The sequence below is a fragment of the Paenibacillus sp. FSL H3-0286 genome, from assembly GCF_045040705.1.
Taxonomy (GTDB): domain Bacteria; phylum Bacillota; class Bacilli; order Paenibacillales; family Paenibacillaceae; genus Paenibacillus_AQ; species Paenibacillus_AQ odorifer.
This window is the reverse complement of record NZ_CP150285.1, coordinates 4,200,631-4,258,301: the sequence shown is the minus strand read 5'-3', so window position 1 is coordinate 4,258,301 and position 57,671 is coordinate 4,200,631. Positions and strand designations below refer to the sequence as shown.

Sequence of the window (57,671 nt, the reverse complement as noted above, 5' to 3'; positions counted from 1 at the left end):
TCTGCAAATGCAAGCGCGATTCCTTGTCCAAGACCTTGAGCTGCGCCTGTTACAATAGCTGTTTTACCTGCCAAGCTGAATAATGATGACATATAAATTACGCCCCTTTATTGTAAATGGATTGTTATTCCGGGTTTACCCGCATTCAATGGTAACGCCTGCACTGCGGAACTGATCTGCCGTTTCGGGGGAGAGCCCTTTGTCCGTCAGAATCACGTCAACTTCTTGTAGGGAAGCAAAGGTACGCAGTGCAGTATGGCCGAATTTATGATGATCTACAACCGCGAATACCTTACGGGCTGTAGATACAAGGGCTTGCTTGAACTCAATTAAATCTCCGGTATAAATGGAGAGCCCATGCTCTATATGAATAGCAGTCGATGAAAGGAATGCTTTTTGAATATTAAGCTTTTGTACATAGGAGACGGCTTCAGGACCAGCCAACATATTACGGACACGATAACCACCGGGAACGACCAGACGGATGTTATCTTTGGGAACCAGTTCGCTGATGATGTATACATCATTGGTGACTACCGTTAGTGGCATATTGTCCAGACGCCGAGCAATTTCAAGCGTAGTGCTACCGCCGTCAAGAGCGATAATATCGTCCGGTTCAATATGAGCAAGCGCACGCAAGGCAATCTCCGTCTTCTCGTCAGAGTATTTATCCAGCGGATCCTTGGAGGGCAAAATACCAAACTGGTCGCTTTGTGCCAGCACAGCTCCGCCATGTACACGTACGATCAGCCCTTGTTCCTCCAGCCTGCTTAAATCCTCGCGTATTGTTTTTCCAGTAACCTGAAGCTTATCGCTCAGTTCATTCACCGTTACATCTTTTTGGTTCAGCATAACTTCCATAATCATCTCGTGTCGTCGTATCGGGTTCATCCGCCTGCCTCATCTTTCCGTAGTTGATTTATCTCTATTGTAATTCTTTCATGGATACGGGGTCCATATCATCATATCTTTTATTATCGCCAGCCATACTCCAGATAAAAGTATAGTTATGAGTGCCGACACCACTGTGGATGGACCAGCTTGGAGAAATAACGGCTTGTTCGTTATGCATTACGATATGGCGGGTTTCGTCAGGTTCTCCCATCAGGTGGAACACAACGGAATCGTCCGGAAGATCAAAATAGAAATAGGCTTCCATCCGGCGTGGATGGGTATGTGCTGGCATGGTGTTCCACATGCTGCCTGGTTTCAGTTGGGTCATACCCATAACCAGTTGGGCACTTTGCACACCATTTGTGTGAATGAAGCGGTGGATTGTCCGCTCGTTAGAGTTCTCCAGACCACCCATCGCACCGGATTCAGAATCGGCCAGTGTGGTTTTGGTAGTAGGGTAGGACTGATGGGCAGGAGCAGAATTCAAATAGAATTTAGCAGGCTTGGAAGCGTCTGCACTTTTGAAGACTACATCTTTAGAGCCTTGACCTACATAAAGACATTCTTTGAAATCAACTTCATATTCTGTGCCATCTACAACCACGGAGCCTTTACCACCGACATTGATGATGCCCAGTTCACGGCGTTCCAAGAAATAAGTAACCCCAAGTTCTTTAAGGTCAGTAGTTAGCGCAACCTCTTCTTTTACAGGATTAGCTCCACCAACGATCATACGATCTTCATGGGTTAGGACAAGCTTTAGCTCATCAGGAGCAAAAATAACGGGAATGTGGAATTCCTTACGGAGGCGCTCAGTGTCAAATTGTTTTACTTCATTAGGATGGGATGCGAAACGTCTTTCCATTGAATGTTCAATCTCCTTTGTGTACATATTATCGTTCGTATAGGTACACTTTAGTCCATTTATGTTCATTTTACAAGTACTAATCTTTTTTATTTCGTTTATTTATGTTTATTTATTGGTTTTTCCAATTGCAAAATGAACGGAAAGTGTGCACAATAGAGCTATTATGCTCGATTTTCATGAATGCCGGAAGATGATATAAAACTGAAATGATGGAGGTTGAAAAGTAATGCCGGGGTTGAAAAATATCCAGAGTACTTATAAGGAACGTCAGCAAGAAATTATTTTTAATATAGCACTGGAAGCAGAGCAACGCCCTTTATTGGAAAGTGGACTCTGGTTCCATGATGATGTGCGAAATAACTTTTATTATGCTTCGTATCTTTTTGCAGCGGCTGTTGATGATTCTTTTGAGCTGCCTTTTGATCGTGAGCAAGCGAAACAGAAAGCACAGGATGTACTGCTGGAGATCTTAATGCTTCAGAACCGGCAGCCCGGCACGGAGTTATATGGTCATTGGCCGCTCGGTTTGAATCCGGTTCCGCGAGATGCGTCACCGCATGAGTTACCAGTGGAGCTTATGGGCAACCTGCTGGCGTATTTTTGCAAAAGATACGGAGGAGCATTAAATGCTCAACTTCGCATAGTTCTGAATACAGCGTTTGGACATATTTATCGCAGTGATTTCTACCGTAAGCCGGTGGTTACTTTTGGGCATCATGAAGCTAAATATACAGCTGCTAAGCTGATTTTTGGCACCATGTTTGCGGATGAAATATTGCTTGAGGATGGTCGGCAGAGTCTGAAGGATACGCTGGCTTATATTCGTACTAAAGGGATGCCGGAATACGGCAGTCTACCGTGGTTTTGGCATTGGGTGCAGGCATTCACCTGCGCGTTGGAACTTGTCCCGCCTGAGGATACGGAGCTTACTACGAGCCTTAAAGAAATGCTTGACCATTTATGGAATGTACGAGCTGAATTCTATCTGCGTGGCGCTTGGGTTGGTGCGCATTCTAGAGGCTGGCCGCATGATGTTCCCGGCGATGCTAATGTACTTCATGATTATGTTCAGTTTGGAGATTTCCAGCTGCCTGAGAGGATGCCGCGCACTGAGTATGCCGGTTTATTATTCTATCAAGCATCCGATGAAATATTAGCCGCAGCTATGAATCGCCAGATACCAATGGAAGTAGGGAAGATTACTCAGAAGGTTGTCCCAACGGATCCACAGCCGCAGCCTTTGCTTCATTCCTATGCTTATATTACAGAGGAGTTTGCAGCAGGCGGGATGTGGGAGCGGGTTGAGGAATTCGATAATGAGCAGCTTCGCTGGGCTTTTTCGTTACCTGTGAGTGGAGAGGGAAGCGCAAATCAGCTGTATTTCTTCCATCCGGGACAAGGCTACAATGAGGGAGATCCCCGTCATCAAAGCCGTTATATGGAGGTTCTCTATCACAAGAATGTCATCATTTCTTTATTCCCAATCCCTCAGGGTGAGAAGAATACGATCATCGGTGTACTTCCCCAAGGGGAATGGAAACAAGAGCCTAATACATTGTACGGGCAGGTTGGTGAGACGTATTTTATTATTTATTTATCTCACCCTTATCAGCTGCAGGAACGGTCCAGATTCATAGAGGTATCCGTCGCAGGGATGCCGGGCGGTGTAATCGTTGAAGCATTGGGCATTAAGAAAGCTGCCGAATGTGGTATTATTGGTTTAGAGGCTTTTGCCGCAGCTATGGCTCATAAAGAAAGGAATTTCGAAGTGGGAGAGGTATTAGCAGCGAATTATACCAACATAGATGGTGAAAGCTTAGTTCTGAGTATTAGTAGGGAGTCAGAATTACCGCAAGCTCAGCTTAATGGAATCCAGATCTCATTAGATCATTATTCAGTATAAAAAAACACAATTGCTGTGATAAATAGTAATCCGAGTCGGCCTTTTTTGGCCGGCTTCTTTAATAAGGAGGTACATGAAAGGATGTGATGCCCCATTGCACAGCCCGCAATAGATACCTAAGTATCCGTAAACGTGATTTTGTCCAAAATACTTATAATTGGGGTGAACGACGATTTATCTGGATAAACTAGACCTAACGATTTGGTAATTCAATCCTCCCTAAGCACATTTCCCTTTAGAATAGCGGTGTTAGGTTACTAAATAGTAATTAATTACATTAAACCCTATTTTTCTGAGAGACATTTGTCACAATAAAGGTTAATATCTAAGTGAGATAGAAATGATTGCGCTTACTTATTTTCTAATAAACCTAATCATAATGAATGCGAGGGATATAACAGTGATTGAAACTGAATTTCGTGTAGAAAATGACTTTCTAGGCAGTAAACAGGTAGATAAGAACGCTTATTATGGGATTCAGACACTACGCGCAGTCGAGAACTTTCCTATTACGGGCTATCGGGTTCACAAAGAGTTAATCAAAGCGATGGGAATTGTAAAAAAAGCCGCTGCGCTTGCAAATATGGAAGTTGGCCGTCTCTATCGAGGGCTTGGAGAAGTTGTAGTGAAAGCAGCAGAAGAAATCATCGAGGGTCAGTGGCATGAGCAATTTATTGTAGATCCTATTCAGGGTGGTGCGGGTACCTCGTTAAATATGAATGCGAATGAGGTTATTGCTAACCGTGCCTTAGAACTGCTTGGCCATGAAAAGGGAGACTATCGTCACTTAAGTCCCAATTCACATGTAAATATGGCGCAGTCTACAAATGATGCGTTTCCGACAGCAATTCATATTGCCACACTTTCACTGCTGGAGCAGCTACTTGTAACGATGCACAGAATGCATGATGTGTTTGCGGTAAAAGCGGATGAATTCGATCCTGTGATAAAAATGGGTCGGACACATCTTCAAGATGCAGTGCCGATTCGTCTGGGTCAAGAATTCGAGGCTTATCGCAGAGTGCTTGAAAGAGATATCAAACGTATTGAGCATACACGCCATCATTTGTATGAAGTCAATATGGGAGCAACAGCAGTGGGTACAGGATTAAATGCTGATCCTCGTTATATTGAATTGGTGGTAGAGCACTTAGCTGAGATCAGTGAATTGCCGCTCGTAACGGCAGATCATCTCGTCGATGCCACCCAAAATACGGATGCCTATACAGAAGTGTCTGCTGCTCTAAAAGTGTGCATGATGAACATGTCCAAGATCGCTAATGATCTGCGGTTGATGGCCTCCGGTCCGCGGACTGGGTTTAATGAGATTTCATTGCCTGCACGCCAGCCTGGATCTTCAATTATGCCGGGCAAAGTTAATCCGGTTATGGCAGAGGTCATTAATCAGGTGGCTTTTCAAGTCATAGGGAACGATCATACGATCTGTCTGGCTTCCCAAGCGGGTCAACTGGAGCTGAATGTTATGGAGCCAGTGCTTGTGTTCAATCTTATTCAGTCCATCAGCATCATGAACAATTCCTTCCAAGTCTTCACAGACTTCTGTCTGGCTGGGATTGAAGCCAATAAGGAAAAGCTTGAGCGGGATGTGGAGCGGAGTGTCGGAATCATTACGGCTGTGAACCCGCATCTGGGGTATGAAGTGGTATCGCGGATCGCTAGAGAGGCGATTTTGACTGGGGAATCTGTACGGGAATTGTGCATTAAATATAATGTGCTGACCGAAGAAGAGCTTAATCTGATTCTGGACCCATACGAAATGACACACCCGGGAATTGCAGGAGCAGCTTTATTGCATAAAGAGTAGAATGTTCCGGAGGATCGAGCTTTTTGTTTGGAAAAAGCAAACCCCCGCCACCGTTTAGGGTGACAGGGGGAGAGCTTAAATAAGTTTTTAATTTATATGAATCTACTTCGCGATTGTCTGAAGTAGGTTCTTTTTTTACATTTCAGGCTTAAAAGAAAAATAAAGAACGTAACAGGCCGCGTTTTCTTGGCGGAGCCGTTAGTCTGGTAGTGGCAGTGGACTGGGAATTTTCATAAGAGGTGAGCGGTTTGCCGTTAGACACTTGCAACGGTTCTATGGATGCCGCGATTTGCTTGATCATTATTCGTAGGTCCTCAAGCTCCTCACGCTGCTGGAGCAGTTGGATCAATACTACTTCATCGGCTTTTTGATCGAGTGCACGTTCAACATTGTTGATGCGAGACAAGATATCCTTCATAGGCTCAGCATCTGTGTGCTGTAGTGGATTTTCCTGTTGTGATGTGGAAATTTGCTGCTCATTCGTGAGTGTGAGTTGTATACATTCCAAGGCCTCTCCGTGATTAATACGGTCTTTAATATGATTGAGCAGGTCGATTTGCTGCTCCGAGAAAACATAATGGCCAAATCGGTCTTTTGGAAAAAAATCAGGGAACATGGCAGCCCAACGTTTAATTGTGGTTAGACTAACTGACAGCAGCTCTGCGGCATCTTTTGTTTTTAGAATATCCATTTCGATTCCTCCAGTTCACGTAGTCATGTTATGAGTAATATTCGTTGTCCAGCAGCGGCTCCCTGCACGGTTGACAAAGGTAGTGCGTATTCGCTAAACAAAGTGTAATTACGAGCAATCTCACCCTTTTGGATTTCACTATCTTGCTTTTCCATTCCAAATTGAGTACAGATGAGCCTGCCCAGGGGTATAATTGCATTAGAGGTGAAGGCGATGAACAGGATTGAAGATGAGGAACAAATGACTGAGGAGCAATGGCAGGCTATTTTGCAAAACAATGTTGCTTATAACGACATATTTTTTTATGCGGTGAAGACTACAGGAATTTTTTGTCGACCCTCCTGCAAATCCAAAGCACCCAATCGGGAGAATGCGTGTGTTTTTCAGAATGCTGAACAAGCGCTGGCAGCCGGATTTCGTCCTTGCAAAAGATGTAAACCGACAGGTGAGCGTCTTCCTGATAAGGAATGGGTAGCTGTGATGACGGAGTACATTGATCATAATTATATGGCCCCCCTCACCCTTGAAACGTTAGCTGAGGTATGTCATGGCAGTCCTTATCATTTACATCGAACCTTTAAGAAAGTAACAGGAATCACTCCCGTGGATTATATACAGCAAAAGAGAATCGCTAAGGCATCTGAGTATTTGCTTACTACAGAGCAGGCAGTTGCTGAGATTGCATTACGTGTGGGTCTGCCCAATACATCATATTTTATTACTTTATATAAGAAAAAAACGGGGTATACACCCACACAGTTTCGTCAGCTTAACAAACAGAAAGTAACGTTGGCTTCTGATTTTATTTTGGAGGGACCGAATCATGGAGAATAAAAAAAATGCTATTCTATACTGGACATTATTAACCGATAAGGATTGGAGTTTTTATATTGCAGCCACTGAGAAGGGGTTAAGTTATGTGGGTTCGCAGCAGCAACCCTTTGAGGAATTAAGCGAATGGGTTAGACGTCGTTTTCCGGGGAGTGAACTGGTGCAGAACGATGAGAAGATGGCGCCTTATGTGAGGGAGCTTAGTGAATATTTGCAAGGGAACCGGCAGAGCTTCGGCATTCCTTTTGATTATCAGGGAACTCCATTTCAGCTTGCAGTGTGGAAGGCGTTATGTGAAATTCCATATGGACAAACCTGGTCCTATTCGGATATTGCCACACATATTCAAAGACCAGCTGCGGTGCGCGCGGTAGGGACTGCCATTGGCGCGAATCCGATTCTGATTACGGTGCCCTGCCACCGGGTTATTGGTAAGAATGGGACATTAACAGGATACCGGGGTGGTTTGGATATGAAGACCAAGCTACTTCAGTTGGAGAGAGGAGAGTATACAGCAGATATATGAAAATAGAGTCCAATTACACCTCCCCAAAAACCTTGCTGAATAAAGGAACAGGTTATCTGTCAGGCTACAGTCATTCCTTAAATCCATATACGGGCTGCACTTATGGCTGTTCCTATTGTTATGTACGTCAGATGCCTGTCTCGCTGTTCCGCAAAGAGGAGTGGGGGACGTGGGTAGATGTTAAACAAGAAGCGGCTGCAATTTTACAAAAAGAACTGCACAAAGCGAAGGCGAAAGGTCCCGTCTCTATTTTTATGTCGTCAAGCACAGATCCCTATCAACCGGTAGAGCATAAGGAAGAGGTGACGAGATCTTTACTGGAGGTTATGGTTCAAGATCCGCCCGATTTCCTATTCGTGCAGACGCGTAGTCCGCTGGTTCGCAGAGATATAGATTTATTATTACGTTTAGAGGATAAGGTTCGTGTAAGTATAACTGTAGAAACAGACCGAGAAGATATTCGCCAAAAATTCACATCAAGCGCTCCTCCCATTGCTGCAAGACTGAAGACGTTACAGCTTTTACGTGAAGCTGGCATCCCCATTCAAGCTACTATAGCGCCAGTACTGCCAAGCAGTCCAACTTTTCCAGCAACCTTAAGGGCTTTGGTGGATAGAGTCTGTGTGGATGACTATTTTATGGGCGACGGCAGCGGCGGCAAACGCACACGGAGATTAGGGATTTATTCCCTATATGAAGAGCTGCAACTGGAAGATTGGTATGATCCTGCAGCATATCGCAGAGTGTATGAAGGACTTCAGCAAGTTTTTTCCGAAGAGGAGCTATTCTTGAGCCAGAAGGGGTTCGAGCCTTAATCTGAAACATGGTATAATAAATGAGAGCATTCATACTTAGTATTTAATATACTTAATATCCGTAATAGCTTATTGGAGGATTAGTGTGGCAAAAGCAAAGGTGGCCAAGCGGCCCACAAGAGATGAATTTGTGCTTGAGGAGTTAGGTAATCAGTTAGTTGAAGCTAAGCAAGAAGGTTCTGAGATTTTATTGACCGTATGGGGAAAAGAAGAAGAGGTACGCGGTATGATCGTGGAAATGGATTCGCGAACCGGGAAAGTACACCTCAGTAACCATGAAGAAATCATAAAAGTTCCTTTTATGGATATCATGCAGGTTAATTATCCCAGAGATTAATGGGCACGGCAGCAACAGGAGGTCCTGAAAGCTATCATAGCTTTGGGGCCTCTTTGATCATAAAGGTAAGGAATAGAGGATATAGAAAGGGAGGTCAACAATGCAAGTAACCAAAACCAACGCGATGCGAATGCTGGATGCCAAAAAAATCGGCTATGAAGTGTTCGCCTATGACAATGAAGATGGACTAATCCATGGCACGGCTGTGGCTGAGAAGATTGGAAAGGCGGCAGAGACGGTTTTTAAAACGTTGGTCGCTCATAGCGGTGCAAATCTTTATGTATTTGTTATCCCTGTTGCCGAAGAGCTGGATCTCAAAAAGGCGGCCAAAGCCGCCGGAGAGAAAAAAATTGAGATGCTGCCAGTGAAGGATCTGCAGAAATGGACAGGGTATATCCGCGGTGGTTGTTCACCTGTTGGAATGAAAAAGCTGTACCCCACGTTCATTGAGAGCAGCGCAGAAGGGCTGGAAACAATGGCTGTCAGCGCTGGGAAGATTGGCCAGCAAATGGATGTAGCCCCACAGTTACTCGCTGAGGTTGTACATGCGAAATTTACAGAACTAATCAAATAGCCGAGCAGCAAGCTGGCCTAAATATTCCTTCAATGCTAACCCTGTTGTGGAGATCGCTCCTGGGGAGGGACTGAACTTGGCGGGCTGCAGTGCAATATCAGCGCTGGCGATATAATCCGTAGGATAGGCTTTCGCTGTTAGCCCTGCATTCTTAAAGTGCAACATCGCTCGGGACATATGAAAACCTGAAGTAACTAGTATAGGTTTTATAAGTCCGGTTTGTTGCAGGATGGCTGCGGTATTTACAGCGTTTTGCTCCGTGTTGAGGGATTGATTTTCGATCAGGATGTCCTCTTCGGGTATGCCCAGACCCAGTAGTTGTCTTTGCGCGATATCCGCTTCATTACCACTGTCGGAGAATACTTGTCCGCCAGAAAATAAGATTGGCAGACCTGTCTGCCGATGGAGGCGAACAGCAGTAAGCAGGCGATTTGCCGCTGATCCGTATAAATTGCCCTCGCCGTCTATATCCGGTGTGCCAGAGCTGGCGCCCCCGCCGAGTACGACGATGACATCTCCTTGCAAAGTTTCCGGCTGCGGATATTTCCGTTCTAGACTGCCGATCAGCGCATCGCTGACTAAGGGTGTCATGGAGAAATACATTAATAGTGTAACCCCGAGTAGAACTAGTGCTGGCCGGCGGTTTTTTTTCCATAACCAAATGACTAAACCTAGCAGAAGCACGATAAACAGGCCGGGAGGAAGCACAAAGCTGTATACAAATTTGATGATGTAAATCAACAGTATCAACCGCCTTCTAAAAATATAAGTTCAGGTTGTATTGTAACATGAGATTGCAAGATTACATATTTACATGCGTTCCTTATACAAAACGGATATTGCCGCAGCTATCAGGATCATCCCCATAAAAGCGGGTGCAGCATGGCCAAGTGATACATATATTTGACCTCCAATGACAGGCCCGATCATTCTTGCTAAAGCCTGAATAGATTGGCTACCGCCTTGAATCCTCCCTTGTTCACTAGAATCGACAGACTTGGAAAGCATCCCATTGAATGAAGGCCCAAAGATCGAATCCCCAAAACCAAATATAAACATTCCAGCGATAAAAAGCGGATAGTATGAGAACAAAGCAGATAGTGCAATAAGACTGTAGCCTATAATCTCTGAAACCATTCCAAGAATTGCGATCTGTTTATCCCTAAATTTCAGCAAAAGCTTAGGCATGATGAAACCCTGTGAAATGATGTCTTGGAAGCCCATAATTGAAAACATCAGTCCGATTAGTGCAGGCTTCCAGCTGAAAGTATCCATTGTGAATTGTGAAAAAACAGCCTGTAAAGATCCGTTGGGTATCCAAAGTAAGAATGCTGAGACCAGTAGCCTTTTTAAGTTTTTTATGGACAATATGCTTGCAAGCTGTGTAAATGGATTCAGTCTTACCAAGGTAATTTCTTTTAGTCTATTGTTCTTGTCAAGGCTCTCAGGCATAAAAAAGAATCCGTAAACAACATTTAATAAGGTTATTATTGCTCCGAAATACATAGGTACAGAATAACCAAACTTGGCAAGTAAACCGCCTAGCGTTGGACCAATGACGGTGCCTACTCCTACAACCGCACTCACCCAGCCAAAGTATTTGGTTCTCTGTTCTGGAGGAATGATGTCAGCAAAATAGGCGAAGATAGTACCTATGCTTCCGCCAGTTATACCTTCTATTATACGTCCAACAAAAAGTACCCATAACGCTCCTCCTATCCCAAAAACTAAGTATCCAATCGCGGAACCCAAAAGGCATACCAAAAGTAATGGACGACGCCCGTATTTGTCACTCAAAGCTCCAAGTGCAGGGGCTGCAAAAAATACGCAGACTGCATAAACAGACGTCAGCAGCGTGACAACTATAGCCTGTTCTCCCGGATTGCTTATATAAGGCTGCACTAAAAATGGGACAACGGGCATGATGATACTGAAGCCTATTCCGCACAGAAACACAGAGATCAAACCGAAGATTAGAGCGTGTTTATCTACGGTTTGCTCTGTGTTCTGTTCATTATGTGATCTGAATTTGAGCATTAAATTCTCTCCTCAAAAGTTGATGTTTTGATTCCTTGGAAACAAATCTGGTACATCACCATTTTTACCACTATTTTGTTTCCGTGTCAACAAAATCATGACCATAAAAATGCAGCCTTTCTCATAAGAGCCCGGCTGCATGGAGTTTCATTTTCATTATTCGAATTTATTCGGATTAAAATCTATACCCTGTTTCTTTATTTCTGCATCCAAATGCCTACTATACTTTTCTACGAAGCTAAGCATACTGTCAAATTGCTCCTCAGTTACCTGCTCAAATACGGCTTTATCCCGCTCTTGGAACTCTTTGTGCAGGTCCTCATGGATTTTATAAATTACTTTCCCTTGCTCAGTAAGCCTAAAATAGATTTCTTTTTTGTTATCCGATTTTTGGTAGCTTTCGATGAGGCCCTTTTGGATGAGCTTCTTAGTTAATTTACTTATGGCACCGCGAGTCATATAAAAGGACTCTGCAAGTTTTGTGACGTTGGAATCTGCATTTTTTTCAATGTATTCGATGCAATGTACTTCAGAAGGTTTATAACCCTTAAGACTGTCTTCCATCTTATCCTTATTAAGCCAAACCATCTTGTTATATACGTCCCTGAAACCCATCATGACCTGATCTTCTTTGTTCATGGCCTGTCCTCCCAGCGCTCTTACATTAACAAATTATATTGATTTTTTGATTCTATTTCAACAATATTAAAGTTGAGGATAGTTTGTTTCATTGAACTTTAGATAAAAATAACAGGTGAGTAGTAACAAGCGTAGATATAATATTCTTAAGAAACTGCGGTTTCTTCTTAAGAAAGTTCATCCGCTTGAAGCTGCACCAAAGATTGTTTGTCTGTTATCATAAGATTAAGATGATTGGACAGCTGTGGGATGATTTCTCTAAGGTAGGAGGACTGCATAATGAAGAGTATTCGGGTACTGCTCGCAGATGATGAACCGGTGATTTTGCGAGGCCTAAAAAAACTGATTTCATGGGAGAAGCTTGGACTCACCATTGTTGGAGAGGCCAGTGATGGAATTGAGCTGAAACAACAGATCGAGGATTGTGATCCTGATCTGATTATTAGTGATATAAGCATGCCAGGATATACAGGGATTGATATCATCCGCGAAATTCATGAAGCTGGCAGAGCGGTGAAGGTTATTTTTATAAGCGCTTATCAGGAGTTTACGTATGCCCGTCAAGCACTGCAATATGGTGCGCTGGATTATTTGGTGAAGCCCGTGAACAAAAATCAGCTGGAACAGGTTGTGAGCAAAGCCGTTTCCCTTATTCGTCAAGAAACAGAAGGCGAGCGCAACAAAGAGAAGCTGAACCATTATGAACAGAGAAACCGCAGATTAACGATCGAAGAATTGCTCGACAAGCTGACGGACGGCAATAAGGGAACAGCAGACACCTTGCTTGATATGGGAATTATAGCGTTAAGTCGCTACGTCAGTATTTGTTTGGTAGAGACGGACGAGTCGTCGGGGCAGCCTTCCAGATGGGAAGAACGCGAACGTAAGCTAATTGATTTTGCACTGTCTAACATTATTAAAGAAACCGTGGAGCAAAGCGATAATAGCTATATGTTCCGTAAAGGGGAACGTTTTTGTATCCTGCTCCAGCATGAATATGCTGAGGAACCAGCGAGAATTGCCTTAGACCTCCATGACAAAATTACAAGTTTTCTGAAATTAAAGGTGACTCTTGGGGTAGGCAATCCTGTTGACGGTATGGATGATGCTGATGAATCTTATCGCCAAGCTTTGAAAGCGCTAAATTATAAATATTTTACAGGGCCTAATCGTGTGATTCCTGTTAAAGAGAGCAGGTATGAGAGTGAAACATTGATTCAAGCTCCGCTGCATGAAATCCAGTCCGCCCTTGGGATTGCCATGAAATTACAACACAAAGAACAAATTGAGCAAGAGTGCCTGCGATTATTTCAGACGATCCGGCAGACGGCAGGCGGGAATAGAAACCAAGCCGTTTCTACCGTATACAATACATTCTTGCAGCTTGAACAGGAGCTTATTCAATTCGGTGTGGAGGCAGGTCCATCACTTCAGGACACAAATCCGATTCTTGAACGATTGGCTAATTATTCTACCTTCCAAGAGGTGGAGGAAGATTTCCGTGTGCTTTTGAGCAAAATGTCCGGGCAAATTGGCAGTCGCATGGGCAGTAAGGAACTGAAACAGCTATCCCAGGTGAAGGCTTATATTGAGGAGCATTATCCAGAAAATATTACACTGGAATCTATGGCAGGGATGATGTTTATGAATTCCTATTATTTCAGCAGCTTTTTCAAAAAACATACCGGACAGAACTTTAAGAATTATGTCACTGAGGTGAGGATGAATCATGCCCTTCGTTTATTGCTGCAAAGCGATATGATGGTTTATGAGATTGCCGATAGTGTAGGCTACAACAATGCCCGGCATTTTAGCGATATGTTTAAGAAGAAATATGGCAAGCTGCCACAAGAATATAAGCAATCCTTCAAAAGCCAATAGTCAGATGGATAGCAAAGGGGATGCCTTCATTCATGTTTATCTGGGGCCGAAGATCCAAAAGTATATTTGTTAAATTCTCCGCTTCCTTTTTATTAGTCGGCCTAATTCCGCTTTTTGCACTTAGCTACATTTCTGTGCAGACGTTTTCCGGATATGTCGAGCGTTACACAACAAGCAATTTGCAGCAAATGGTGCTATATATGAGCTATAACCTGAATTCAGCCTTTAATCAGTACAATGAGGTCTCTAAGCTGATGTATACGGGACGATATGAAGGTTTTATCGAGAGTTATTCGCAGAATCAAACCTATAATGTAAATGAGCTGGAGCAGATCAATACGATTCCTATTGAAACCTTTCTAAAAACAGTTCTCTACAGTGATTCCTACATCACCAGTGTTTATTTTCATAGGGAGTCAGACGATAAGCTCTACTATCAGGAAAAAGAAAACAGAGGGGTCAATTTTGATTTGCTGCCTTATCAAGATTGGTTAACTAAAATGGCTCCAAATCCTTCACAAGTGGCAATTTTCCCTACCCATTCCGAAGAATATTATACAGGTTCAAAGCGCAGTGTGTTCACCATCGGCCGTACTTTAATTGATATTTCCGGGCGTGTCACCAAAGATCCCAAGATAGTAGGGACCTTGTTTATGGATGTGGATGTTTCGTTATTTAATCAGTTCTTCAGAGAATTAAATCTGGGGGGACAGGATGAATTATTTCTGCTGGATGGCGACGGAAATGTATATTTCACGAATGAGACAAGGTCGGCGAATGGAGAGGCTTTTCGGGCTAAAAAGGACGAGGAGATGATCGTTCTCAGTGAAGAGATTCCTTTTCTTAAAGGCACGGTGACTGCCAGAATTCATCGAGCGAATTTATTCGATCAGCTTTTTTCAGCCCGTACGACGGTGTTTATAGCGATGTTTATTTGTGCGATTGCAATGATCATCATGGGTGTCTGGTTCTCTAGGCGGCTGGCTGCTCCGATTCGGAACTTAATTAAGCAAATGGCTATCGTAGAATCCGGTAATTTGGATACCCAGATGGTCGTGAACAGCAATGATGAAATGGGTAGACTTAGCCATGGTTTTAACCGAATGGTCGAGCGTTTACAAGCCTATATCGATGAAGCTTACGTTGCCCAGATCAAGCAGAAGCAAACGGAGTTAAATGCTCTGAAGAGTCAGATTCGTCCGCATTATTTATACAACACCCTGGAAGTCATTCGAATGAATGCGGTGGATAAAGATAATGATGAGGTCGCAGATATGATTTTATCACTCTCTAACCAGTTGAAATATGTAATCGACTATGGAGAGGATAGGGTAAGCATACGACAGGAGCTGGAGCATCTACGGGATTATTTCTATATTATCTCTGTGCGGTATGAGAATAAGTTTGAGCTTGTAGTCGATCTCTCACCCGAAGTGGATCTGAACTGGTACATTCTGAAATTGTCACTTCAGCCGTTAGTTGAAAATGCTATCCAGCATGGCTTGCGCAGTCAAGGCAGAGGGACAGTTGGATTGACGATCGAAAAGAAAGATGAAATGCTGTTGGTTACGATCTATGATGATGGAATCGGTATGAGCAAGGAAAAGGTACAGCAGTTGGCTGAAACCTTGGAAGAGCCTAGTTCGCCTAGCAAAAATGTTGGACTAAAAAATGTACATGAACGAATTCGTACAGTGTACGGTGCAGAATACGGGGTATCTATCAGCAGCCGGGAGCATATTGGGACATCAATTCTATTGTTGCTTCCGATTGTAGAGGATCCGTATAAAATCTCGGATTCGGAGAATGCGTAAAGGATAGACGATGAACGGAAGACTGCGGTCTTTCGTTCTTTTTTTACTTATTCTTAAATTCACCGCATATCCCGCTTAAAAAAGTTCATTCTAACTATTTATAAGGAATGCTATTCTATTAGCAACGGAAACGCTTTCGAGAGATGATGCGCACATCTTGCTTCAGTTTCCACGGTTCACTAAAAGGGGAGGCTATTATGATATGTACAAAAAAACAATGATGAAACTATCCGTATTGTTACTTGCCACAACAACAGTTTTGACTGCTTGCGGTGGAAATAATAATAATGCAGGAAGTAAGGCAACTAATACGCCAGCATCCGAGACGCCTTCAAATACACCGCAAGAGAACAAAAAAGAGGTTAGCTTTACGATAGGTTACGCCTCCGGAGATCCGGCCACCAAAAAAGCTATCTCAGATACGGTCAAAAAGTTTACTGCAGCTAATCCAAATGTCACTATTAAAGATTTGAGCGAAACTTCATCCGCTGCCTATCTTGACTGGCTGAAAACCAAGGATGCTGTGGGTGAATTCCCGGACCTGGTGGAAATGCGGGATACAGAAGTTTTTGCCGATGCGGGTAAGATTGTAGAGCTGCCTTCCGATCTGCTAGATTTATTCGAAGCCCCTCCACAAGTGGATGGTAAGGTGTGGAACGCACCGCTGCAAGTGAACGCTCCCCAAGGGATTATCTACAGCAAAAAAGCCTATGCGGATGCAGGGATCACCGAGCTTCCAAAAACCTATGACGAATTCATCGCCATCCAAGAAAAATTGAAAACATCGGGCATTACTCCGATTGTAGTAGGCGGAAAAGATATTTTCCATATGGGTTTTTGGGTTAACAAATTCCTGATTGATGAGGTCTACTCGAAAGATGCAGATTGGAACTCCAAACGTACCGCTAAAACGGTCAGCTTCACTGATGCTAATGTAGTTCAAGGCATAACGGACTTCAAAGAATTGTTCAAGAATTATGTCGATAAAGGTTGGCTCAGCACGGGCGACAATCAGACCGCTTCGATTCTTGTTTCTGGCAAAGCAGCACAATTGTACTCCGGTACGTGGATGTTTACACAAATCGCTGAAGCAGACCCGAACTTTGAATTTGGCTTCTATGCTCTTCCTGACCGTGAAGGGAAAATCAATGTCATAGGTCTTCCGTCACCTGCAGGCTGGTCTTTATCGGCTGAAGCCGCTAAGGATGCAGACAAAACAGAAGCCATCAAAGACTTTATCCGTTTCTTCTTCGCCCCAGAACAGTATTCGAACTATTTAGCAACGATAAATGCGATTCCTTCAACAAAAGAGAAAGTAACCTATGACACAAGTGAACAAATGCAGGTGGCTTTGGATCTTATTGCTGACCCGAATGTAGTGAAATCGTTGGCGATCAATAACTGGTGGGGAGACAATCTAATCCCTCCACAATTCCGTAACTGGTACTACAAGCTGTTGCAGGATCTCGTGGTAAAAGATGGAGATGTAGCGAAGTACATGAAAGATGCGGATACAGAGTATGACAACCAAGTGAAAGCTAATCAGATGTAAGAGCAGCGCCTGATCGAGCAACCTCTGCTGTTGCAGAGGTTCTCTTTTTAACAAGCGCGGTCTTTAAGGGAGGGAGAGTAGCCATGGCTACATCCGCAGTAAATGCTGACAAGTCATTGATAGGCACTGTGCAGCACAAAAAGAAAAAGAAAAAATGGCAGTCCTACGCTCTGCTGTTCATATTACCATCATTTATTTTGTACACCTTGTTCGTTATCGTCCCTACGGTAGGCAGTGTCTATTTAAGCTTCACCTCATGGGATGGCATTAGCGACAACGTAAGGTATATCGGCTTCGCTAACTTTGTGGAAATTTGGAATAGTCCAAGGGTGCATAACGCACTGAAAAATACGATGATCATGACTATTTCACTTGTTGTTCTAGAGAATATTGCAGCAATTGCAATGGCTATGATGGTCGATAAGGTACGCTGGTTCCGGAATTTATTCAGAAGTGTATTTTATTTCCCTACGTTGCTTAGTGGGATCGTAATGGGTTTCGTCTGGGCGATGATCTTGAATTACAACTTTGGTGTATTTAATCAGATTCTGGAGTCTGTTGGGCTTGGAACCTGGATTGTGGATTGGTTGGGCAATCCAAAATATGCGATGTTGTCGATTATTTTGTCTACCGTTTGGAAAGGCGCGGGGTATTATATGATCATTTATCTCGCTGGATTGCAAGGTATTCCGCAGGAATTGAATGAGGCGGCCAGTATTGATGGAGCAGGGGGCTGGCAACAGTTCCGGCATATTACCTTTCCGCTGCTTGCGGGGTCAATGACTGTATGTATGGTATTATCGATGATCAGCGCCTTGAAGATTTTTGATCAGATTGCTGTCATGACTGATGGTGGTCCGGGCTTTGAGACGGAGACATTAACTTATATTATTTATAAGGTTGGGTTTGGTGAATTAAGACAAGGTTTTGGTACTGCGCTGGCGATGGTCTTGTTCTTAATCATACTTATCATTACAGTCTTCCAAGTGAAGGTTCTCCAGAAGCGGGAGGTGCAGCTCTAAGATGACGATGCAGACACGCAAAAGAGTTGGGCAAATCGCACTTTTCATTGTTACATTATTAGTGGCTATTATCTTTTTCTTTCCTATTTTCTTTAATTTGATGTCAGCCTTCAAGAGTAATGCAGAGATTATGAAGGATGCCATTGCTTTTCCGAAAACCCTTTATCTGGACAGCTTTAAATATCTGTTAACCGAAACAGAGTTTCCACGGGCTATTCTGAATAGTCTGATTTTGACAGCATTTTCTATTGCGGCACAGGTCTTGATTATTCCGATGGCGGGCTACGCAATTGAACGCAGAAATGCCAGATGGACCCGGTTCATGTTCGTTTACTTTTTAGCAGGAATGATGATCCCTTTTCAGGCGTATATGATTCCTCTGTTTAAAGAGCTTAGAATGCTGGGGTTATACGGCAGCCTTGCCGGTCCAATTCTAATTTATGTAGCCGGTGCGGTGGGCTTTGGGTGCCTGCTGTATACAAGCTTTGTCAAAGGCATTCCTAGAGAAATTGAAGAAGCGGCAGAGATCGACGGATGTTCTCGTTATGCGATATTTTGGAAAATTGTTTTCCCGCTGCTAGGACCCGTCACAGCCAGTATGGTGGTCTTAAACGGACTTGGAATCTGGAATGATTTCCTGATGCCGATGCTGGTATTGCCTTCAGGACAGGCTAAAACTATGGTCGTGGAAATTTACCGTTATATCGGAGAATTCTCCTCACGTTGGGATATGATTTTTGCAGGAACAGCAATGTCGGTTGTGCCTGTGCTGATTGTGTTTATCGCCTTGCAGAAGTATTTTGTTAAGGGGATTGCGTCTGGTGCAACGAAGGGTTAATTCATAAAAAGGGATATATCCTGTAACCACTTTGTGGGCTGCGGGGTACATCCCTTTTTTTTGTATGGAAAACAATCACTAAAGTGTATTTGGATTCGCGGTTAAACGGCGGTAGCCCATTGGCGGGAGACCTGTCCAGCGTTTGAATTGCTTGCTGAAATGGGACACATCCCGGTATCCTAGCCGGTGGGCAACCGATTCGACAGATAGACTATTATCCATTAGCAGCAGTTTGGCGTGACGAATGATCAAGCGGGATAAATATTGTCTTGGCGACATGCCATAAATTTGGTGGAAAACACGATTGCAGTGAGTTGTACTGTATCCGAGTTTTGCCGCAATGTACTCAATACCGCCGCCTCTTTCGCCTGTGCTTGCAGCAGAGGAGACAGATTCTTGCAGCAATCCTTCGATGGCGTTAGCTAAGGCGACGGTATTTTCCGTAGCTTCTGTATCTGCCAGGAGGGGCATCTCCGAAAGTACCCAGCCGCTGAGCGCGGTTAGAAGTTGCAGCGAAGCATGCAATGTAATCAGGCGATTTCTGTGTGTGTCCTTTGACTCTGACAGGATGGAAGAATTTATGATGACATCTAGAGCGGAACGAATGGCTCGCAGCTCCGGGGTATTCCCACTTAGACTAACAGCGTCTGCTGTTAATAAAGCTCGCCGTAAAATCAGATCATCAATATCAAAATGTAGGCAGTAATAAGTCATGTCACGACTAGCATTCGAACCGAGGCTGCTATGTTCTACACCGGGACGAATGAACAAAATATCACCGCTTTGCTGGATAAAAGATTTATTGCCGACCGTCATATGTTGCTCACCCTGCAGTACAACGTTAATCTCAAACATAGGATGAGTGTGTACGGGATATTGCCAATCCGGATTTACTTTTCTCCAATGCGCGGCGAAGATATGGAAAGCCGCTTGGATGTCTGGAGACATCTGGCCATCAATAGAATTATGAAAAGCGGGATCATTCGAGATCATTTCAATCCTCTTTTACTGTAAAGTTTGGCTTCATTATAACATAGGTTATTATCGATGTTTGATTTGCCCAAATAAAAGAAGGCTTTAACCCTGTTGTACTTCCGGAAAGATCGATAACATGGAGATATAGCCCGGAGGTATCCGGGACCATGCTGGAAGGAGTGTTATTATTTATGGCGCATAATCAATTTTTTAATGCCCATCATTCACCGATTGGTGCATTTGCGAGTTTCACTTTAGGATTCAAAGGAGCTAGTGGAGGTTTCGATCTGGAGATTGGAAAACCACCTAGACAAAATATATTCATAGGATTAGAACGTGCTGACGGGAAGGGATATGATACACTGCCATTTCATGAAATCGGGGGTGAGGACGAAAGCAAACGTTATGATATTGAGAATCCGGATCCTAATCCTGATAAGGAGAATATTCTGTTCCCTTTTCAAGAGAATGAGATTTCCAGAGATTTTCATGTAGCCACAGACAGCTGGAGTGCGGGTGATTTGACCTTCCGGATTCTGTCCCCCGTTCGTTCTGTACCGGATCCAGAAACTGCCTCTATAGAAGAAATGAAGGATGTGCTGCTGCCTGCAGTGCTGGTTGAACTCGAAGTGGACAACTCCTCATCCGCCACCTCGCGCCGTGCATTCTTTGGTTTTCAGGGAACAGATGTGTATAGCGGAATGAGAAGACTGGATGATGTATCATCGGAGATTACAGGCGTTGGCCAAGGAAGATTTATTGCGATTGCTGCGGAAAAAGGAACTGCAAAGTCCGCACTGCATTTCACGATGGAGGATATTCTAACGGAGGAGCTGCAGGAGAATTGGACCTTTGGACTGGGACGAGTCGGCGCTTTGATCATGGATGTTCCAGCCGGAGTAAAAGAAACTTACCGCTTTGCTATTTGTTTTCACCGTTCAGGTTATGTCACCTCAGGAATTGATGCTTCTTATTACTACAATCATTATTTCAACAATATAGAGGCAGTGGCTGAATATGCATTAGCTAGATTTGATATCCTTAAGCAAGAAGCGGAGCAAGCTAACGATAGATTTACTCATGATGACCTATCCGCAGATCAAACCTTTATGTTAGCGCATGCGATTCGTAGTTATTATGGCTCCACGCAATTGCTGGACTACAAGAATAAGCCATTTTGGATCGTCAACGAAGGCGAATACCGGATGATGAATACCTTTGATCTTACCGTCGATCAGTTATTTTATGAGCTGCGTTTGAATCCTTGGACTGTACGTAATGAACTAGATATGTTCGTGGAAAGATTCAGCTACGAAGATATGGTGCGTTTCCCGGGTGAGGATACAGAGTATCCAGGTGGAATTAGCTTCACACATGATATGGGTGTAGCCAACGTAGTTTCACGTCCGGGATATTCTGCTTATGAGGTCTATGGCATTGATGGTTGTTTCTCACATATGACACATGAACAATTGGTTAACTGGGTGCTGAGTGCAGCAACTTATGCAGAGCATACAGGTGACCGGGGCTGGATGGAACGTAATCTGAGTATTATGGAGAAATGCCTGGATAGCATGGTAAATCGCGATCATCCAGATCCTGAACAAAGAAATGGTGTCATGGGGCTTGATAGCTCACGTACGATGGGCGGAGCCGAAATTACTACGTATGACAGTCTGGATGTGTCTTTAGGTCAGGCTCGTAACAATATTTATCTGGCAGGAAAATGCTGGGCTGCTTACTTGGCTATGGAGAAAATATTTGCAGAGCATGGGCGTGCGGAACAGTCCAAAACAGCAGGGGATCAGGCTGAAAAATGCGCCGCAACAATGGTGGCAAGTGTTACAGCAGACGGGTATATTCCGGCTGTCATTGGAGAAGGCAATGACTCCAAGATCATTCCGGCTATCGAAGGCCTTGTCTTCCCTTACTTTACAGGCTGCAAAGAAGCTCTTGATCGTAATGGACGGTTCGCCGCCTATATTGGCGCACTCGACAAGCATCTGCATGCGGTGTTACAGCCGGGAGTATGCTTATTCGAAGACGGAGGCTGGAAAATCTCTTCAACCAGCAATAATAGCTGGCTCAGTAAAATCTATCTCTCCCAATTCATCGCCCGCAGCATTCTGGGACTGGAATGGGAGGAACGGGGAGCGGCAGCGGATCGTGCTCACGTAGCTTGGCTTACCCATCCGGAGCTTTCCATCTGGAGCTGGAGCGATCAGATTATTTCCGGTGAGATCACGGGCAGTAAATATTATCCGCGTGGCGTTACAGCGATTTTGTGGTTGGATGAGAAATAAGAATAGATAGTTTCAATAAGTAGAAACGGAATATGCATAAATACTAAGAGGGGGCTACCCCTCTTTTTTGCTGTGTCTACGCCCCCTCCTTGATTCAATCTACCCTCTACTGAAGGGTCTTCATTCAAGAATTAACTTGTCGATAGATCTAATTGCTGCTATAGTCATACTGACTTATTAAACGCGTTTAATAAGTCAGTATGACTATAGGTGAGAGAGTGGGAGAGCCATGGCGAGTGAGAAACGACTTCCTTCACAGCAAATGAAATCTGAAATTATCCGAAGTATTCGAACAGCATTATTAGAACTAGGAAAAGCAACGAAGGCAGAGTTAAGCCATAAATTGCAATACAGTTTCCCAACGATAAGTAAATTTCTAATGCAGATGGAAGAGGCAGGGGAAATAACGGTCAGCGGTCTGGATGAGTCAAGTGGGGGAAGAAGGGCAATAAGATACACCTATAATCCGAATTATCGGTTAGGGATGGCTGTTTTTTTGGAAAAAAATGAAACCAATTATACCATCTATAATTGCATTGGGGAGGTAATCAAAGAAGGGAGTTTGCCCAGTATTCTTGAGGAAGATGTTAGTAAACTGGTCATGCTTATTGAAGATGAAAAAAAGGCCAATCCTAAAATCCAATCTGTGGCTATTGGAGTTCCAGGTGCGGTGAATCATGGGCAGATTTTTCTGATTCCGGGTTATGAGAAATATCAGAATTTAGATTTGAAAAGACACATAGAAGATCAACTATCTATTCCGACAATCGTGGAAAATGATATGAATGCCGCTGTAATCGGCTATATGACGCAACGAAATTTGAAAGAGAATATATCTCTAATGTATCTGTATTTAGGGAAAAATGGTCCGGGGGCTGGGATCGCGGTTAATGGTGAAATCGTGCGAGGAAAGACGTTTTTTTCAGGAGAAGTTCAATTTTTGCCACAGTATGATCATAAAAATTTCATAGAGGCATTAACTGGAGATCCTGGTGGATCAAATATGCAATCGAATCATAGTGTGGATGCGATTAGTCGATTAGTGGCTACTATGACTTCTATTTTGAATCCGCATTATATTATTTTTTGTGAGGATGAATTAGCTCCAGCCATGCTTAATCAAATCTATGAACGGAGTGCAACATACGTTCCGAAGGAGCATCTTCCAGCGTTAGCGGTAAGTAACTTGAAACGTGATTATCTGAATGGATTACAAAGTCTTGGATTAGGCTTATTAGTTTCACAACAAATAGATGAGAACAATTAAGGAGATAACTATGGCAACTTTTTTTCTTATTATTATTTATTTAGCATTTATTAGTTTAGGCTTGCCGGATTCATTGCTTGGCTCCGCTTGGCCAGTGATGAGAATGGACTTAAATGCTTCATTAGGTACTGCTGGAATTCTTTCGATGGTTATTGCAGTAGGGACAATTGTGTCCAGTTTAATGAGTGGTGTTATCCTTAAACGTTTTGGTACAGGGAAAGTAACTCTTATTAGCTGTATCATGACTGCTGTAGCGTTGCTTGGTTTTGCAGGGTCACCTTCGTTAGTCTGGTTAATTATTGCTGCAATTCCACTTGGTTTAGGTGCGGGATCTGTAGATGCCGGATTAAATAGTTATGTGGCTACGCATTATAAAGCCCATCATATGAGTTGGTTACACTGTTTCTGGGGAGTGGGCGCCACGCTGGGTCCTATTATTATGGGCTCTTTTATCTCTGGAGAAGGTCTATGGCGGCAAGGCTATCTTACGGTTGCTTACATACAATTGAGCTTAGTCATTATTCTATTCGTTACACTGCCCTTATGGGATAGAGTGGCTGGGAGCAATAACCACCCGAATGCTGAAAGTGATCCTGAGTTCAACCATCCGGAGCTAGAGCATGCCGCAGAGAACACAAAACCATGGAAATTAAGAGGGGTAAAGCTAGCAATGTTAACCTTTTTATTTTATTCTGCCATCGAAACGAGTATGGGCTTATGGGGGAGCAGCTTTCTTGTAAACATTAAAGACATTCCTGCATCAACTGCAGCGACATGGGTATCATTTTTTTATCTAGGGATTACCTTTGGTAGAATGGTGACGGGTTTCATTACTTTTAAAATGAGTAATAAACAGCTAATTCGATATGGCCAGCTCATTGCTTTAATCGGTACGGTACTGTTAGTATTGCCGCTTCCAACTATAGTTTCACTTGTAGGATTTATGATTATAGGTTTAGGGTTAGCCCCCATTTTTCCGTGTATGCTACATGAAACCCCTGTACGATTCGGGAAGAAACATGCTCAGTCGATTATGGGCTTTCAGATGGCAACAGCTTATACCGGCACCACGCTGATGCCGCCTTTTATCGGCTTATTAGCTTCGAAATTCACGCTGGGTATTTTTCCTGCGATGATCGTTTTTTTCGCCATCGTTATGCTCTTGTGTACAGAAAAGCTAAATCAATACTCAGCAAAAGTAAATGTCGGTTAAGTTTGAATTGAATATATTACGGACTAACCCTTCATATATATAGCTATAGGAGGGGGGAGCTGTAAATGTGGTTGTTAATTATTATAGGTGTTGGATGTCTCTCCGGTTTTATATTGTTTAGAAAGAATATATTGGCCGCCGATCCCGAACATTTTCAAGGACCGGAGAAATTGTCCATCATCATCCCCGCAAGGAATGAAGAATACAATTTGCGTTTTCTGCTTGACTCACTCCAGCTCCAAACCATTGCCCCCTATGAAATTATTGTTGTGGATGATTTCTCGGAGGATCGGACCAAGGAAATTGCCGAAAGCTATGGAGTTAAGGTTATTGCCAACAGCAGTCTCCCTGAGGGATGGACGGGCAAGAGCTGGGCAGTCTGGAATGGGTATTTACAAGCCTCGGGCGATATTTTTGCTTTTCTGGATGCAGATATCCGGTTAAAGCCTAACGCTCTGGCCTCATTATTAAAAGCAAGGGAGCTATCGAAAGGTGTCATTTCGGTAGTTCCTTTTCATCATACAGAAAAGCTGTTTGAGAAACTTGCCTTAATCATGAATATGCTGGGGATCTTCACATTCACCTCTGTTTTTGAAAAGAATAACGCTAAAAAAGGATTATACGGTTCGTGTATTCTAGCTTTAAGGCAGGATTATGAAAAAGTTAATGGCCATCAAAGCATTAGATCTGAAGTGCTGGATGATTTGTCTTTAGGAGAGAAGTTTATCGCGGCAGGTGTTCCCATTAGAAATTTTATCGGTTATGGCTTAGTATCTTTTCGTATGTATCCGAAGGGGATAAAAAGTGAGATTGAAGGCTTCAGTAAAGGGGCTGTCTTAAGCACCTCAACGATAAGTCCGCGGACAATTATTCCAATCGCGCTTTGGGTGATCGGACTCATCATCTCAGAAACTGTGTTTATTTTTGCGAATACTACATGGTTTATGCCTTTATTGATCGGTTATCTCCTTTATATGTTCCAGCTCTTTTATTTTATAAAATATGTAGGTGTATTTGGCATCGTTATTCCTGTATTTCACGTGGTTGCAACTGTTTTCTTTATCTTGATCATGCTGTATTCGATTTATCAGGTTGTTTTTCTGAGGCATGTAAGCTGGAAAGGAAGGCAGATCCAGGTGGGAGGCCCTAGGGACTAATGATCATATTGTGGGTCGCGGGTTTATTTTTGTCGGGATCTTTTATGTTTTCCTATTGGCTTGCTCTTGCGCGTAAAAAGAACTTGAAAGACATTGGCGACGGTAATCCGGGGGCTTTGAATCTCTGGAAGTCATCTGGCTATAAATTCGGAATTTTTGGGGTGTTGTTGGATTTTTTAAAAGGATATTTGCCTCTTTTATGGGTAATGGAAAGTCATTATAGTCAGGGTTATTTCATTATTCCGCTAGCCTTAGCTCCTATTGCCGGTCATGCCTTCTCTCCATTTCTTAAAGGAAAAGGAGGGAAGGCGATCGCCGTAACCTTTGGGGTATGGAGCGCGTTGACAGGATTCAAGGCCTCTTTAGCATTAGCAGTTATCCTGGCAGTGTTGAAAGTGCTCGGCAGCGGGTACAAAAGCAGAGGGAATTCACCTGTCTCGGATGGTGTGCAAGTGGTTAGCGGAATGCTGCTCCTTTTTGTTTATTTGTGCATCAGTAAGTGGTCTGCTCCTATCCTGTGGGTATGGTTTGGGAGCTTTGTGATCCTTATGTATACGCACAGGTTAGAATGGATTGCATGGGTGAAGGAATATTCAAAAAGGGAGCGGGGGCATTGAAGTTACTTTCTTTGTCGCGATAGATGTTTTGTATAGGTTAATAAACAGGTTTCCAGCGATTAATTTCGGGGAAGCCTGTTTTTTTCGGTTTTATAAGATGCGTTATCTTTAAACAGAAGATTTTATAATGGCTAAAGTTGGTGCATTTTAGTATCTTTAATTATAAATGCTTTCAATTTAGAAAGTTACAGAGATAGGGTTATGAACTAAAGGGGGGCTTGTGATGAAGATCGGCGGCAGAGTAAGAAATGGAGGCACATGGTTTACCCATCTGATTTTTTCATTCACATTATTAGCCGTTGTTTTAATCGGACTTGTGGGCAGTTATCTGTATGTTCAGGCTAATCGCTTAATGGTGGATGAGATTGCCAGAGACAGTAAGCAACGACTGATGACTTCAAGTGATTTTGTGGAGAATACGCTGCTGCAAAAATACGAAAACAGTATCCGCAACCGAGCAGTGTCTACCTTGTCGTTAGAAAATCAATCTATGCTGAATTATTTACTGGATAGTGAATGGGAAGGCAATACGAGCAGAATATTAGCTTTTCGCAAGGATCTCGAAATTTTCAAGCTTACTAATGAAGGCGTTTACAAAATATCCACATACTTCGAGAAAGGAAATTATATCATCGATAACAGCCAATTTTATTCGAAGCTGGACAATTCTCCAGATGCTTCCTTCTTGAAAACTTCAGTGACACCAGCCTTAAACCGCTGGACATATAGAACGTTATCGGATGAAGAAGAGGTGTTGACTTACGCAATCGCCCTTCCCTATGGTGCTTTATTAAAAACATCAACCGGCACCATGTACATTGACGTTAGCTTAGAATACATCAATAAAATGATTTCCAGCACGATGAGCTCGCCGATGGAAAAGCTATATGCTTTTGATGAAAAGGGCAGCCCTATTATCCATACGGGCTCGAACGTCGAAGAGGGGTTTAAGACTGCTAAGCAATGGATGGAGTCAGCAGGGAATAATAAGGAAATTCATTATAATAAACGCGACAAATATGTGTTGTCTTTTAAAAATGACCAAACCTCGAATAATCAATGGAAATACGTATTAATACGGCCTATGAATTCATTTGTATCCTCATCAAAGCAGCTGAAGAGCCAAATATTTGTCAGCTGTATCCTGGTATTGTTAATTGGGCTTCTATTCGCTTATTTGATTTCCAAACGTGTCTATGTTCCGATGAAGAAGCTTGTTAACAATGTTCGCAGCTTTTATCATCCAGGCACCGTAAACTATTCGCAAAATGAATTCGCTATTATTGGTAGTACAATCTCAAAGCTAGGTCAAAAAATCGAAACCTTAGAATCTAAAGCTAAAGTGAATGAACTAAAAAATCTGGTATTAGGTGCAGGCGTTGGCTCGGATTACTACGATTATTTACCTTTGCAATGTCATTACATGACTAGCTATATTCGTATAACTAAGGGAGATTGCGAGGAATTCAGGGCTTTTTATGAACAGCATGCTGCCTATAGCTTTTATAAATTTATCAGCTTAAATACCCAGGAAGCGGCGCTTATCTATTTCAGTGAGTTGAATAAGGATCACGAAGAGCTGGAGCTTTTATTATTGAAGGAACTGGAGCTTATAAAAAATGTGTTGCCTGAGCAACTACACTTTGGAGCAGCGCTTGGATCGAAGGTTCAGGCACCTGAAGAAATCCCCTTTTCGTATCAAAATGCCTTACATGCCTATCGATATCGGTTTATCTATGGTTCGGAAGCTATTGCGCGGTATTCACATATCCCGCTTAACGATGGTACGCCACACTTATTCTCTTTTGATCTTTATAAAAACGCCTTAAAGGCGGGCAATGACGTTACGATGAACAGGTTTATGGACGATTTCCAAAGGGTCATGGAGAAAGGTGATGTCCAATTGGAGACGGTTGAGTTAGGCCTGCTTCAGTTGGTTACGGTCCTGTATCAGACCATTATTGAGCTTGATCTGCAACAAATCGTTTCGCCTTCCAGTCTGTTCGATGAGTTCAAAAAGGAGACGTTGGCCGAAACCCTTGATTCCATTCGTGATTTATCGGCACAAATTACAGCTTATATTCAAGAGTCAGGAAACCACGCACATACAGAGATCATTCATAAATTAAAAATCTTTATCGATGATAATATTCAAGAGGATTTATCGCTAAATAAATTATCTGAGGTTGCTTCGTTGGCGCCATCGTATATTTCTACCTTGTTCGGAACCGTTATGAATGAATCGTTCACTGAATATGTAACCCGAGTGCGGTTGGAGAAGGCGGCTGATTTATTAAGAGAAAAAAAGCAGCTGTCCGTGGCTGAGATTTCTGCTCAGGTGGGTTATCGTAACCCGCAATATTTTCACAACAAATTCAAAACACGTTACGGAGTTACACCGGTCCAGTATAGGAACGCAGGCAATGCAAACCATTCGAACCATTCAAGTGCATAATTCTCCAATCCATGTGGAAAAGGCAATCGTCTCGCGATTGTCTTTTCTTTTGTTCGAAAAATTATAGCCCCAATACGAAGATAATTTACTGATTTTAATGAATTTACAATATAAAAAGCGCTTACAATGCCCTAACGTAAGGGGTGTTCAGACACAGTCTTAACGCAAAATCGTATTCGGAAGGAGAAAACAACTATGAACCCGGCAAGCACTGCTGGCATTCAAAAACAGGGAGAGAATCTTAAGCCGAAAGTCTCGAGGTGGACACATACTTGGCGCCAATACAAAAAAAACAAATATTTATTCTTATTACTAGCTCCCGTGATCATCTGGTATACCGTATTTGCTTATGGCCCGATGTATGGCATTCAACTGGCTTTTAAAGATTATTTTATTCGTGATGGAATTTGGGGAAGTCCTTGGGTCGGCTTAAAGCATTTCGAATATTTGTTCACAGCTTCACCCGACTTTTTGAAAATCATTAATAACACGCTTATTATCAGTTTTTACCATATCATTTTTGGTTTTCCTGCACCTATCATATTGGCGCTGTTATTTAACGAACTTAGGTTTTCCTTCTTCAAGAAGGTTGCACAGACGATATCCTATTTACCCCATTTCTTATCCTGGATCGTTATTGGGGGGATATTGATCGCTTTGTTATCTCCGAATTCCGGTGTGGTCAATTATATTATTCAGTGGCTCGGCTTTGATCCCATTTACTTTTTAGGCAGCGAGAAATATTTCCGCTTTACGCTCGTTATGTCAGGAATATGGAAGGAAATCGGCTGGGGAACGATTATATACTTAGCAGCATTAGCAAGCATCGATTCCCAAATGTACGAAGCTGCAGTTCTGGACGGAGCCAATCGCTGGAAACAAACGTTATTTATCACCATTCCTTCGATCCTGCCGGTGATTGCTATTCTGCTTATTCTTCGGGTAGGGAGTGTGCTGGATGCTGGCTTCGATCAAGTCTTAACACTTTATTCACCAGCTGTATATGGGGTGGCGGATACGTTAGATACTTATGTGTACCGGATAGGTCTGCAAAACTTTCAGTTCAGTCTAACGACGGCTGTTGGATTATTTAAAAATGTGGTGGGTCTTATCCTGGTGTTATTTGCTAACTTCATAACGAAAAAAATGGGGCAGGAAGGTCTTTATTAATGAATGAATGTAAGGAAGGAGTAACTACAATTGAAGCTATCCACTGGTGAAAAAGTATTCCAAGTCTTTCTAATCCTATTTGTAATCATTCTTTGTATTACGATGATTTATCCCTTCTTGCATGTGCTCTCTATATCGTTTAGCACCCCTGCGGAAGCACTACGGCCGGGAATTCATTTCTATCCCAAAGAAGTTTCCTTCTTTGCTTGGAAGCGTGTACTGACAACAGATACGGTCTGGCAAACGATGGGGAATACGGTTTTCCGCACAGTTGTAGGAACAGTTCTGACACTCGTGTTTCTGTCACTGGGAGCATATCCGCTATCTCGTAAATATTTGCCGCACCGGGGATTTTATACAATGTTCATTGTCGTAACGATGTTTTTTGGCGGCGGGCTTATCCCTACCTATCTGCTAATCAAAAGTCTGGGACTTATAAATTCGTTATGGGTTTATATTATCCCCGGCCTGCTCAGCACGTTTAATCTTCTGCTCCTGCGAAATTTCTTTATGGGTATACCGGAGGAACTGGAGGATTCAGCTAAAATAGATGGGGCTAATGATATGCGGATCTTATTTACGATTGTTATTCCGCTGTCGAAGCCTGTTCTAGCAACATTAGCCCTATGGACTGCAGTAGGGCACTGGAACGCTTGGTTTGATGCAATGTTGTATATGCAGGATCAATCAAAGATTGTACTGCAGCTTTTCTTAAGACGGCTTGTTATTTCAGCCGAAGGAGATCCGATGTTACCACTTCCTACCAATGAGCAGGCTCCTGAAATGGTCAAAGCGGCTATTATTATGTTTACAGCGCTGCCTATATTAATGATCTATCCATTCCTGCAACGTTTCTTCGTCAAAGGAATTATGGTTGGATCACTTAAGGGTTAGAAGGCTTAGAACGGTTTAAACAGTCCGCTATATCCGCGGGCTGTCTAAATATATAGATGAACTAGAAAAGGGAGGAAATAAAAGAATATGAGGCATACATCAAAGAAATGGTTGGGAATTGCTGCGATAGCCCTATCGGCTTCACTTGTCATGAGCGGTTGCGGCGGGAATGTGGCGAATAATAACACTAACGAAACAAAGCCGACGAACCAAGGTCAAGGGGGAACATCAGCAGCTGAAGCTCCGATTGAAATTATTTGGGCGAACAACTTTAATACGCCAGAAGAAGACGGTAACTATGTGCAAACCGAGCTCGAGAAGAAATTTAATGTAAAAATCAAAAATATTAAATTGGAACGTGGAACTTGGAAAGAACAATTTTCGGTGCTTCTTGCTTCTGGAGATATTCCTGATATCTTCCCGGTCGATGCAAATGAAACGGATATGGTGCAATGGGCAGATCAAGGGATTATTGCGACGATTGATAAGGCTGAAATTGAATCCCTGATGCCGAAATATGCAGCAGCATTGGATTCGGTTGATTCCGGGGCATGGGGCGTAGGCTTATACAACGAAAAAAACTGGGGGATCCCGAAAATTTGGCCAGGTGGTCTTGATGGATTTATTCCGGGCTATAATGAAGCCTGGCTGAAAAATATTGGCTACTCAGAACCACCCAAGACATTGGAAGAGCTTGAGGATGTACTCACCAAATTTGTTAATGAAGATCCGGACAAAAATGGGAAGAAGGATACTTACGGTTTAATCGGCCGCGGCAAGCTTCCAGAGCAATTGTTCACAAGTGTCTTCTCAGCATTTGCTGTTTCCCCTTATCAGTTCAAAAAGGATGCTTCCGGGAACGTAGTTTATGGAGGCATTACAGAAGAGACGCGATCAGCATTGGCGTTATTGAGCAAATGGTACAAAGCAGGTCTGATTGATCCTGAATTCATAACTAGTGATAATAACGAAATCAATATTAAATTTGCTGACCAAAAAGTGGGTATGGTGGATAACGGGAAGTGGGGCAATTTTTATAATGAATCTGGGTTTGTCGCAAAACCTGGTCTAGAGAAAGGTCAAATATTCGTGCCTGGCAAGCCGTTTACAGCTCCAGATGGCGTTGCTTATTCTTTCGCGTATGGTGCAAGACAAGCACCGGTATTGTTCGGTGTTCAACTCGAAAAGGATGAGAAGAAACGTCATAAGATTATGGAAATTCTCGAATATGTGTCTACGGATTCCGAAGGTTTTCTGCTGACAGGTTTCGGTCAATTGGGTGTGAGCTATGATATGGAAGGGGACCTTGCCATTCCAAAAGCGGATGAAGAGGTTAGTGCTCCGAAGATGGGAGCAGGTAATTTCTATAATCCACTTAGCTCCACAGACACTTCAATGGAAAAACATACGGTAAAACAAGAATTGCTAGATTTGAGAGACAAGATCACTCCAGGTGTTACACCATTGCTAGATGTACTGGGACCAGCGGTATTAACAAGCAAACCCAAGTATTGGGGCAATCTGAAGACGTTGCAAGATACGTTTGTTATCAAAGCAGTTACAGGAGAAGCGAACACGGGTAAAGATTTTGATAATTTCAAGGATAGCTGGCTAAAGGCCGGAGGTCAGGAAGTAACGGATGAGGTAAATAAAGTGCTGGCAGATCGTAAATAGCAGGGTTCGCTGATTAGTACTGGATGATAGGCTGGAGCAAAAGCTTGCTCCAGCCTATTTATTAAACCCTTAAGTGAGTTGATTCTAAGATAACGGAGGTAGAAATGAGCGAATTAATTATTTATGAGCAGCCGAATGAAGCCCTGGGGAAAGACGATTTTACAGTGAGTGTACGACAGCCTGGTGGGGTATGGCAAGCACTGTTTGTTTTTGAAGCAAAGGTGGATATGCATCAGGTTCGATCGACATCGATGGTTTATTTTGATATGGAAGGCACGGTGGAGGTCTCTGTTCATTGTAATAACCGGCAGATTGAACAAGCGGTTATTCGCCCTTTGGCAACCCATATCCCCATTCAAATCGAAGAGAATACCCTTTTGTTCACATTGGAGCACCCGTGTAAGCTTTCCATTGAAATCAATGGAGAACGTTTTAGTAACTTGCATCTTTTTGCCAACCCCTTGGAGACAGCCCCACCTAAACTTGACGATGATAATGTAGTGCTTGTCCAACCAGGAATACATCAATTTGCGGCTATCGCAGAACAAGTTCAGCATTTGTCAGAAAGAGCTAATGGGGAGCGTCAGACGATATATTTTATGCCCGGGCTTCATCAATTCGAGAATCTAATGCTGCATATCCCTTCTGGGACCACAGTTTATATTGCCGGAGGCGCGATCCTTTGCGGATCCATAATGATTGACCATGCTGAGAATGTTGTTGTTCGCGGCAGAGGTGTTCTGTATTTAGCGGATATGGAGAAAACCACTTATTTAAGAGGCGTTCAAATCCAGCATTCTGAACAGATTGAGATCGAAGGGATCATCACGCTTGATCCTCCGCATTACAGTATATATATCGGAGCGTCTAAACATATCCGCATTCATAACTTCAAAGCTTTCAGTACACGCGGCTGGTGTGATGGAATTGATATGATGGCTAGCTCAAATGTGGATATTAAAGATGTGTTCTTGAGAACTTCTGATGATTGCATTGCCATTTACGGCAGCCGTGGAGAGTATTATGGAGACTCACGCCATATCACGGTTAAAGATTCCATACTCTGGGCGGACGTTGCTCATGCCATGCATGTCGGTATTCATGGTGATCACCAACATAATGGCGATTTTATAGAAAATATTTGGTTTGAAAATATCGATGTGCTTGAGCATCACGAGCCGCAGGAAAATTATTGGGGGGTTATGGCAATCTGTGCAGGGGACAACAATACCGTTCGTAAGGTTACTTTCAAAAATATCCGGGTGGAGGATTTTGAACTGGGGCAGCTGTTTGATGTCCGCGTGGTGTGGAATAAAACCTATAATCCGGTGCCAGGACGATGTATCGAAAATATAGAGTTTAGCGATATCACCTACAATGGGAAGAATATCAATCCTTCCCGTATATTCGGCTATGACGAGGAAAGAGGTGTGAAGGATATTTATTTTTATAATCTTCAGATTAATGGAGAGGTTATTGTCGACCTGAATAACAAACATTTTGTAGTGAATGAATTTGCCAGCGGTATTTATTTGCATTAAATCAGAGGATGTAAATGAATGGAGGAGAACAATGAATTCATTTAAAGAGCTACTCTTTGGAAAATCGCTTAAACGTATTTTTAGGATCACAGTTTCCTTAAGTTTGTTGGTAACGCTAGTGCCTTTATCTGCAGAAGGAGCCGCAGTAGAATCGACAGAGCTGTCGATAATTACGGATTACCAATCTACCATTAATGAGGTTATAGATGAAAGCGGATTCAAACATCCGGGTGTTGGCCTGACCAAGGATATTCTTGAGAATATTAGGACACAGGTACGGGCGCAAAAAGAACCCTGGATCACTTATTATAATCAGATGCTTCTCTCTCCGGCAGCTTCAAGGACGGTCACTTCCAACAATCAAAGTGGTGCGGATCCGTTGAAACCAGCGAGCGATGCTTTTAATAGCCAGGGCTTTAATTCAAGATTTATAGCGGATGGTTTGAAGGCTTATACACAAGCTCTATTGTATGTAATATCGGGTGATGAGGTTTACAGAGCCAATGCCATGCATATTATCCGGATTTGGTCACAGATGGACCCTGAGAAATACGTGTATTTTAATGATGCACATATTCATACAGGAATTCCACTTAATCGAATGGTTACTGCGGCGGAAATCTTAAGGTACACAAGTGCTCAAACTGAAGAGCTGAAATGGACGGAAAAAGATGTCGCTGATTTTACGAATAATCTTATTAATCCGGTTATTGAAACGTTCCAACACACAAATGATCGTTTTATGAACCAGCATCTTTATCCGCTGCTTGGAGCTATGTCAGGTTATATTTTTACAGGAAATACAGAGAGGTACAATGAGGGAGTTGAATGGTTTACCGTCAATAAAACCGCTGTCGATCAGGGGCAAAATGGCGCGATAAAAGCTTTATTCAGATGGGTTGATACAAATATTGTAACAGGGGAAAAAGTTAATCCACCCGTAGTTCAGCATGTTGAAATGGGCAGAGATCAGGCGCATGGCGCTGGGGATATAACGAATGTAGAGATTTTATCACGTTTATTATTGGCTCAGGAAACAAAGGTAGATCCGGTAGAGGGGACTGTTTCTAGTGCGCCAAATGCGGTGGGTCCGTATGAATTTCTAGATCAACGGATTTTAAAAGCTGCCGACTACTTTGCTCAGTATATGATTGGCCATGATACACCCTGGATTCCAGTGGCGGCACATACAGATGTAAATGGAAATCCAACGATTATCTATAAACACTTGGCTGGCGGTTACAGGGGGAGAATTGGCGGTAATGTCTATGACCTTTATTATTATTATAAATATACAGCTGGAATAAATATGGAGGTTGAAGCTCCTTATTTTAGCGAGATGTTTGCTAAGCGATTGCCTTTCTATTGGGAGTCTCCGGATGGAGGCGGGGATTATTGGCTGTACATTCCTAAAGAAGCAGAGGGCGAGGGTACGCTCAATTTGCCGAAGGTGATAACGAATCCAGATTTGAGAGAACTAGAAGACCGGTACACGAAGCTTGATGGTCACTCCACCACAAAACAAGAAGGAGACACTACTTACGTTGAAATTACCGCAACAGATGAGGGCAGTAAAATTGCTTTTGTGGGTGCAAGCAGTGGCGAACGAATCATTGCTTTTAAGATTCGGACTAATGGCATAGCAACCATGGAGGTGTTTGGCGATACCGTTACGCTGCCCGATACAAAGGGGCAATGGAGGTATATTCAGTATGAGTTCAATGAGTTCCAAGGCTTCAGCGATCTTGTCTATTTTAATGTAAAAGGAAATGGAACAACAGTCGATATTGACCATATTAATTTAAAAGCTGGGGCACAGCTTACCCCTCCAGTATTTACATCAGGAAAGGCACCAGTATCTTTATTTACCTATGAGGGATCTACAGCTGCAATTCAATTTGATTTCTCTGCGACAGACGCAGGTGCAACGGATGTTGTTACCTATCAAGCGGATCAGTTACCTGAGGGTGCAGTGTTCAATGAGACTTCAGGTGTTTTCTCTTGGTCTGGAGCACATGCGGGAACCTACTCCTTTGTAGTGAGTGCCGCAGATGGAACTTCGGTTACAGCCAAGGATGTTAGTGTTGTAGTAGCGAATGATCGGCAATCTGCCGTCAACGCCGTCATTTCTCCTTATCATGTTGATGTGCCTTACATTTCGGCAACGTTAGCTCACTATAAGCAAGTGCACGCTGAGGTAATGGATGTAATTACTACTGCCACTGACGAGGTCTTCTATCAGAAGTTATTTGACCTGAATCTCGCAGTGCAAAGTCTTAAAGAATTGACGCCATTAATGAAAGATGGAAGTGTTAATTTTACGAATATGTTTGTTAGCTCAACCTTTGGTAACGCTGTCCCGAACCTGCTGGACAACACAAATGATAGTTTTGTGGGGTATTATACAGCGCAGGATCGGGCGCATTACATGGATTTAGGACCGGATTTTCAAATATCAGCAGAAAGCTTTGAGCTTCAGGTAAGAGCTAGTTTTCCGGAGAGAATTGGCGGCGTTGCAATGTTCGGATCGAATGACAAAGAAAATTGGACCCGCTTAACCCCCGGCTTGACAACAGTTACTGAAGAGATGCAGAGACTTGAGGTTCAAGCAGGCCTGGAGCATGAAAAATTCCGATTTTTGAAAATGGAAATGATAAAGCCTTCGAGTACTATGCTGGAAATTGCTGAATTTAGAATCTTTGGCCAGCGGTATGAGACAGTAAATCAATTAGAGTCCGTGTCCATTCACTCGGATCAAAGCTTAAGAAATCGAATTATACCAGGGGATACGATTCAATTATCCTTTAAGTCTACAGAAATGATCCATAATGCCACGGCCCATATACAGGGTCAACCTGTTGCAGTCAGTTCTGTGGACAATATCAACTGGACAGCTAAGCTTGTGGTGAATGAAAATGTTCCATCAGGTATTGTGAAATTTAAGATCAATTATAAAACGGCAGCTGGAGAGAATGCAGTAGAGACTATTTTTACAACAGATGGTTCTACTTTATTCATTGCAGATCAGACGGGACTTGTCGCTAATGTGCTTGAGATAGCAAACCTAATCGATTCCAGTGGAAGAAATCCGGCTGATCTTTTGGCAACAGCAAAAGTTTTATTTGATAATCATTTAGGTTCCATCACTGATTTTCGTTTAAATGGCAGTGGTTATGGTGCATATCTAACCTTTGACTTTAAAGAAGGCGGCCAGGCATTGCTGTCTAGGGTAGAAGTAATCGGAAGGCAAGATAATTATGCGGGCAGAATTAATGGAACAGTGGTGCAAGGCTCCAATGACAATGTGACGTGGATCACGATCTCTAATGTAGCAGGAAATACGCCGGAATGGCAGAAGTTGACGATTAACAGCACAGAACCCTATCGTTATATCCGCATCACCAATGGAAACAACTGGTATGGAAACATGGCTGAACTACGTTTGTATGGTGATGTTACAATCAATTCAAAGCTTGATGCGGTGTCCATTAGCTCCGACCAAAGTATCCAGAAACGAATTGTGCCTGGGGACACGGTGAAATTGTCTTTTAAAGCAAGCGATGCAATTAACCAAGTGAATGTCAATATTCAGGATCAAGTCGCAACCGTTGCTACTGTCGATAAGATCAATTGGACGGCTGAAGCGGTCATGGGCAATAACGCACAACCTGGACCTGTGAACTTTAGTATTAAATACAAGTCAAAGGAGGGAATCGAGGGGCCGGAAAAAACATCAACTACAGATGGTTCCTCTCTGTACATTCCCGATGAGACCGAGTTGATTAGTAATGTGCTTGCGATTACTAATTTAAGTGATTCCAGTGGGAGAACACCAACCGATCTCAGGAATGTTGCGGGATCATTATTCGATGGAAATGCAGGCACAATTACGGATTTTCGGGTAAATGGTAGTGGATATGGAGGATTTATAACGTTTGATTTTAAAGAAGGGAATAGGGTCCAGCTGTCCAAGGCAGAGGTGCTTTCCAGGCAAGATAATTATTTTACACGAATCAATGGGACTGTGGTTCAGGGTTCGAATGATCATACAAGCTGGACGACAATCTCCTCTCCTGCAGGAAAAACGATGGATTGGCAGACCTTAAGTATTAGTAACGCAGAAGCCTATCGTTATATCCGGATCTATAATAGTAGTAATTGGTTTGGAAACATGGCGGAATTACGCTTTTATGGCGTAGTGAAAGGGGCGGACTCAACAGCTCCGGTGACAACGGATGATGCGCCACAAGGTTGGACCAACAAGGATACGTTGGTAACCTTCACAGCTACAGATGCGGGCTCTGGTGTTGCGGCAACCTATTTCACAGTAAACGATGGCGAGCAGAAAACCGGGAATTCAGTTATTTTGTCCAATGAAGGAACACATAAGTTAGTTTATTGGAGCGTTGATAGAGAGGGTAATGTGGAACAGCCGCAGAAGACTGCTGTGGTGAAGATTGATCGGACCGCACCACAGGTAGTAATTAAAGGAGAGAGTTCCTATACCATAGAGCAGACATTAAACATCACCTGTAGTGCAGCTGATACTGTATCAGGCATTACTTATTCGCCATGTGATTCAACGCTCGCAGATGTTAAAGCGTATACGCTGGAAGCGGGAACTCATAGTGTAACTGCGAAAGCCGAGGATGCGGCGGGCAATGTCGGGCTGGCAGAGCATTCGTATAGTGTATATGCGACATTTGACAGCTTGTCGGCATTAACCGAAAATTTTGCAGCTGAGACGGGTGCTCCAGATTTAGAAAACGTAACCAATTCACTTAAGCAGCAGCTGGCGATCGCCAAAGAAAAAGCTCAGCAGCATGCTGGCGCAGAAGTTCACAGCTTGCTGGAAGCTTTTAATAGTGAAGTGAATCTCCAGAGCAATCAGGTGTTCACTTCTGAGCAGGCAGAGGTTCTAGTCCGTTGGTCACAATGGCTCCAGAATACAACTCCGCTTGCTGGTGGAGCCCCTGGAAAGCCAGTGTTATCTGACAATAATGGGCACGACACCGGGCTTCGAGATGGCAGCTATGCCGTCACGATGAATCTTTGGTGGGGGAACAACGGTACCGAGTTTAAGCTCTATGAAAACGATGTACTGATCAGTACCCAGATGCTGACGGACAGCTCACCGAATGCACAAGCCATGAGTACGGATATTGTGGGCAAATCAAATGGAACCTACACGTACACGTGCGAGCTAGTCAACAGCTTCGGTTCGACTACCTGCGATCCGCTAATCCTTACTGTTACAGATGCAGCGCCGGGCAAGCCTATAGTATCCCACGACAACTGGAGTGGGGATGGAACTTACGACGTTGTGATGAATATGTGGTGGGGAACCAATGGTACTGAGTACCGTTTGTATGAGAATGGAGAAGTAATCGACACACAGACACTAAGCACGGCTACCCCTGCGGCTCAGATGACAGTTACGAAACTTAAAGATAAGACACCAGGTGTATATGAATACTACGCGGTATTAGTCAATGCATCAGGCGAGACATCTAGCGAGAAAATCACAGTAACTGTCAAGCCAAGAAACTGACCATAGAGCTGATGTAATAGGAAGGCCCTTTCTTCGGGATGACCGAGGGATGGGCTTTTTTATAGCAGTTAAAGGATATTATTGAGGGATTGAGACGTTGAATAACGAACGGAGAATTAGGGGAATCTGTAAATTAACATAACACCTAAAGGTGTTATAATGAAAAGCGAACCCAAAAGGTGTTATATTAAATGAATGCTGGAGGCTATTTATTATGCAAACTCAAGAACCCTTACAAGAAATTCGTCAAACGATTTTACTAAATGCGCCAATAGAAAAGGTTTGGAAAGCTGTTGCCACGGCAGAAGGAATGGCAGCCTGGTGGATGCCTAGTACATTTGAGCCTGTTGTTGGGCATGAATTCATCCTGCATGCTGGACAATTCGGAGATTCTCCTTGTAAAGTAACCGAAGTTGATCCTCCGAATCGTGTTGGTTTTAATTGGGGGAAGGATTGGCATCTTGCTTTTGAACTGAAAGAAATCGAAGGGAAAACTGAATTTACCTTGATTCATTCTGGATGGGACCCTGAAAAAGTTACTGAATTTGGCCAACCACATCCAATCGTACGCGGCTTTATGAACAGCGGCTGGGAAAAAATCGTCCAAGAAAAACTTCCTGCTTATATCGAGGCTTAATATGCCGGTTGCTGAAGCAGGACATGATGTATTTCAAGCGATAGCAGATCCTACCCGCCGCAGTCTGCTAAAGCTGCTCGCTAATAAGGAAATGTCTATAGCATCTATTACGGATTGCTACCCGATCAGCCGAACCGCTGTTAATAAGCATTTACAGGTATTGTCCGATGCGCAGCTTGTTAGCAGTCAGAAAGTCGGACGGGAGACCCGGTATAAGCTTCAGCCAGAACCTTTGCTGGAGCTGCAAGATTGGCTTGCCTTTTTTGAAGGTTACTGGGCTAATAAATTGTTTGCGCTTAAAGAATATGTTGAGGCTGACTCAGATGAGAAGTGATAAACCGGGTGGCGTGAGATCGCGCTCCCCGGTTTTTTGTGTTGTTTAAATTCAGTTTATAAAAGGGAGTTACCATCACAATACAAACTAAAACGTTGGAGGAATTGTAATGGTAAATGAACGCAAAAAAATAATTGAGCCCAACCCTGGAGATTGGGCCGTCGAAGCGCGTGGGCTCGTCAAAACGTTTGGTGACAATCGCGCAGTTGATGGAGTAAATCTGAACGTTAAGGCAGGCACGATTTACGGCGTTCTTGGTCCCAATGGGGCAGGAAAGACGACGGTAATTCGGATGCTGGCTACGTTACTTCGTCCGGATGCGGGGGCGGCGCGAATCTTCGGGCATGATGTGGTAAAGGAGTCGCAGATTGTCCGGCAATTGATAGGGGTTACAGGACAATATGCTTCTGTAGATGAGTCACTTAGTGCTACAGAGAATCTGATTATCTTTTCACGTCTTTTAGGGTTAGGGCGGGCAGAGGCGCGGCAAAAAGCAGCGGAGTTGTTAGAAGAGTTTGGTCTGACGGAGGCGGCGAAACGGCCGCTTCGAAATTTCTCTGGCGGTATGCGCCGACGTCTGGATCTTGCAGCAAGTCTGATTGCCCAGCCACCCCTTATCTTTTTAGATGAACCAACAACAGGTCTGGACCCACGGACACGTTCGCAAATGTGGGATACCATTCGTCGGTTGGTGAACACAGGATCAACAGTGCTGTTAACTACACAGTATCTTGAAGAGGCCGATCAGCTTGCAGACCGCATTGCAGTTATTGATCATGGCCATGTCGTTGCAGAAGGCACCGTGGATGAGCTAAAAGCTTCAGTGGGCACTACCTCGCTGCACTTAAAAGTCCAAAATCTTAAAGATATCGCTCAAGCGCGCCGGATTGTGGAACATGTGCTGCATATCCAGTCTATTGTGCCGAATGAGGCTGGAAAAATTACTGCACCGATGGCGAACGCTGATTTAGTCACTGATTTGCTTATTGCACTCCGCGAAGCGGGGATTCCACTCGCAGAGATGAGTGTGCAGAAACCGACGCTTGATGAAGTGTTTTTGACGATCACTGGCCATGGAGTTACGGATGAGGCATCCCAAGCATCACAAGAATCAATGAATAAGGAGGCAGCAAGAGCATGAGTATGAGAACTTCTATTATTAGTCCAGGTGCGACCCGACAATTGAAAAACCATACGAGCTTCAAACAATCTGTTCGTAACTCGTTAACGATGGCTTATCGCGGGATATTGAAAATCCGTCGCACACCCGAGCAATTGTTCGACGTAACGCTGCAGCCAATTATTTTCACACTAATGTTTACTTATATTTTTGGTGGAGCCATATCAGGAGATGTAGTGAGCTATTTGCCCGTTATTATTCCTGGTATTCTAGTGCAGACTGTAATCACGACCTCCATCGTCACTGGTGTCCAACTGCGGGAAGACATGGATAAAGGGGTGTTTGACCGCTTTAAGTCATTGCCGATTGCCCGAATAGCCCCATTAGCCGGAGCTTTGTTGGCAGATACGATTCGATATACGATCGCTACTGTGCTTACTTTTGTCATGGGCTATATTATGGGTTACCGACCTGATGGCGGTCTGGAGCATGTCGCAATTGCTGCGCTTTTGGTTATTGTCTGCTCCTGGTCGATTAGCTGGATTTTCGCTTTCTTTGGTGTGATTGCCCGAACCGCTTCCAGCGTACAAGGGATATCAATGATTGTGTTGTTCCCACTCACGTTTCTATCCAACGCCTTCGTGCCTGTAGATACGATGCCTAACTGGCTGCAATGGTTTGTCAAAGTCAATCCAATCTCGCATCTTGTGTCAGCTGTCCGTGAGCTTGCTAACTCTGGAACCGTAGGCTGGGATTTCGCTATCTCACTTATCGGAGCTGCTGTGATTGTTGCGGTTTTTGCACCTATCACTGTGCGTGCATATATGCGCCGGACATAATTAGAGAGATGAAGAAGCGGCAGAAATGCCGTTTTTTTTTTGTGTTTTTTTAGCATGTTAAAAAAGCCGTGATCTAAGGATATCCCAAGATTACGGCTTGAATTTATTGAGTAGGGACTTGCAAAGAGGCCTTTTTAGAATTAATTATCTTTTTTAAAGAAGGTATGAATTAAATTGGAGACCGATCTATCATATAATATTTTAGCTGTTTCCTCATTTTGAATATGTCCCCCTAAATGCAGATGAATGACGCCATGCAATGACGCCCACACCAGGTTCACAACAAGCAGAGGGTCTTTTTCGTTAATAAATCCTTGTTCGATGGCTTCTGTAATAAGGGCTATCACTTGTTGTAGTGCCGTAAAGATAGCATGTAAGCTTTCCTCCTCCGGTTTGAATTCGCTAAAGGCTCCTCCGAACATAACCATATAATAGCTAGTATGATTCCGTGAGAAATCCCAATAAGCTTGTCCAAGCTCGCGAAGATATAAATTTAGATTGTCTTGTTTTGGAACCGCTTGAAAGGCAGCAGCCAACAATTTACACCCTTGCAGAAAAAGCTCCTTCGCTAAACCTTCCTTGTTTCCAAACAAGTTATAAATGATTTTTGTGGGACATTCCATTTTTTCAGCAACCTTACGGATGGTTACACCTTCGGGTCCAGATTCATGCATAATGGCCGCAGCGGCTTCGATAATGTTGAGTCTTAATGTTTCCGCATGCTGTTGTTTTGCTTTTGGGTAGGTTGTAACAGATTGTGCATCTATAGAAGATATTTTGGACGATTTTTGCATGTAGTTTCACTTCCTTAGAACTTTACTTTAGCTTTTTTTAGATAGCCGTTATTTCTAAACCTTATTTTACTGATGTAGAAGAGAAATAGCCAATAATTAAATGTGTAGAACTTTATTTGACAACGCAACTTCACTTGGATACAATGATTCTTATTGAAACACTGTTTCTAAATGGTCGTTAAAGGGAGAGAGGATAACAATGATTACAATTCAAAATAAATGGACGTTGATTACCGGAGCTTCTTCGGGTATAGGTGAAGCGTTTGCTCGAGAACTTGCAGCCAAAGGAAGTCACTTAATTTTAGTCGCCCGTTCTGAAGATAAACTGATTGCTTTAGCGGAAAAATTAAAACGAGAATTTCAAATTCAAGCGGAGGTTCTGGTTGCTGATTTATCTCAAGAAGGTTCCCCTGAAAGGCTCTATCAACAATGTGTAGAACGTGGCTTGAACGTTGATATTCTTATTAATAATGCAGGTTTTGCTACGCATGGGCTTTTTGAACAACTATCTGGTTCGAGACAACATGAAGAAGTGATGCTAAATGTTTTGGCGGTTGTAGATCTGACCCATTTGTTTTTGCCAGAGATGTTAAATAGAAAAAGTGGAGTGATCATAAACGTTGCATCAACAGCTGCATTTCAACCTCTCCCTAATATGGCTGTATATGGAGCGACAAAAGCTTTTGTATTATCATTTACTCAAGCGCTATGGGAGGAAAATCGGAAACGGGGCGTACAATTTCTTGCGTTATGTCCGGGGTCTACGGAAACAGAATTTTTTAATGTCGTGGGAGCCGATGAGGCTTCGGTAGGCAAACGAGACACTCCAGAAAATGTCGTTCAAGTGGCTCTTCGGTCGCTTCAGGCTAAAAAAGTATTTGCTGTCCCAGGATTTACAAATTATATTTCTGCTCAAATGTCACGTTTTTTTACACGTAAACAAATGCTTTATTTTGTTGGACGTATGCTCCGTACACGACATTAATAGGTCAACGTATTCAAGTTGGTGTATTCGTTAGCAATGATTAACTATTTCATTGATTATAAAAAAACAACAAAACAGCGGTTCTCCCCAATACGGGAGAACCGCTGTTTTGTGTTTTGACTTGCTGACTTTGACTCCGTTCGCTTGAATTTACATCAACAAAATCAACATCAACATCAACAATCGACATCTAAATCTCAATCACACCGCCGACTCATAATCATCCACTGTGGTACGGACCCAGATGATGTTATTAGCATGTTTTTCGCAGTTCTAGCGTAGTTTCGGACTCCAGTGCAGCTATTCCCTAGAAGTGGGCTCGAATATGGTGATTTGTACGCCAATAGGTGCATTAGGATCCGATAGGATCAGAAAAGTGGGGAATTTCTGCGAATAAGGTCAACTGAGTCCGATAGTATCTCGTCCAGGGTAATTAACTAACTAATGTATTAAGATTCAATAAAAAGGAAAACAAAACAGCGTTGGTTTGTTGCTTCAATAGATATTGGGGCAAGCAAGGCTAAAGGACCGCAATGACGCTATTAGTATGTTTTTCGCAGTTCCAGCGTAGTTTCGGTCACCAGTGCAGCTATTCCCTAGAAGTAGGCTCGAATATGGTGATTTGTGCGCCAATAGGTGCATTGGAGTGCGATAGGATCAGAAAAGTGGGGAATTTCTGCGAATAAGGTCAACTGAGTCCGATAGTAGCTCGTCCGCCAAAGTAAGGGGAAGTAAACACCTATGTTCTTGCAGTCAACCTTATTGTATTAAGGTTCAATAAAAAGGAAAACAAACCAGCGTTGGTTTGTTGCTTCAATAGATAATGGGGCAAGGAAGGCTAACGGACCCCAATGGCGTTATTAGTATGTTTTTCGCAGTTCCAGCGCAGTTTCGGACTCCAGTGCAGCTATTCCCTAGAAAGGGCCCTAAATATGATGTTTTGTGCGCCAATAGGAGCGTTGGAGTCCGATAGAACCTGAAAAGTAGTAAAATGCCTCGAATAACGCCAACTGAGTCCGATAGTATCTCGTCCGCCAAAGTAAGAGTAGGTAAACGTCACCGTCTATGCACACAGCCTACTAGTAAACACCATCGTCCTGCAAACAGCCAACTGGTGAACACCATCGACTTCGCAAACAGCCTACTAGTAAACACCATCGTCCTGCAAACAACCAATTGGTGAACACCATCGACTTCGCACACAGCCTACTAGTAAACACCCCCGCCCTCGCAAACAGCCTACTAGTAAACACCATCGTCCCCGCAAGCACTACTGGCCTGCACCTTCGTATACCTAACCCCGTATTGGAAGCTACGTCATGCGCAGACAGCAATTGTGATTTAATCAAGGAAGGTTCGGTCCTCAAATTATGTTGGCCTATTTTTCCATTAACTACTTCATCTGTCGTAGTAATTATGTTATACTGCAACTACTACGACAGATGGAGTAATCATGGGGGGATATTTTTGATCAGCAGTGATGTTATACGCGGCTACAATGATACGATGATCCTATACATGCTGCTGGACGGGGAATCTTACGGGTACGAGATTTCCAAAAATATCAGGCAGTTAACGCAGGAGAAATATGTCATGAAGGAGACAACGTTATATTCTGCCTTCACCCGACTGGAGAAAAACGGATATATAGAATCCTTTTATCTGGATGAGAGTCTTGGTAAGCGGCGTACGTATTACCGGATCACCCCTTTGGGTCTCGCCTATTACCGAGAAAAATGTGAGGAATGGAAGGTTACACAGCAAGTTGTAAACCAATTTATCAAGGAGTGGTGATAGAGCATGGAGACGATCATAGTATATCTGGATAATATGTTTGCAGGTCTGCCAAAGACTCCGGAACTGGAACATCTGAAGCAAGAGCTGCTATCTGGGATGGAGGAGAAGTACCTGGAGCTGAAGCTTGCTGGCAAGTCGGAGAATGAGGCGATTGGTATCGTCATATCGGAATTCGGCAATATTGAAGAGCTGACAGCGGAGCTTGGCATCGATCCAGTTGTGCCGGAACAGGCTATTCCGGTGCTGACGGAAGAAGAGGTTTACGCTTATGCGGCGGCCAGACGAAGCGCTGGATTATGGACGGGTATCGGCGTTTTCCTCTGCGCATGCGGAGTGGCGTTTTTGATCACCCTGGATACAATATTTGAAAATAAGGCTGTTATGAGTGATAAAGGTTCGATGCTGGGGCTGGTCGGAATGTTCGTGCTGGTCGCTATCGCGGTCGGGATGTTTATACACAGCGGAATGAAGCTGGATCGCTTTAAGAGTCTGGAGCAAGGCTTTCAGCTGCCTTATGCTCTAAAGATGGCGCTTCAACGCAGCCAAAGTCTTTATGCTCCGACTTACCGTCTTTCTCTGATTACAGGAGTCTGCCTATGTGTGCTGTCGCCGGCTTTTATCTTCACCACTAGCTATGTCAACGATGACTATGCTCCCTATGGAGTAGCTGCTTTTCTGTTTATTGCGGCTGTGGCGGTGTTTCTGTTCATCTATTACGGGAATATCCAGGGTACTTATACGAAGTTGCTGGAGGAGCCGAATATCACTGCAGAGAAGCAGGAAGAGAACCGATTTGTTGGAATTGTTGGGGCTGTGTTATGGCCTTTGGCGACAGCGATTTTTCTGTTCACGGGTTTTGTCTATGGGCGCTGGGACGTCAATTGGGCAGTATTCCCAATTGCTGGAGTTCTATCCGGCATGTTAAGCAATGTTCATCATGTTCTGAAACGTAAAGATATCTCCTGATGGTGTTGACTGCACTTGTACATTCCTGAACTAGTTAGACTATATGTAAGGTATTCTACCAGTAGATTTAGCTGGAAGAATGCCTTTTTTTGTTGGATTTTAACAGGTGAGCTAAATGAGCCCTTTAATATTTTGACATTTAAATTTTAAGTACGGACTTGGACATATGTTGAGAGAAAGAGAATATGAATATACAACAATAATCTTGTTAAAGAGACGACAATACATTAACTAGTTAGGAGAAATGATCGATGGAATTCGAACTGGGCAGCATTTTGAAACTAGTAAAACGTAGGCTGCTGTTCATTATTGTATTATGTATCGCTGCAGTCGGGCTAGCTGGTAGTGTTAGCTATTACGTTTTACAGCCGAAATACGAGGCGACAGCTTCTATACTTATTCAAGGGGACAGGCAGCAGAAAGCAATTAATGACATTATGGCCGGACAAAAGCTGGTAACCACTTACGGGGAGATCATTCGAAGCAGCAGGATAGCGGAAGAGGTTGTCAGAAAGCTGCAGCTAAAAATGACAGCGGAAGAGTTGCTCAAAAATGTGAAGACAAGAACCAATAGTGAATCACTCGTAACAACGGTAATTGTGACCAATTCAAAAGCTCAACGGGCAACAGATATTGCGAATGGCTTTGGAGAGGCCTTTAATGCGAATATTCAATCGATTATGGGAGTGGAGAATGTTGTATTTCTCGACCGTGCCAAGGTTCCTTCTGATCCTGTCTCACCTAAGCCGGTCTTTAATATGGCTGTTGCCTTCGGATTGGCGCTGATTACCGGGATCGCAATCTCTATCCTCCGGGAATTGATGGAGAAACCCGTGAGAAGTGCCAAAGATATTCAGCTTGATTTGCAGCTTCCGCTTCTGGGAACCGTGGGCAAATTGAAGCCACGTAAACAGCGGAATAAAGCGAAAACCAAATCAGCAGAAGGAGCCACAAGTTATGAAGAAGAGAACGCCAAAATTATATTGCCTGGAACAACCGAAGTCATCTAGCGGAGATCAATTCCGAAGCATACGCTCCAATATTCGTTATACCCGCGTTGGTGGAGAGATCCGCTCTTTATTAGTCACAAGCTCGCTTCCGGATGAAGGAAAATCAACGGTAGCGATAAATCTGGCGATTGCCATGGCGGAAGCTGGTAAGACAGTTCTTCTCATTGATGGGGATCTACGTACGCCAACGGTGCATAAGGCATTTGATCTGCCTAATTGGATCGGACTTAGCAGTATCTTAGTGGATCATACCCGCTTAGAGGATTGCATTATTTCGATTGAGGATGCAGAAGGTTTGTCAGTATTGACCTCTGGTCCGATTTCACCAAATCCCGCTGAATTATTAGGCTCTGAAGGAATGAAGCGATTATTTACAGAGCTGAGCGTGCGTTTTGATACGATTGTCATCGACTCATCCTCTGTATTAATGCCATTTTCGGATGCCCTTATTTTGGCAACGATGACTGAGGGGGTATTGCTAGTTGTGAAATCCGGAAAAGTACTCTTAAAGCACACGAGTTCTGCCAAGCACTTGTTAGAGCAGCAGGGAGCACATTTGCTGGGAGCCGTATTGAATTATCGGAAAAAGAGCAGGCGTTCCAAGATTCGCGGTGAAGATTTTGCCGAGTGGGCCTCTTCTTCAGGAATGGTCTGACGTCTATGTCATTTGCTTCTCTTCGTTATTTGCTCGGGAATATCACTTACGCTGGTGCTCAGTTTGTGATTGTGATCCTGCTGAATAAATTCGGGTCATCGGCAATCGTGGGGCAATATTCGCTAGGGCTTGCAGTTACTGCTCCGATCTTTATGCTGTCGCATCTACATCTTCGTTCCGTATTAATCGTTGATTCATCGGGGAAATACAGTTTTGGAGACTTTCTGGGCTTACGGCTGATAACAACCGCCCTTGCGTTTACGATTACCGCAGGCTTTTGCATTATGAGTGGTTTGGATTGGAATACAGCATTGGTTATTTTCTTCATCGGTCTGTATAGAATCGTTGAATCAATCAGTGATATTTTATTGGGCATCGTTCAAAAGGAGGAGAGATTAGATCAAATCTCAATCTCCAGAATGGCAAAAGGGTTATTCTCCATTCTAATCTTCATCCTCGTATTTATCCCTACACAGAGCCTTGTTCTTGCCTTGTTAGTCATGATTATCGGATGGTTAGCGATAACGATTGGATATGATGCTCGTAAAGCAAGAATATACACTTCTCTCAGGCCACTCTTCAACAAAAGAAGCCTATGGAGTTTACTGATTGTCAGTTCACCGCTAGGCGTGGTGTTGGCGTTGATGTCGTTAAATACGAATATCCCATTATACGCGATTTCCTATTTTAAAGGGGAGCATGACTTAGGTATTTATGCTTCACTCTCATATATGATTGTTGCCTGTAATGTTGTCGTCACCGCACTTGGTGAAGCCATAACACCACGTCTTGCCAGGTGGCATTCAGCCGGGAGACACAAGGAGTTTGTCACTTTACTCAGCCGAATGATAGCGATGGGTTTGGGTTTTAGTGCGGTCGCTTGTTTGATTGGGTGGTTGTTTGGACACAAGCTGTTAACCTTATTATTCAGTTCAGACGTGGCAGGAGAGTTAGGGTTGTTTCATTGGCTGCTGGCGTCCACCATGCTGGTATTTATTTCATCCTACCTGTGGTACGCCATAACGGCTACCGGAAGGTACAAAGCCCAGATTCCATTGTTTCTGTGCACAGCATTCACTAATGGCTTATGTTGTCTGATCTTCGTACCTCATTACGGGGTAGTAGGTGCTGCGATGGGAGCTAGTTCGTCGTTATTTGTACAGATGATTGGCAGTGTAGTTGTGCTGTATCGTGTCATCGGGAAGGTAAGAAATCGGGAACAGTCGGAAGCGGCGGCATAAGTTCTTTGTTTTATAGGAAAGTAGGAAAGTAGGAAAGTAGGGACTTGTATGACATCTGTATCTGTTGTAGGGAAGCCCTACACCATGCACAATTTATTTCTGTTTGCGGTCATGGGGTATATCATATGCCTTCCGGCACAGTTTGATTTTGGTGGAGCCTTCCGTATCGCCCCGTCGGATCTCTTCTTAATGTTAGGTTTGTTTGCCGCTGGATTCCATCTCAAATTGGACCGGAGGATATTCAGTTCATGGCATTGGGGCATGCTGTTCATTTTTGTTCTAGCTTCCTTTGTATCCATTTGGCGCAACGGCTTCATAACCCAATACGCCTTACTGCAAAAAGATATTGGATTCATACTCCTATTGTTGACCTACATCATGCTTGTGCAAGCTGTAGATAGCTGGGAACGGTTATATAAGATGCTCCGATTTTTCCTGATCAGTGTGCTGCTCTTAAATGGTGTTGCCCTATTCGCTTTTTTCAGCGGAGTAAAGGTTCCGTTTATGGTGCAAGACGGGCGGTTGTCCGGCATGTTAATTGATCCCAATGCATACGGAGGATTGCTGGTGACGGCTTTTGCCATTCATATCATGACGAGTGGGGAGAAGATAAAGCTGCTGCGGGGATGGGTCAGCATACTAGCGACGATAAGCTTAGCCGGGGGCATTATGATGACTTTCTCGCGCTCGTCATGGATTGGTCTCTTCCTTGTATTACTTACACTTTTGATTACCAAACCTTCCAGACTGCTCAAGATCGGAATGGGGTTTGGTGTGGCTTTTATAGCTCTGCTGCTGTATAAAGGCACCGCTTATCTAAATGTGCTGGAGTCTATGTCCAGCAGACCTTCCCAGATCCAGTCGCGTCTTGACATCATTGACAAAGCAGTGGATTGGATCGCACAAAGTCCATTATTAGGCATTGGGCTTGGTTCCTATAATTACGAACTGCGCATTATTATCCACAACACGCCAATATGGTTTTTGACTGAATTCGGCTTATTGGGCTTGATTGTATATGGAGGATTTATGATTTGGTTCTTCATTGTGGGTATCCGTTCTTATCGTGCAGCAGATCCCATTCATAGGCCAATTATTATGGCATTGCTGTTGTCCCATGCGGCGATGATTGGTTTATCGATGGGTATTGAGGCGTTATTCCAGCGGTATTGGTGGTTCATGATGGCGATGAACGGAGCTTGCATCCGGTTAACAGACAAAAACCTGAAAGGAGAGATGCCCTATCGAACCCAACACGTTGAACGGTCAACTGGGCGCAAGCTTCGACAACGAGCAGAGCAACCTCAATAAAAGCTCAAGTAAGGACATCGGGAGTATTCCAGCTGAGGGTGGCTTACAAGCAAAGGTTGCTTTTGTAGCTTCCATATATGGGCATTTCGAGAGTTTTCATTTACCTTACATGGTGTTATTGCTGCAAAAAGGGTGTGAAGTCCATGCTTACGCTCAGCCGGGCGAAGCCAGACAGCGCTTGGAACAGCGGGGAATTGTATGTCACGACGTACCTATACAACGAAGTCCTTTACAGTTGAAGAATTGGACGGCTCTGCGGATCTTAACGAAAAGCTTCCAAGCGGAAAAATTTCAGTTCGTCCATGTACATACACCAGTGGCTTCGATTCTCGGACGGATTGCAGCCCATAGTGCAGGTGTCCCTAGCGTATTGTATACAGCTCATGGTTTTCATTTTTTTAAAGGTGCTCCTTTTCTGAACTGGATGCTTTATTATCCGTTGGAGTATTTGATGGCACGTTGGACGGATGTACTGATCACCATTAATAGTGAAGATTATGAGCGTGCTCAGAAATTCCCTGTCCGAAAAAAAGTAACTTATGTGAGCGGAGTCGGGCTTGATCTTCAAGTATACGGTAGCGGTGAGGGGGATAATGAAATTGCAAAAATGATGGGGGAAAGTCGTCACCAGCTATTTGATTTACCTAAGAGTGACAATGATAATCCTTCATTCGCTGTTCTCTGCGTCGCTGAGTTAAATGCTAACAAGAACCAAAAACAGTTGATCGAAGCACTACATCATTTGGGTGATCAAGCAAGCGATATTCATCTAGCATTCGCAGGTACAGGTCCTTTCGAGCAAACCCTTATAGAACTTGCTACTCGGTTAGAGGTTAGGGATCAGGTGCATTTTCTGGGGTTCCGAAGAGATATACCGGATTTGCTACAAGCGTGTGATGTTGCGGCACTTGTGTCCTATCGTGAGGGGTTACCCCGGGCGATTATGGAGGCGATGGCAGCAGGCAAACCCGTGATCGGCACACATATTCGGGGCATTCGCGATTTGATTGAGCATGAGTCAACGGGCATGTTGGTTCCAGTGGATGATATTGCCGCTACGGCAAAAGCACTGGTTCAACTGCGAGCGGACGCAGCTTTGACCGCAGCAATGGGTAAGGCGAACAAGGACAGGATTATTCGCTATGGATTGCCAGCGGTGCTTCGTGAAATGGACTCGATTTATATAGAAGCGCTGAAAGAACCAGGGATAAAGTCTTTTCCGTCTGAATTACAACCGGGTCTGACAGCAGATAGATAATTCTTTCTCGCATATACGACAACAAACGAATAAACGAATAATTAGTTAATTAGGGAGAAAGAAGTGATGAAAATGCGGATCGTACGTTTAGTCATGTTGGATGCGGGAATTATAGCGGCTTCAGTGTGGCTTGTGTTTTTACTTCGGTTTGATTTTCAAATCCCTGAGCAGTACATGTGGATGCTTCCGTGGGCGATACTCATTCACATTATGGTGTACGCAGCGTTCTCATTTGGATTCAAGGTGTATAACAATATTTGGCGATACACCGGTATAGGTGAGTTATTGCAGCTGCTAAAAGTGAGTGCTTTAACACTCTGCGGAGTGGTCGCTGTCAATGTATCTGCGCATGTATTCGTCCCTTCCTATCGATTGCCGATTTCGATTTATTTTGCAGCGGGTTACGTATTTCTCGGCATTGCCGGCTTACGTTTAGTTAACCGCCTCATCAACGATAGATTCGAAACACTGGGAACAAAGGGTTCATCCGAAGGCAATCTGCTAATCGTTGGGGCAGGGAAAGCAGGCATCCTCGTTACCAAAGATATCAAGCATTCAAGATTTAAATTCATGAACCCAGTTGCCTTCATAGATGATGATATCTCAAAGCGCAAGCTGGAGCTTATGGGGTTGCCGATTGTCGGTAACCGTAACTTCATTCCCCAGGCAGTCGAGCAGCTGGATATTTCGTTCATTATCATCGCTTTGCCTACGGCTCCTCAAAAGGAATTACTGGAGATCATCGAAATCTGCAAATCTACCAAAGCTCAGATCAAGTTAATGCCTAGTATGACCGATATTTTGGACGGGAAAATGGCCATTAACATGATCCGTGAAGTATCCGTAAATGATTTGCTGGGGAGAAGTCCCGTAGAAATTAATACGGAAGAGATTCGTGAGAATTTGGGAAGCGAGTGTATTCTCATCACGGGTGCAGGCGGTTCAATTGGTTCGGAATTATGCCGGCAATTGGCTGCGTATCGTCCGAAGGAAATGCTGCTTTTGGGGCATGGAGAAAATAGCATTTATCTTATTGAACAAGAGTTGCGGCAGTTATATCCCGATCAGATCATTCATCCCATTATAGCGGACATTCAGGATGTATCGCGGATCGATAACGTTTTTCAAAAGTTCCGCCCCTCCATTGTGTATCATGCCGCTGCTCACAAGCATGTTCCTCTTATGGAGATGAATCCAGTAGAGGCAGTTAAAAATAATGTGATCGGCACAAGGAATGTAGCGGAAGCGAGTGCTAAATATGGCGCTAAACGGTTCATCCTCATCTCATCGGATAAGGCGGTTAATCCTACCAGTGTTATGGGGGCCACGAAACGAGCCGCGGAAATGATCATTAATGATCAGAATTCCTTAAGTAAGACGGTTTTTGCCGCTGTACGTTTTGGTAATGTGCTGGGCAGTCGGGGCAGTGTCATTCCGTTATTCAAAAGACAAATCGAAAACGGCGGCCCGGTGACGGTTACACATATGGATATGGTGCGTTACTTCATGACGATACCCGAAGCGGTACAGTTGGTTATTCAAGCAAGTGTGCTGGCACAAGGGGGAGAAGTGTTTGTGCTGGATATGGGTAAGCCAGTTCGTATATACGATCTAGCGAGGGATTTAATCCGCTTGTCGGGTCTCGAGCCTGACAAAGATATTCCCATTGTGGTCACTGGCATTCGTCCTGGAGAAAAATTGTTTGAGGAGCTTTTGACTGAAGAAGAAGGGTTATTGGTCACTAACAACTACCGTATTATGATTAGCCGCCCGCAAAGTGTCTCCAGATCTGAACTGAATTTGGTGTTGGGGGTTCTGGAGAACTTGTGCAAACGGTATGAACTGATGCCAAGCAGTCATCAGATCAAAAAACTGCTAAAGCAGCTAATTCCAAGCTATTCGGGCTTTCAGGAAGAACCGCAGGTGGGCACACATGATCTTGAACGCATTAAATCCGAAGTTCATGCGGGAATCTGACCTATGAAGTCGACTAAGCATTCATGGATGACAAGATTATGGGGCAAGCGCGACAAGGCAATTACAGGTAAACATTCACGCATGCGGCGGGTGGGACGATACAGCCTGATTGTTATTCTTGTTGTGGTTGTAGTTGGGGGGATCTGGATTGGAGGGATATTGAATCCAGAGCATCGTTTTAATAAGGCGATTCTTAACCCCTTGACGATCCCTAGCTCTAATGTGGTTACGGACAATGAAGCGATGGTGCAATCGCTCAGCACACCAGCCCCCCAAGCTCAAACGGATGAGCTTACCCTTACAACGTCTACACAGACTCCAACTGCGGCGATATCCCCAGCAGATAAGAAAAGCTCATCCTTTAATGTAGTGCTAATTGGAACAGACACTTGGGGGGGAGAAAGCTCGCGGGCAGATACGATCATGGTTGCCCATGTGATGCCGGATCAACGGAAGGTGAATATCGTATCTGTGCCGCGGGACACGCGGGTTTATGTGCAGAATGTCGGTTATACCAAGATCAATCATGCACATATCGTTGGTGAGACAAAGGGTGGGAATCAGCAGGGTACGCTGACACTGATTCAAGCCGTTAGTGATTTTATGAATATTCCTATTCATTACTACATCAAGACGAACTTCTCCGGTGTTCGTGATTTCATCGATTCGATCGGCGGGATCGATATGCTAATTGATCAGGATGTGACCATCACTCCGGAGATCACCATCAAGAAAGGTGAGCAGCATCTGGATGGTGCCCACACGCTTTATTTAGCAAGGGAGCGCTACTCGACTCCGGAGGGTGACTTTAGCCGCCAACGGGAGCAATTCAATATCGTTCGGGCTGTAGCCAAAAAGCTATTAAGTCCGGAGCATATTCCTGATCTAGCTGGACTGCTACTGCGTGAAAAGAAAGACATTATTGATACGAGTTTTAGTGACAGTGATTTGATGAGCTTAGCTTGGCTATTCAAGGGAATGGATTCCGCGGATTTTGCTTACGAACAGATTCCTGGCCATAACAGCTCTGCTCTAGATCCGCTCGTCCGAACCAAAGTGTATTATTGGAGTGCAAATCCGGAAGAGGTAAAGTCACTTACAGAACGTCTTTTTACGGAATAAGAGAAAGGCGGGGGAAAGACTACCATGTATCGCCATATGAAGCGGGGCTTCGATTTGGTGGGAGCGATCATTATGTTAGGTGTGTTTAGTCCGGTCATGGCTGTGGTGGCGTTGCTGCTTCGGATAAAGCTGGGAAGTCCTATTTTGTTCAAGCAGCAGCGGCCGGGAATGGGAGAAAGACCCTTCTACATCTACAAGTTCCGAACCATGGCTGAAATGTATGATGCGCAAGGCCAGCCGTTATCGGATGCTCGGCGTTATATCAAATTCGGCGGATTGATTCGAAAGCTGAGTCTGGATGAGCTCCCGCAATTAGTAAATGTTGTGAAGGGAGAAATGAGTCTGATCGGACCAAGACCTTTGCTCATCCGTTACAGCCCGCATTACTCTGAACGGGAGCGGCTGCGATTTACTGTAAGACCCGGAATAACGGGATTGGCGCAGGTATCTGGACGTAATACTTCGGAGTGGAAACAGCGGCTCTCCTATGACGTTACCTATGTTGAGAAGCTGAGCTTTAGATTAGATGCGTTGATCTTATGCAAAACTGTGCTGAAGGTGATCCGCCAAGATGACGTTGTGGCCAATCCGGGTGAGCATAGTCTGCCGCTCGATGAGTACAGAATGAACCAAAAGGAGGGGTCGGCATGAATTTGCGGTTTAGTCCGCTTCAGGAAGATGATATTCACCTTGCATGCCGGCTCTTACAGAGCAACTTGCCAGAGTCGGTCTACAATCAAACCATATTCGCCTGTGGCGGTTATCCCGAATATTTGAAAGCAGCATGTAAATGCGGAAGCCATTCAGCAACACTGCTGATTGGTGCCTATTCTGAAGAGCTTCTTATTGGATTCGCTGAATGGCGAAGAATGGAGCAGATGCTGGTTCTGAATAACTTGAATGTGGACGCAGCTTATCGAAAAGATGGCATCGGCGGCAAGCTTATGGCGTACGGGGAGACGTTAGCCCAAAAGGATGGCATTTCGAAGCTGGCACTTGATGTATTTTCGTGGAATGAGCAAGCTCATGCTTGGTATTTGCGGCTTAGTTTTGCAGAGGAAGGCCGGACTTACTGGTATGTAAGAGATTTGGCTCCATCGATTGATAGGGATAGAGAAGCATTGGCGTACATCATAGATGATTATCCGATGGCAGAGGCACATCATCAAAAGTATGGATTCTCTTCTCTTAAGATTAGAACGAAGGAAGAGACTTCAGTTGTGGGCCGGTTAGGTGAACAGTATTATCGTATCCAACTGCAAAGTGGAGGGTGGAGTGGCTGCAATCTTTTGACAGACGTATTAATGGATTTAGACCGGGAGAAAAGGCTATTGTTGCTTTCTTCAGATGCTTATTTGCGTGAGCGAGACCCCGGGCTAATCTTAAGCACTGAAAGTATACGTATGATCAAAATATTGGAGAATCAAGAGGTGTTGTATGAGTAACTTCATCGTGTTAGGCAGCTCTAGTTCAGAGGAATGGGATGCCTATTTGAACCAGTTAGAGACGAAGGATATCTATTTCTCCTCAGCGTTTTTTCGGCTGTTTGAGGATGGAGAGCATCAGCAGGCAGAGCTGTTTGTTTTTAAGCAGGGAGACCAGCTCATAGTTTATCCTTACTTACTTCGCTCCATAAGCCATCTTCCTGCCGTAATCCAACTGGGGCTTGAAGGCGATTGGTACGACATTAGTACACCCTATGGATACGGGGGACCGATATCGAATCTCCCTCCGGGAGCCGAACGAAGTGAGCTGTACCGG

At 43.7% G+C, this 57,671-nt stretch carries 48 protein-coding genes and 1 pseudogene (2 of these 49 only partly in view); 40 read left to right on the top strand and 9 right to left on the bottom strand.

The window, feature by feature from the left end:
* The 3 genes in view from kduD to kduI are tightly spaced (at most 43 nt apart) and all read right to left on the bottom strand, a layout consistent with a single transcriptional unit that may run on beyond the window.
* On the bottom strand, positions 1–92 hold the beginning of the coding sequence (kduD, locus tag MHB37_RS19095) for a 2-dehydro-3-deoxy-D-gluconate 5-dehydrogenase KduD (RefSeq protein ID WP_036688326.1). It extends 664 nt beyond the left edge of the window; 92 of the gene's 756 nt are visible here — the first part of the coding sequence; the start codon lies at positions 90–92; its stop codon lies off the left edge, out of view.
* A 43-nt stretch (positions 93–135) separates the two neighbouring features.
* Positions 136–891 carry a DeoR/GlpR family DNA-binding transcription regulator gene (locus tag MHB37_RS19090; protein ID WP_076129821.1) on the bottom strand — a complete coding sequence of 252 codons (756 nt, stop codon included), beginning with the start codon at positions 889–891 and terminating at the stop codon, positions 136–138.
* A gap of 34 nt (positions 892–925) precedes the next feature.
* Positions 926–1,759: a 5-dehydro-4-deoxy-D-glucuronate isomerase gene (gene kduI / locus MHB37_RS19085; protein ID WP_036688322.1), complete on the bottom strand. Its 834-nt coding sequence runs from the start codon at positions 1,757–1,759 to the stop codon at positions 926–928.
* Positions 1,760–1,988: 229 nt separating this feature from the next.
* Here kduI and MHB37_RS19080 point away from each other — a divergent pair, with 229 nt between their 5' ends.
* Together MHB37_RS19080 and aspA are read left to right on the top strand one after the other, a co-directional pair.
* Positions 1,989–3,665, top strand: a complete 1,677-nt coding sequence (locus MHB37_RS19080; protein ID WP_405168373.1) for a hypothetical protein — start codon at positions 1,989–1,991, stop codon at positions 3,663–3,665.
* Between the two features lie 400 nt (positions 3,666–4,065).
* Entirely contained in the window at positions 4,066–5,490 is a 1,425-nt protein-coding gene (gene aspA, locus MHB37_RS19075) for an aspartate ammonia-lyase (RefSeq protein ID WP_036689072.1), read from the top strand.
* A 148-nt stretch (positions 5,491–5,638) separates the two neighbouring features.
* On the opposite strand, the gene MHB37_RS19070 is transcribed toward aspA, so the two are convergent.
* A complete protein-coding gene (locus tag MHB37_RS19070) occupies positions 5,639–6,181 on the bottom strand; it encodes a MerR family transcriptional regulator (RefSeq protein WP_076182537.1) in 543 nt (180 codons plus the stop codon).
* Between the two features lie 213 nt (positions 6,182–6,394).
* On the opposite strand from MHB37_RS19070, the gene MHB37_RS19065 reads away from it, so the two are divergent.
* The 5 genes from MHB37_RS19065 (at position 6,395) to ybaK (ending at position 9,264) form a co-directional block, all read left to right on the top strand.
* A complete protein-coding gene (locus tag MHB37_RS19065; protein WP_076281633.1) occupies positions 6,395–7,015 on the top strand; it encodes a bifunctional transcriptional activator/DNA repair enzyme AdaA in 621 nt (206 codons plus the stop codon).
* Positions 7,005–7,538 carry a methylated-DNA--[protein]-cysteine S-methyltransferase gene (locus MHB37_RS19060; protein ID WP_076129825.1) on the top strand — a complete coding sequence of 178 codons (534 nt, stop codon included), beginning with the start codon at positions 7,005–7,007 and terminating at the stop codon, positions 7,536–7,538. Before MHB37_RS19065 ends, MHB37_RS19060 begins: the two co-directional genes overlap by 11 nt.
* A complete protein-coding gene (locus tag MHB37_RS19055) occupies positions 7,535–8,353 on the top strand; it encodes a radical SAM protein (RefSeq protein ID WP_076129826.1) in 819 nt (272 codons plus the stop codon). Before MHB37_RS19060 ends, MHB37_RS19055 begins: the two co-directional genes overlap by 4 nt.
* An 85-nt stretch (positions 8,354–8,438) precedes the next feature.
* Entirely contained in the window at positions 8,439–8,690 is a 252-nt protein-coding gene (locus MHB37_RS19050; RefSeq protein WP_036688306.1) for a YolD-like family protein, read from the top strand.
* A 100-nt stretch (positions 8,691–8,790) separates the two neighbouring features.
* Positions 8,791–9,264, top strand: coding sequence for a Cys-tRNA(Pro) deacylase (gene ybaK, locus MHB37_RS19045; protein ID WP_076129827.1), 474 nt, complete (start codon positions 8,791–8,793; stop codon positions 9,262–9,264).
* Here the strand turns inward: ybaK and MHB37_RS19040 are convergent.
* The 3 genes and pseudogenes from MHB37_RS19040 to MHB37_RS19030 all read right to left on the bottom strand — a co-directional run bounded on the left by MHB37_RS19040 (position 9,253) and on the right by MHB37_RS19030 (position 11,940).
* The gene (locus tag MHB37_RS19040; RefSeq protein ID WP_405168372.1) at positions 9,253–10,005 is read right to left on the bottom strand and encodes a YdcF family protein; all 753 of its coding nucleotides are present in this window, start codon (positions 10,003–10,005) and stop codon (positions 9,253–9,255) included. The genes ybaK and MHB37_RS19040 overlap by 12 nt on opposite strands.
* A 61-nt stretch (positions 10,006–10,066) precedes the next feature.
* Positions 10,067–11,301 (bottom strand): annotated as a pseudogene (locus tag MHB37_RS19035) (MFS transporter).
* Between the two features lie 156 nt (positions 11,302–11,457).
* The gene (locus tag MHB37_RS19030) at positions 11,458–11,940 is read right to left on the bottom strand and encodes a MarR family transcriptional regulator (protein WP_076182515.1); all 483 of its coding nucleotides are present in this window, start codon (positions 11,938–11,940) and stop codon (positions 11,458–11,460) included.
* Between the two features lie 279 nt (positions 11,941–12,219).
* Between MHB37_RS19030 and MHB37_RS19025 the strand changes: the two genes are divergently transcribed.
* The 5 genes from MHB37_RS19025 to MHB37_RS19005 all read left to right on the top strand — a co-directional run bounded on the left by MHB37_RS19025 (position 12,220) and on the right by MHB37_RS19005 (position 19,047).
* Positions 12,220–13,821 carry a response regulator gene (locus MHB37_RS19025; RefSeq protein ID WP_340033244.1) on the top strand — a complete coding sequence of 534 codons (1,602 nt, stop codon included), beginning with the start codon at positions 12,220–12,222 and terminating at the stop codon, positions 13,819–13,821.
* 32 nt (positions 13,822–13,853) lie between these two features.
* Positions 13,854–15,635: a sensor histidine kinase gene (locus tag MHB37_RS19020; RefSeq protein ID WP_076304450.1), complete on the top strand. Its 1,782-nt coding sequence runs from the start codon at positions 13,854–13,856 to the stop codon at positions 15,633–15,635.
* 202 nt (positions 15,636–15,837) lie between these two features.
* Positions 15,838–17,187: an ABC transporter substrate-binding protein gene (locus MHB37_RS19015; protein WP_076129833.1), complete on the top strand. Its 1,350-nt coding sequence runs from the start codon at positions 15,838–15,840 to the stop codon at positions 17,185–17,187.
* An 83-nt stretch (positions 17,188–17,270) separates the two neighbouring features.
* Positions 17,271–18,209, top strand: coding sequence for a carbohydrate ABC transporter permease (locus MHB37_RS19010; protein WP_076129834.1), 939 nt, complete (start codon positions 17,271–17,273; stop codon positions 18,207–18,209).
* 1 nt (position 18,210) lies between these two features.
* A complete protein-coding gene (locus MHB37_RS19005; RefSeq protein WP_175619013.1) occupies positions 18,211–19,047 on the top strand; it encodes a carbohydrate ABC transporter permease in 837 nt (278 codons plus the stop codon).
* Positions 19,048–19,125: 78 nt separating this feature from the next.
* On the opposite strand, the gene MHB37_RS19000 is transcribed toward MHB37_RS19005, so the two are convergent.
* Positions 19,126–20,040: a helix-turn-helix domain-containing protein gene (locus MHB37_RS19000; RefSeq protein ID WP_076277792.1), complete on the bottom strand. Its 915-nt coding sequence runs from the start codon at positions 20,038–20,040 to the stop codon at positions 19,126–19,128.
* 173 nt (positions 20,041–20,213) lie between these two features.
* Between MHB37_RS19000 and MHB37_RS18995 the strand changes: the two genes are divergently transcribed.
* The 15 genes from MHB37_RS18995 to MHB37_RS18925 all read left to right on the top strand — a co-directional run bounded on the left by MHB37_RS18995 (position 20,214) and on the right by MHB37_RS18925 (position 42,794).
* Positions 20,214–22,325, top strand: coding sequence for a glycoside hydrolase family 52 protein (locus MHB37_RS18995; protein WP_405169615.1), 2,112 nt, complete (start codon positions 20,214–20,216; stop codon positions 22,323–22,325).
* Positions 22,326–22,554: 229 nt separating this feature from the next.
* Positions 22,555–23,592 (top strand): ROK family protein, encoded by a 1,038-nt coding sequence (locus MHB37_RS18990; protein ID WP_076280110.1) that lies wholly within the window; start codon positions 22,555–22,557, stop codon positions 23,590–23,592.
* Between the two features lie 10 nt (positions 23,593–23,602).
* On the top strand, positions 23,603–24,805 hold the full coding sequence (locus MHB37_RS18985; RefSeq protein ID WP_076129845.1) for a sugar MFS transporter: 1,203 nt from the start codon (positions 23,603–23,605) through the stop codon (positions 24,803–24,805).
* Between the two features lie 65 nt (positions 24,806–24,870).
* The gene (locus tag MHB37_RS18980) at positions 24,871–25,962 is read left to right on the top strand and encodes a glycosyltransferase (RefSeq protein WP_405168371.1); all 1,092 of its coding nucleotides are present in this window, start codon (positions 24,871–24,873) and stop codon (positions 25,960–25,962) included.
* On the top strand, positions 25,962–26,579 hold the full coding sequence (locus MHB37_RS18975) for a glycerol-3-phosphate acyltransferase (RefSeq protein WP_312149786.1): 618 nt from the start codon (positions 25,962–25,964) through the stop codon (positions 26,577–26,579). The genes MHB37_RS18980 and MHB37_RS18975 overlap by 1 nt, the downstream gene beginning before the upstream one ends.
* 223 nt (positions 26,580–26,802) lie before the next feature.
* Positions 26,803–29,034 carry an AraC family transcriptional regulator gene (locus MHB37_RS18970; protein WP_405168370.1) on the top strand — a complete coding sequence of 744 codons (2,232 nt, stop codon included), beginning with the start codon at positions 26,803–26,805 and terminating at the stop codon, positions 29,032–29,034.
* Positions 29,035–29,229: 195 nt separating this feature from the next.
* Positions 29,230–30,204 carry an ABC transporter permease gene (locus tag MHB37_RS18965; protein WP_405168369.1) on the top strand — a complete coding sequence of 325 codons (975 nt, stop codon included), beginning with the start codon at positions 29,230–29,232 and terminating at the stop codon, positions 30,202–30,204.
* Between the two features lie 30 nt (positions 30,205–30,234).
* Positions 30,235–31,098 carry a carbohydrate ABC transporter permease gene (locus tag MHB37_RS18960; protein ID WP_405168368.1) on the top strand — a complete coding sequence of 288 codons (864 nt, stop codon included), beginning with the start codon at positions 30,235–30,237 and terminating at the stop codon, positions 31,096–31,098.
* Positions 31,099–31,185: 87 nt separating this feature from the next.
* Positions 31,186–32,772, top strand: coding sequence for an extracellular solute-binding protein (locus tag MHB37_RS18955; RefSeq protein ID WP_405168367.1), 1,587 nt, complete (start codon positions 31,186–31,188; stop codon positions 32,770–32,772).
* A gap of 104 nt (positions 32,773–32,876) precedes the next feature.
* Entirely contained in the window at positions 32,877–34,313 is a 1,437-nt protein-coding gene (locus tag MHB37_RS18950) for a glycosyl hydrolase family 28 protein (RefSeq protein WP_405168366.1), read from the top strand.
* A 31-nt stretch (positions 34,314–34,344) separates the two neighbouring features.
* Positions 34,345–39,864, top strand: a complete 5,520-nt coding sequence (locus MHB37_RS18945; RefSeq protein ID WP_405168365.1) for a discoidin domain-containing protein — start codon at positions 34,345–34,347, stop codon at positions 39,862–39,864.
* A 214-nt stretch (positions 39,865–40,078) separates the two neighbouring features.
* Positions 40,079–40,501 (top strand): SRPBCC domain-containing protein, encoded by a 423-nt coding sequence (locus MHB37_RS18940; RefSeq protein WP_076129854.1) that lies wholly within the window; start codon positions 40,079–40,081, stop codon positions 40,499–40,501.
* Between the two features lies 1 nt (position 40,502).
* Positions 40,503–40,835, top strand: a complete 333-nt coding sequence (locus tag MHB37_RS18935) for a helix-turn-helix transcriptional regulator (RefSeq protein ID WP_038571799.1) — start codon at positions 40,503–40,505, stop codon at positions 40,833–40,835.
* A gap of 109 nt (positions 40,836–40,944) precedes the next feature.
* Complete coding sequence (locus MHB37_RS18930; protein ID WP_076191003.1) at positions 40,945–41,976, top strand: ATP-binding cassette domain-containing protein; 1,032 nt, start codon at positions 40,945–40,947, stop codon at positions 41,974–41,976.
* A 2-nt stretch (positions 41,977–41,978) separates the two neighbouring features.
* Positions 41,979–42,794 carry an ABC transporter permease gene (locus MHB37_RS18925; protein WP_076191054.1) on the top strand — a complete coding sequence of 272 codons (816 nt, stop codon included), beginning with the start codon at positions 41,979–41,981 and terminating at the stop codon, positions 42,792–42,794.
* 140 nt (positions 42,795–42,934) lie between these two features.
* Here the strand turns inward: MHB37_RS18925 and MHB37_RS18920 are convergent, their stop codons facing one another.
* Positions 42,935–43,588, bottom strand: coding sequence for a TetR/AcrR family transcriptional regulator (locus MHB37_RS18920; protein ID WP_076182436.1), 654 nt, complete (start codon positions 43,586–43,588; stop codon positions 42,935–42,937).
* A gap of 199 nt (positions 43,589–43,787) precedes the next feature.
* Here MHB37_RS18920 and MHB37_RS18915 point away from each other — a divergent pair, with 199 nt between their 5' ends.
* The 13 genes from MHB37_RS18915 to MHB37_RS18855 all read left to right on the top strand — a co-directional run.
* On the top strand, positions 43,788–44,573 hold the full coding sequence (locus MHB37_RS18915) for an SDR family oxidoreductase (protein ID WP_076304439.1): 786 nt from the start codon (positions 43,788–43,790) through the stop codon (positions 44,571–44,573).
* A 1,467-nt stretch (positions 44,574–46,040) separates the two neighbouring features.
* The gene (locus tag MHB37_RS18910) at positions 46,041–46,367 is read left to right on the top strand and encodes a PadR family transcriptional regulator (RefSeq protein WP_076129753.1); all 327 of its coding nucleotides are present in this window, start codon (positions 46,041–46,043) and stop codon (positions 46,365–46,367) included.
* 6 nt (positions 46,368–46,373) lie between these two features.
* Entirely contained in the window at positions 46,374–47,336 is a 963-nt protein-coding gene (locus tag MHB37_RS18905; protein WP_076182428.1) for a permease prefix domain 1-containing protein, read from the top strand.
* A 251-nt stretch (positions 47,337–47,587) separates the two neighbouring features.
* A complete protein-coding gene (locus tag MHB37_RS18900; protein WP_339168319.1) occupies positions 47,588–48,346 on the top strand; it encodes a Wzz/FepE/Etk N-terminal domain-containing protein in 759 nt (252 codons plus the stop codon).
* Complete coding sequence (locus MHB37_RS18895) at positions 48,294–49,001, top strand: CpsD/CapB family tyrosine-protein kinase (protein ID WP_340919346.1); 708 nt, start codon at positions 48,294–48,296, stop codon at positions 48,999–49,001. Before MHB37_RS18900 ends, MHB37_RS18895 begins: the two co-directional genes overlap by 53 nt.
* A gap of 5 nt (positions 49,002–49,006) precedes the next feature.
* On the top strand, positions 49,007–50,242 hold the full coding sequence (locus MHB37_RS18890) for an oligosaccharide flippase family protein (protein WP_405168364.1): 1,236 nt from the start codon (positions 49,007–49,009) through the stop codon (positions 50,240–50,242).
* Positions 50,243–50,326: 84 nt separating this feature from the next.
* Positions 50,327–51,553 (top strand): O-antigen ligase, encoded by a 1,227-nt coding sequence (locus MHB37_RS18885; protein WP_076194873.1) that lies wholly within the window; start codon positions 50,327–50,329, stop codon positions 51,551–51,553.
* A complete protein-coding gene (locus tag MHB37_RS18880; RefSeq protein WP_405168363.1) occupies positions 51,501–52,811 on the top strand; it encodes a glycosyltransferase family 4 protein in 1,311 nt (436 codons plus the stop codon). Before MHB37_RS18885 ends, MHB37_RS18880 begins: the two co-directional genes overlap by 53 nt.
* 66 nt (positions 52,812–52,877) lie before the next feature.
* Entirely contained in the window at positions 52,878–54,788 is a 1,911-nt protein-coding gene (locus MHB37_RS18875) for a nucleoside-diphosphate sugar epimerase/dehydratase (protein WP_076194875.1), read from the top strand.
* Between the two features lie 3 nt (positions 54,789–54,791).
* Complete coding sequence (locus MHB37_RS18870; RefSeq protein ID WP_254857001.1) at positions 54,792–55,910, top strand: LCP family protein; 1,119 nt, start codon at positions 54,792–54,794, stop codon at positions 55,908–55,910.
* Positions 55,911–55,934: 24 nt separating this feature from the next.
* Complete coding sequence (locus MHB37_RS18865) at positions 55,935–56,561, top strand: sugar transferase (protein WP_076194878.1); 627 nt, start codon at positions 55,935–55,937, stop codon at positions 56,559–56,561.
* Positions 56,558–57,355 (top strand): GNAT family N-acetyltransferase, encoded by a 798-nt coding sequence (locus MHB37_RS18860; protein WP_405168362.1) that lies wholly within the window; start codon positions 56,558–56,560, stop codon positions 57,353–57,355. Before MHB37_RS18865 ends, MHB37_RS18860 begins: the two co-directional genes overlap by 4 nt.
* Positions 57,348–57,671, top strand: the beginning of a protein-coding gene (locus MHB37_RS18855; protein ID WP_076194880.1) for a GNAT family N-acetyltransferase. The gene runs 810 nt beyond the window's last position; 324 of the gene's 1,134 nt are visible here — the first part of the coding sequence; it begins with the start codon at positions 57,348–57,350; its stop codon lies off the right edge, out of view. Before MHB37_RS18860 ends, MHB37_RS18855 begins: the two co-directional genes overlap by 8 nt.

Bases quoted from the DNA above. Each gene is read 5' to 3' on its own strand.
- MHB37_RS18875 (WP_076194875.1), top strand. From the start codon at position 52,878: ATGAAAATGCGGATCGTACGTTTAGTCATGTTGGATGCGGGAATTATA.
- MHB37_RS18885 (WP_076194873.1), top strand. From the start codon at position 50,327: ATGCACAATTTATTTCTGTTTGCGGTCATGGGGTATATCATATGCCTT.
- MHB37_RS19025 (WP_340033244.1), top strand. From the start codon at position 12,220: ATGAAGAGTATTCGGGTACTGCTCGCAGATGATGAACCGGTGATTTTG.
- MHB37_RS18935 (WP_038571799.1), top strand. From the start codon at position 40,503: ATGCCGGTTGCTGAAGCAGGACATGATGTATTTCAAGCGATAGCAGAT.
- MHB37_RS18945 (WP_405168365.1), top strand. From the start codon at position 34,345: ATGAATTCATTTAAAGAGCTACTCTTTGGAAAATCGCTTAAACGTATT.
- MHB37_RS18940 (WP_076129854.1), top strand. From the start codon at position 40,079: ATGCAAACTCAAGAACCCTTACAAGAAATTCGTCAAACGATTTTACTA.
- MHB37_RS19030 (WP_076182515.1), bottom strand. From the start codon at position 11,940: ATGAACAAAGAAGATCAGGTCATGATGGGTTTCAGGGACGTATATAAC.
- MHB37_RS19000 (WP_076277792.1), bottom strand. From the start codon at position 20,040: ATGATCTCGAATGATCCCGCTTTTCATAATTCTATTGATGGCCAGATG.
- MHB37_RS18890 (WP_405168364.1), top strand. From the start codon at position 49,007: ATGTCATTTGCTTCTCTTCGTTATTTGCTCGGGAATATCACTTACGCT.
- MHB37_RS19055 (WP_076129826.1), top strand. From the start codon at position 7,535: ATGAAAATAGAGTCCAATTACACCTCCCCAAAAACCTTGCTGAATAAA.
- MHB37_RS18925 (WP_076191054.1), top strand. From the start codon at position 41,979: ATGAGAACTTCTATTATTAGTCCAGGTGCGACCCGACAATTGAAAAAC.
- MHB37_RS19060 (WP_076129825.1), top strand. From the start codon at position 7,005: ATGGAGAATAAAAAAAATGCTATTCTATACTGGACATTATTAACCGAT.
- kduI (WP_036688322.1), bottom strand. From the start codon at position 1,759: ATGGAAAGACGTTTCGCATCCCATCCTAATGAAGTAAAACAATTTGAC.
- MHB37_RS18865 (WP_076194878.1), top strand. From the start codon at position 55,935: ATGTATCGCCATATGAAGCGGGGCTTCGATTTGGTGGGAGCGATCATT.
- MHB37_RS18870 (WP_254857001.1), top strand. From the start codon at position 54,792: ATGAAGTCGACTAAGCATTCATGGATGACAAGATTATGGGGCAAGCGC.
- MHB37_RS19070 (WP_076182537.1), bottom strand. From the start codon at position 6,181: ATGGATATTCTAAAAACAAAAGATGCCGCAGAGCTGCTGTCAGTTAGT.
- MHB37_RS18995 (WP_405169615.1), top strand. From the start codon at position 20,214: ATGGCGCATAATCAATTTTTTAATGCCCATCATTCACCGATTGGTGCA.
- MHB37_RS18900 (WP_339168319.1), top strand. From the start codon at position 47,588: ATGGAATTCGAACTGGGCAGCATTTTGAAACTAGTAAAACGTAGGCTG.
- MHB37_RS18970 (WP_405168370.1), top strand. From the start codon at position 26,803: ATGAAGATCGGCGGCAGAGTAAGAAATGGAGGCACATGGTTTACCCAT.
- MHB37_RS18980 (WP_405168371.1), top strand. From the start codon at position 24,871: ATGTGGTTGTTAATTATTATAGGTGTTGGATGTCTCTCCGGTTTTATA.
- MHB37_RS19005 (WP_175619013.1), top strand. From the start codon at position 18,211: ATGACGATGCAGACACGCAAAAGAGTTGGGCAAATCGCACTTTTCATT.
- MHB37_RS18950 (WP_405168366.1), top strand. From the start codon at position 32,877: ATGAGCGAATTAATTATTTATGAGCAGCCGAATGAAGCCCTGGGGAAA.
- MHB37_RS18895 (WP_340919346.1), top strand. From the start codon at position 48,294: ATGAAGAAGAGAACGCCAAAATTATATTGCCTGGAACAACCGAAGTCA.
- MHB37_RS18905 (WP_076182428.1), top strand. From the start codon at position 46,374: ATGGAGACGATCATAGTATATCTGGATAATATGTTTGCAGGTCTGCCA.
- MHB37_RS18915 (WP_076304439.1), top strand. From the start codon at position 43,788: ATGATTACAATTCAAAATAAATGGACGTTGATTACCGGAGCTTCTTCG.
- MHB37_RS19090 (WP_076129821.1), bottom strand. From the start codon at position 891: ATGAACCCGATACGACGACACGAGATGATTATGGAAGTTATGCTGAAC.
- MHB37_RS18860 (WP_405168362.1), top strand. From the start codon at position 56,558: ATGAATTTGCGGTTTAGTCCGCTTCAGGAAGATGATATTCACCTTGCA.
- MHB37_RS19010 (WP_076129834.1), top strand. From the start codon at position 17,271: ATGGCTACATCCGCAGTAAATGCTGACAAGTCATTGATAGGCACTGTG.
- MHB37_RS18985 (WP_076129845.1), top strand. From the start codon at position 23,603: ATGGCAACTTTTTTTCTTATTATTATTTATTTAGCATTTATTAGTTTA.
- MHB37_RS19020 (WP_076304450.1), top strand. From the start codon at position 13,854: ATGTTTATCTGGGGCCGAAGATCCAAAAGTATATTTGTTAAATTCTCC.
- MHB37_RS18975 (WP_312149786.1), top strand. From the start codon at position 25,962: ATGATCATATTGTGGGTCGCGGGTTTATTTTTGTCGGGATCTTTTATG.
- MHB37_RS18930 (WP_076191003.1), top strand. From the start codon at position 40,945: ATGGTAAATGAACGCAAAAAAATAATTGAGCCCAACCCTGGAGATTGG.
- MHB37_RS19080 (WP_405168373.1), top strand. From the start codon at position 1,989: ATGCCGGGGTTGAAAAATATCCAGAGTACTTATAAGGAACGTCAGCAA.
- ybaK (WP_076129827.1), top strand. From the start codon at position 8,791: ATGCAAGTAACCAAAACCAACGCGATGCGAATGCTGGATGCCAAAAAA.
- MHB37_RS18920 (WP_076182436.1), bottom strand. From the start codon at position 43,588: ATGCAAAAATCGTCCAAAATATCTTCTATAGATGCACAATCTGTTACA.
- MHB37_RS18955 (WP_405168367.1), top strand. From the start codon at position 31,186: ATGAGGCATACATCAAAGAAATGGTTGGGAATTGCTGCGATAGCCCTA.
- MHB37_RS19065 (WP_076281633.1), top strand. From the start codon at position 6,395: ATGAACAGGATTGAAGATGAGGAACAAATGACTGAGGAGCAATGGCAG.
- MHB37_RS18990 (WP_076280110.1), top strand. From the start codon at position 22,555: ATGGCGAGTGAGAAACGACTTCCTTCACAGCAAATGAAATCTGAAATT.
- MHB37_RS19015 (WP_076129833.1), top strand. From the start codon at position 15,838: ATGTACAAAAAAACAATGATGAAACTATCCGTATTGTTACTTGCCACA.
- MHB37_RS18965 (WP_405168369.1), top strand. From the start codon at position 29,230: ATGAACCCGGCAAGCACTGCTGGCATTCAAAAACAGGGAGAGAATCTT.